This window comes from Brevundimonas sp. NPDC055311 (assembly GCF_053645695.1).
Genome location: NZ_JBSHMV010000007.1, coordinates 1 through 46,416 on the forward strand (window position 1 = coordinate 1; position 46,416 = coordinate 46,416).

The following is a 46,416-nucleotide window of genomic DNA, read 5'->3' on the forward strand; positions in this document are numbered from 1 at the left end:
AAGACGAGACGCCGCTCCGGCTCCGCAGCGAAGCCGAGCGCCCACATCTCCATCGTCATCAGCAGGGGCAGGCTGAACAGCAGCGCGCCGCCGAAGGCTCGGCCCAGATCGCGGATGTAGGGGCTGTCGTCCGCCCGCGCGGCGTCCTGCATCGAAGTCATTCCCAAGCAACGCCGCCGTCCGGTTTCGGCTCCCGCAAGGGCTGTGCCCCTTAGTTCAACCGGTTGCGGAGGCGCCGTTCCGCAGGGCCGTCCGCCAAGCGGGCGTCGCAATCGCAGGCCGCTTCCGAAAGCGCGTCCTGATCGACGACAACCAGTCGCGCGCGACGAATCCGGACGGCGCCCCGGTCCTGCAGATGGCGGCACGCTGCGTTGACGCTGGTGCGCTGCAGGCCGAGCAGGCTCCCCAGTTCGCCCTGGGTGATTGAAATTCCCCTCTCCTCCCCGGCGGCGTTGTTAAGACGCGCGATCCATTTCGCCAGGCGCTGGAGGGCCGTATGCCGGGCGTTGCAGGCGGCCTCGACGCCGAGCGCGCGCGCGCGCGACGCGGCATAGGCGGCGAGAAACTGGTGAATCCAGGCGTCCCTCAACACGGCGTGGACTGGCTTCAACGGCGCGACATAGCCCTCGGTCGGCAGGACGGCTCGCGTCTCATGAGCCTGGAGGGTCGCGCCGATGGCGGCCTCCCAGCCCAGAACGCCGCCGGGAGGGATCACGCCCACGCAAATTCGCCGCCCGGACGGAAAGAAGCCCAGGGCGCCGTTCAGGACGAAATAGAGGGCGTCGCCTGGAGGAGACTCTCCCGCACCCAGCGGAAGGCGCCGCGCGGTTTCTGTCAGGACAGCCTGAACCTTCGGCGGCAGGACCACGTAGACGGGATGGTCCTCCAGCCTCGTCCTGCCGCGCGCGGACGAACGCCCGCCCCCGACATCGGCGTGAAATCCAGTCATGATTTGATCCAGAAGGCCCTTGGCTCTTGGTCCAAGCGGCGCCGAACGATTTCGTTCAATCAATGGTAAGCCCCTGCATCCGGGACGGTTCCTCCCGACGCGAAAAAGGAGGCCGCTGCCGCGGCCTCCTTTACACCCGGGCAAAAGGGATCAGCGTTCCCCGCCCTTTCGTCCGGCCTCCGCAGCGCGTTCGGGATCGTCGGCGAAATTGCCGCCGCGCCCCGAACCGTCGCTGTCATCGTCCCGACGCGAGGCGGAGGCTCCTCCCCCTCCATGCGAAGCCTGCCCGCCCTTCCGACCCGCATCCGCCGCCAGTTCATGGTCCTTGGAGAAGCTGCGGTCTTCCGGATCGACGCTGGACCCGCCCTTGCTGGCGATCTCGCGCTGTTTGTCCTCGTCCATGGCGGCGAAGCCGCGATTGGACGACGACGAGCCTTGCTGTTGCTGACCCTGTTGCTGGTTCTCAGCCATTGTTCACTCCCTTGTTTTCACTGATCGCTCCGAGGGGCTCCCTTCCAACCCGCCCTCCTTCGCAGGGTTCACCCTTCGCCTGCCATTGACCGTCACCCGACAGAAGGCGCTCGCCCCGTCGCCGACGGGAACAATTTCAGGCCCCGTCCTCTCCTCAGTGCAAAGCCATGACGGGAGAGTCCGATGGGCCAACAGAAGCAGTCCGAGGGTCGAGAGCGAAACGCAGCCATCCCTGGCGGCAAGCCCGACGCCGACACGCCGGATGAGGTCGTGCGTCGGGTCGGACGCGAATCCCGCCGTCGCGCGGGTCCGGACGGCCCTGACGCGCGCGAGATCGGCGACACCTTCAAGAAGACGCCGACCGCACGCCCTTCCGGCGCGAAGCCGCACGGCGGCGCCTGAGCGCCGTGCCTGACGTCGTCATCCCGCCCGTGGCCGGAGGTCCGCGCAACGGCGACCTCCCCGCCTATGTCAGCAACGGCCTGATCGGCCTTCGCGTGCGGGAGGTTCCCCTGATCGCCGGCATGGTGCTGGTCAGCGGCCTGGCGGGCGAACATCCGGAACGCCAGATCGAGGCCGCCGCCGCCGCGCCCTATCCCCTTGCGGGCGATCTGGCGTTGAACGGCGTCTGGATGAGCGACCAGCCCTGGGCGATCAGCGACCTGCGCCAGAGCTATGATTTCGCCTTCGGGGAGCTGTCCTCCCAGTTCCGCTTCACCGCCGCAGGACGGACGCTCTCGGTCGAAGTGCTGACCTTCGCCAGCCGGGCCGCGCCCGCCATCGTGGCCCAGAAAGTCCGGCTGACCGCCGACGCCGCCTGCGACCTGACCTTCCGCGCCCTGGTCGATATCGACGGGGTGCATGGGCGGATGCTTCGGCGCCGCACGGACACGCCCGGCGAGCCCGAGCCCGCGTGCGACGGCAGCCTGTTGTGGGAGACCGAAGGCGGCCTGGGTCGCTGCGGCGTCGCCCTGCTGACCGAAGGCCCGGACGGCGCCCGACGTCAGGTGATGGCGCATCCGCAAGGGCCGCTGTGCACCGAACATCAGTTGCGTCTGTCAGCGGGGCGTCCCGTACGTTTCCGTCAGCTCGCCGCCCTTATCCCGTCGGTCCAGCATGAACGGCCTGACGAGGAAGCCGTGCGGCGCGTTGCGCGGGCCGGGCGCACGGGCTTCGATGACCTGCGACGCTGCAATCGCGAGGCGTGGTCGGATCTGTGGCGCGGCCGCATCGTCGTGGACGGCGCCGCCCCGGACCATCAGGCGCTGATCGATGCCGCCTTCTACTATCTCAACGCCTCGGCGCACCCGGCCTCGCCGTCGTCGACCTCCATCTTCGGCCTCGCGACCTGGCACGACTATCACTACTACTACGGCCATGTGATGTGGGACGTGGACGCCTTCTGCCTGCCGCCTCTCCTGCTGATGCAGCCCGACGCGGCGCAGGCGCTGCTGGCCTTTCGCACGCGGGGCCGGGCGGCGGCGGGGACCAACGCCCGCCTGTCCGCCCGCCAGGGCCTGCAGTTCCCCTGGCAGGCCGCGCCGACGACCGGGCAGGAAGCCGCGCCGGGCGCTGGCGACGCCGCCCAGCATGAGGATCATGTCTCCCTTCACGTGGCGCGGGGCTTTTCGCTATACGCCGACGCGACCGGGGACGAGCGCTTCCTGAGAGAGGACGCCTGGCCGGTGTTGAGCGGGGTGGCCGACTGGTTCGTCAGCCGGGTTCAGCGGACGCCCCGCGGGTTTGAACTGCCGTGCGCCATGGGACCGGCCGAGGTGCCGCAACCGCCCGACAACGACGCCTTCACCCTGATGGCCGGGGCGGACATCCTTCGACGCGCGGGGCGCGCCGCCGAGCGCCTGGGCGAGCCGGCCCCGGCCGCATGGCGCGAGGTGGCGGCGAACCTCTATCTGCCCGTCCGATCGGACGGGGTAATCGCCGCGCACGACGACTTCACCGTTCGCGAACCCAAGGGGGCGACGCCTTCGCCGCTGGCGGGTCTGTTTCCCTATGACTATCCCGCCTCCGCCGCCCAGAGACGCAGGACGCTGGATTTCTACCTGAAGCTCTGGCCCGATTATGTGGGCGCGCCCATGCTGCCGGCCCTCTACTGCGTCTGGGCGACGATGGCGGGCGACCGGAAGCTGGCGCTCAAGCTGTTCGAGGAAGGCTACGCCGCCTACGATCAGCCCCGTTTCCACCAATGTCTCGAGTACCGGCTGGATCAGGCCGAAGGCACCGCGGCCGGCCCTTTCTTCGCCAATCTGGGCGGGCTGCTGATGGGCCTGACCTATGGGCTGACGGGCCTTCAGATTGACGACGGGCCGCCCGAAGCTTGGGCGCGGCGCCCCGTGGTTCTCCCGGAAGGCTGGAGGGAGATCAGGATCGAACGGCTGTGGGTCCGCGGGCGCCCCGCACGCCTTACTGCGCGGCACGGCGCCGAGCGCGCCAAACTGACATTCCTTTGAAGCGAAGCCGGGCCAGCACCCCTTCGCGATGCAGGATGTAGACCCCGCTCGACACGACCAGCCCCATGCCCAGGGCCGCCGGTCCGTCCGGCGTCCAGCCGAAGACGAGCCCGCCCAGCAAGGCGGCGAAGATCACCTGGGCGTAGGAGAAGGGCGCCAGCAGAGACGCCTCGCCGCGCCCATAGGCGGCGATCAACAGCAGTTGGCCGACGGCGTAGCACAAGCCCATGGCGGCAGCCGCCGCCAGGGCGACCGGGGCCATCGGCGCAAACCACAGCGGCGCCGTCGCGCTGAGCAGGACAAAGCCGACGAGAGCGGAACAGAGCAGGGTCGCAGCCGGCGCGTCGTCGCCGCCGATGCGACGCGTCAGGATAATGGCGGTGGCGCCGAAGAAGGCGGATCCGAGCGGGAAAAGCGCCGCCGGGCTGAACAGCGCGCCGCCGGGCCGCAACAGAATCAGAATCCCGACCAGACCGACCAGCAGCGCCGTCCAGCGCCGCCTCGCCACGGCTTCGCGAAGGAGGAGAATGGCCATCAGCGTGGCGAAGGTCGGAGTCACGAAGGAGACCGCCGTCGCCTCCGGCAGCGGCAAATGGCCGAGCCCCAGGATGAACAGTCCGCCGGACGCCAGCACCGCCAGACCACGCAGTCCCTGCAAGAGCGGCCGCCGTACGCGCCACGCCGCCCGGCCGCGATCTGCGGCGACGACCAGTCCCAGGACCAGCATGGCGACATAGCGCACCCAGACGACCTGGGCCGGCGGCGTGTCGTGGGTCAGCAGCTTGGCGAAAACGTCCGCCAGGGCGAAAAGCCCGACGGCCCCGACCACCATCAGTATGGTCAGGCCCGACGCGGCGGCCGGAGTCACGCCGACGAGAACCGGCGGGGCCTCGCCGTCGGGTCCAGGCCAGGCGGCGACGGGACGGCCGCTCATGTCCAGTTGGCGCAGTCGGCGGCGTCGACGCTGATGGTTTCGCCGCTGACGAAACGCGCCTCATCACTGAGCAGGAACAGGACGACGGCGGCCACGTCCTCGGGCTTGATCCAGGCCAGGCCCATGGGGGTGGCGTCCTTGCGGGCCTCCAGATAGTCGTCGCGGGTCGGGTCGGGCTTATCGGGAACCGCCTGACGAAATCGCTGCGGGCTCGACATCATGGGGGTATCCGTCGGCCCCGGCAGGACCGCATTGACCGTCACGCCGTGTTCGGCGACCTCCAGCGCCGCCGTCTTGCACAGGCCGATCAGGCCGAATTTCGAGGCGACGTAGGCGCCTGCCTCCGCCTCAGCATGCTTGCCCGCCCCGCTGTCGATGGCGACGACGCGGCCGCGCCCGGCTTCCGTCATCAGGCGCAGGGCCGGCGCCATGACGTTGAAGACGCCGTGCAGATTGGTCCGCACCACGGCGTCGAACTGATCGGCCGCCAGGTCCGTCAGCCGTCCTTCCAGGGTCACGGCCGCGTTCGCGATCAGGAAATCCAGCCGTCCGAAAGAGGCTCGCGCCGCTTCGATCAGAGCCTCGCCTTCGCTCGCCTCGCGCACATCCATGCGCAGGCCGATGCAGCGCACGCCGCTGGCGCCGGCCGCCGCGACCGTCTGGTCCAGGTCCGCCTGGGTCGCCTTGGGATAGGGAGTTCCGTCGGGCAGGCCTTCCAGAACATCGCCGATGACGAGATCGCAGCCCTCGCGCGCCAGAGCCAGGGCGATGGCGCGTCCTATGCCGCGCGCGCCCCCGGTGACCACTGCGACCCGGCCCTGGAATCGCGGCGGCGCGCCGGGAGGCGGGGCGGGCGTCGGATCGTGAGGGTTCATGGAGGCGGCCTCCCTTACCGCCTCCCTGCAATCGCCGTCCCCGGACGCCGTTCCGGAGCGTCCGGATTCAGACTTTCATCCGGGCTCCCTCAGTGCAGCTTGAGCCGCCCGGACACGCGGCGCATCAGCAGGCGGGACAGGGCCAGAAGCGCTGTGCGCCGCAAGCCGATCACCGCACGATAGTGGTCAAGGTGAAGGCTCATATAGGCCTGCCGCGCCAGCCAGCCCTCGATCAGGAAGTTCGGCCCGACCAGACCGCCCATCAGCGACCCCACGCCGCCTTCGCGGCCCAGGGACACCAGGGAGCCGCGGTCGCGATAGACGTAGGGGCCCGGATCGCCCGCCTTGAGCAGGGCGCGAGCCAGATACCTGGCCTGCTGGGCCGCCGCCTGAGCGCGTGCCGGGACGAAGCCGGCGTCATGCGGAATCTGGGCGCAGTCTCCCATGGCGTAGACGTCCGGGGCGGACGTCCTGAGGCGATCATCCGTCACGAACTGATTGAGACGCCCGGTCTCAAGTCCGAAATCGCGATTGCGGGGCGACGCCAGAACGCCCGCCGCCCATACGGTCAGGTCCGATCGAATCCAGCCCCGGCTGGTCTGCAGTCCGTCCGCCGCAACCTGCTCAACCCTGGCGTCCACGGCGAGGGTCACGCCCCGGCGCTCCAGTTCCTGCGCCGCCTTGGCGGCCACGGTTTCGGGCAGACCGCCGAGGATGCGCGGCCCCGCCTCGACCACTGTCACCCCCAGATCGAACTTCTGATGGGCCCCCAGACCGGCTGAAAGGGCCCGGTGGCCTTCGATCAACTCGGTCGACAGCTCGACCCCCGTGGCGCCCGCTCCGACGATGGCGATGTCCAGCCTTTGGCCGGGCGCATAGGCCGAGGCCAGGAAGGCGCCGGTCAGGCGCCGGTTGAAGGCTTCGGCGTCCGCCACGTCCTCCAGCAGGTGGGCGTGCTCGGCGGCCCCCGGCGTATTGAACAGATTGGAGCCGCTGCCCATCGCCAGCACCAACCGGTCATAGGCCAGCGTTCGCGGCGGAATCAGAACCCCGCCGTCGTCGTCCCGCACTTCGGCCAGACTCAGCCTCTTTTCAGCGGCGTTCAGTCCCTCCAGGTCTCCGAAGGCGAAACTGAAGTGATTGCGCCGGGCCAGCAGCGGATACGCCAGGCCTTCCTGATGCGAATCCAGCGAGCCGGCCGCGACCTCGTGCAGGGAGGGCTTCCACAGGTGAAAGATGGTCCGGTCGATCAGCAGCACGCGTCGCGGACCTTCATTGCGGCCCAACGCGCGCCCCAGCCGGGCGGCGAGCTCCAGGCCGCCCGCGCCTCCGCCGACGATGATGATTTCGTGGCGCATGTTTTCTCCTCGCGTGGCAAAGGCCGAACCCGAGCCTCAATGCGGATATGGATACGGCCGACGCCTGACGCGCCGGCCGCTCCGCGAATGCGACGATGTTTCGCATCGTCCGTCCGCAACCCCCGCCTCCCCTTCTTGATGTGAAACGACCGCTCCCTAGCCCGGCGGAACGGATGGGACCGGCCGAGTTCGCCCCGCGCCTGGGCCGGCCCCGAGGTCCGCGCCGGTCAACGGATCGGATTCGGGATCGGAACGCGTGCGACCGGCGAATGTCTCCACCGCCTTTTCTTCGTCGGCCGAAAGCGCCACCTCGGCGCGGCCGTCCCCGCCGTCGACAGCCATTTGAGCTTCGCGCTCGTCGACGGTGTCCCACTGCTCGCCCGTGTTCCACGGTCCGGATGCGTCGCCCTCGCCCTGGGACATGTTGTAGTATTTGTCCGCGAAGTCCGGATGGCCCGGCAGCTTGCCCGGCGGGAAGTTGGCGGGGATGGCGTAGAGGGCCTTCTCGAACGACTTCTGGTGGGCGACCTCACGCGTCATCAGAAAGGTCAGGGCGTCCTTGATTCCCGGGTCGTCGGTGACGTTGATCAGTCGCTCATAGACGATCTTGGCCCGCGACTCCGCCGCGATGTTGGAGCGTAGGTCGCAGGCCGGATCCCCGATCGAGTCCACATAGGCCGCCGTCCAGGGCACGCCCGCCGAATTGATCAGGGCCGCGCCGCCTCCATAGAGGATGGACGTGGTGTGGCTTTCGCCCCCCGAGGTCATGCTGGCGTAGAGGTCGGCCTCCTCCTCCGCCGCCTCGGCCAGGCGCCCCTTGGCGCCGCGGTTCAGCATGGCGACGATCGAACCGATGATCTCGAGGTGGCTGAGCTCCTCGGTCGCGATGTCCATCAGCATGTCGCGGCGGGCGACGTCCTCGTCCGCCAGACCCTGCGTAAAGTAGCGCATCGCCGCCGCCAGTTCGCCCTGCGGCCCGCCGAACTGCTCCAGCATCAGGGTCGCCAGGGCCGGATTGGGTTCTGAAACCCGCACCGTGTACATCAGCTTCTTGTTGTGCATGAACATCTCGCGTCTCCTTGCGACAGCGATCAGCGGCTGGGGTTCTCGCCCGCGCGCTTCAGCATCAGGAATTTCTCGGTGAGGGCCGGCAGGCTCTGGTCCACCCAGGCCGCCATGCGCGCTTCTTCATCCAGCGAGGCGTTCAGCGGATCCAACGCGACAGAGTAGCCGCCGTGCTCGGCCAGGACGATCAGTCCCTTGTAGGCCGCGACCTCATAGTTCTCGAAGGCGAAGTTGGCGAAGGCGTTCTTGAGAATTTCGTCCTCGGCGAAGGTGTGGCCCAGGGCTGCCATGTTGCCGCTCATGGACATCGCGGCGTCCTTCAGACCTGACGGACTCTCGTCAAGGCCCGAGAGAATCTGCTCAAGCCGTGAAATCTGCTGCTCGGTTTCAAGCCGGTGCGCCTTCAGCTTCTCCGCCACCTCCATGAAATTTCTGGCGCGGTCGATCTGCCGATCCATCAGGGCCAGGGCCTGACGCTCCACGGCATGGGCGTTCTTCAGGCCAGTCACGAACACGTCGCGCCAGACGTCGTCGTTGTTGATCATGTCGATCTCCTTCGGTTTGCGGGTCTCTGGCAAACCGGCGGAGCGGATGAGGGGTCCGGCTGTCGGATACCCGTCACTTCATCGATCTCCGCAACGAACCCGCTGTCGGTCCATTGGCTCTTCACGCACCGGAGCCAGACATGACCGATCGTCCGATTTCGACTGACGCCGATGTGGATTCCTCGGCCTTCCGCGACAGCGACCTTCACGAAGGGCGCCACGCGGCCGACAGCTTGCGCGCCATGCTGATCCGACGGCCCCGATCGGCCCTCTACAACTATTGGCGCGATCTTTTGAACCTGCCCGTCTTCTCGGAGACGGTGAAGTCTGTCGAAGTTCTGGACGCGACGCATTCCCGATGGGTCGTCGAAGGACCGGGCGGAAAGGACGTCGCGCTGACCTCCGTGGTCACAGAGGACCTGGCGGACCGTCGCATCGCCTGGACCTCGACCCAGGGCTCCGACGTCGACCATGAGGGTTGGATCGAGTTCCGGGACCATCCTTTCGGGCGCGGCACGGAGGTCCGGCTCTTCATCAGCTACGATCCGCCCGGCGGGGTCGTGGGCAAGGCGATCGCCAAGGTCATGCAGCGCGAGCCGCGCCTGCAGGCGCGGCGCGAACTGCGGCGCTTCAAGCAGCTCATGGAGACGGGCGAGATTTCGACCTCAAGGGCGCCGGATGCAGCGCCGCGCGGCTCCCGCCGCCTCTGATCGCAGCAGAAAGGATCGCCCATGCGCGCCCTCACCTGGCACGGCAAGCATAACGTCCAGATGGACACGGTTCCCGACCCGGAGATCATCAACCCTCGCGACGCCGTCATCAGGATTACGGCCACGGCCATCTGCGGCTCGGATCTGCATCTGTACGACAGCTACATCCCCGGAATGTCGAACGGCGACATCCTCGGCCATGAATTCATGGGCGAAGTCGTGGACGTCGGGCGCGGAAACACCAGCCTGAAGAAGGGGGACCGGGTCGTGGTGCCCTTCGTCATCGCCTGCGGCCAATGTTTCTTCTGCCAGAAGTCCCTTCCCGCCGCCTGCGACAATTCCAATCCGGCGGATAAGGCCGACGCATCGGAGATCGCCTTCGGCCAGGTGATGACCGGCGCCTTCGGCTATTCGCACCTGACCGGCGGCTACGCCGGAGGACAGGCCGAGTACGCGCGGGTGCCCTATTCCGACTACGGGCCGATCAAGATCCCGGACGGCGTCGAGGACGAGAAGGTGCTCTTTCTGTCCGACATCTTCCCCACGGGCTGGATGGCCGCCGAGAACTGCCAGATCGAGCGCGGCGACACCGTCGCCGTCTGGGGCTGCGGGCCGGTGGGTCTGTTCGCGATCAAATGCGCCTTCCTTCAGGGCGCGGGCCGCGTCATCGCCATCGATCACCATCCCAACCGCCTGGCCCTGGCCAGGGCCAACGGCGCCGAGGTCCTCAACTACCACGAGGTCAGGGTCCGCGAGGCGCTCCAGGAAATGACGGCGGGCCTCGGGCCCGACAGCTGCATCGACGCCGTGGGAATGGAAAGCCACGGCTTCTCGCCCGACAACATCGTCGACGCCGTAAAGACCTCGACCCGCATGGGGACAGACCGCGCCCACGTGTTGCGCGAAACCATCATGGCGGTGCGCAAGGGCGGCACGGTGTCGGTGCCCGGCGTCTACGGCGGCTTCGCGGACAAGGTGCCGGTCGGCGCCTTCATGCAGAAAGGCCTGACCCTCAAAACCGGCCAGACACATGTGCAGCGCTACCTCCCCGCCCTGCTCGAGATGATCCTGGACGGCCGCATCGACACCACTGATCTGATCAGCCACCGCCTGCCGCTCGAGCAGGCCCCCGAGGCCTACCGCAACTTCAAAGAGAACCAGAACGAATGGACGAAGGTGGTGCTTCATCCGGAATGAAGCTGCAGCAGGCGCTGCGACGCCGGGCTTTTCCGCCGCTTCGTCAGATTCTGGAGCTGGCCGCGCCTTTCTCGTGAGAGCCGCAGCGGGGCCACGGGGCGATCAGCCGCATCGTTCATCAGCAAGTCTGTGCGGCGAATCCAGCATAGGTTATTGCAAGGTCTGCACGCGTCCTTAGGCAGGGCGCTCTCGCTCCTCGTCCAGGGTTCACAACTTGATGAAATCGTCACGTCGTCCGTCTGCGGGCTCGAAGATGGAGGCCTGGGCGGTTCTGGGGTTGGCCCTGGTTCTTTCCTTCTTCCTCGCCACCGGGCTTGTCGCCTGGAGGAATGTCGAAGTTCTGCGCGCCAACAACCAGCAGATCATCCATACGCACGAGGTGATCGTCGCGGTTGATGAACTGTTGTCCGCCGCTCAGGACGCCGAGACGGGCCAGCGCGGCTATCTGCTGACGGGCAACGTCTCCTATCTGCAGCCCTACGAGACGGCGACCCGGGATCTCAACCGACGGCTGGGCGATATCGCGGAGCTCACCCGCGACAACCCTGTCCAACAAGGTCACCTGAATCAGCTGCGCGCTCGCCTCGACGCCAAACTGGCCGAGCTGGACGCGGCCCTACAGGCGCGCCGCACCGAGGGCATGCAGGCCGCGCTGGCGCGGATGGCCACGGATCAGGGCAAGCAGGAGATGGACGCGATCCGGGCCCAGGTCGCCCTCATGCGTCAGGAAGAGCAGAGCGTGCGTCAGCAGCGACTGACGGAAATGAACGCCGCCTATCGCACGGCGCTGATCAGCGGCGTGCTTTCGGGCGTGCTCGGTGCTGTCCTGACGATCACGGTCTTCATGCTGGTCCGTCGCAGCGCCAGGGCGCGCGCGCGCCAGGAATGGCTGCATGAAGGCCAGGTGGGCCTCGGCGTCGCCATGATGGGCGATCAGTCGCTGGAACAGCTGGGAGACAGCATTCTCGCCTATCTGGGACGGTACGCCGGCGTCCAGGCGGCCGCCCTGTTCAAAGGCGAAGGCGGCCTTTATCGACGCATCGCCGCGCTCGGCGTCCCGTCGGACGCGCCCGTCGCTGAACGCTTCGGCCCGCGCGAGGGGCTGCTCGGGCAGGTGGCGGCGGACGGTCAGATTCTGACCCTGTCCGACGTGCCTGAGGGCTATCTGACGATCGGTTCGGCCCTCGGCCGCGACAAGCCGAGGCACCTGGTGATCGCCCCCGCCCGGGCGGACGGCGCGGTCAATGCGGTTCTGGAACTCGGCTTTCTGCACACGCCGGACGAACGGCTTATGGCCCTGCTTGAAGAAACCGGGCCCGCCATCGGCACAGCCTTGCGCTCGGCCCGCTACCGCGCCCAGCTGCAGAACATGCTGGAGGAAACCCAGCGCCAGGCCGAGGAGCTCCAGGTCCAGAGCGAGGAGTTGCGCGTCTCCAACGAAGAGTTGGAGGAACAGGGTCGGGCGCTGAAGGAATCCCAGACGCGACTGGAGCAGCAGCAGGCGGAGCTGGAGCAGACCAACAGCCAACTGGAGGAGCAGGCCCAGTTGCTGGAAACCCAGCGCGACGATCTGGAGCGCGGCGCCTCGGCGCTGACGCTGAAGGCGCGCGAACTCGAACAGGCCAGCCAGTATAAGTCCGACTTCCTGGCCAATATGTCCCATGAGCTGCGGACCCCGCTCAACTCCCTGCTGATCCTGTCCAAACTTCTGGCCGACAACCCAGAGGGAACGCTGTCGGAGGAACAGGTCAACTACGCCCGCACGATTCAGTCGTCCGGCAATGATCTCCTGGCCTTGATCAACGACATCCTCGACCTGTCCAAGATCGAGGCAGGCCACATTCAGGCGCGTCCCGAGGCGGTGTCGATGCAACGGTTGACGGAGGACGTCCGGCAACTCTTCCAGCCGGTGGCGGACGATCGCGGTCTGGCCTTCGAGATCGAACTGGACGCTGGAGCCGATCTGATGGAGACGGATCGCCAGCGGCTGGAGCAGATTCTCAAGAACCTGCTGTCGAACGCCTTCAAGTTTACGGAAATCGGGGGTGTGAAGCTGGGCATATCGGCCCAGCCCGGGGACAGGATCGCCTTCGCCGTGTCGGATACCGGCATCGGCATATCCCCCGAGCAGCAGACGGGGATTTTCGAGGCCTTCCAGCAGGCCGACGGAACCATCAGCCGCAGATACGGCGGCACGGGCCTGGGCCTGTCGATCTCGCGCGAACTGGCGCGCCTGCTCGGCGGACGGATCACCCTGGAAAGCCGAGTGGGCGAAGGGAGCGTCTTCACTCTGACCCTGCCACGCGCCTATGACGCTGCGCAGGTCGCTCCGCGCGAGACGCCTGCCCCTGCCCCGCATGTTTCCCCCCCGTCGAAACCGCCTCCCGAGCGGCGTCAATCAATGTCTGCGAGCGTCGAGGACGACCGCGATCATCTGGCCGGAACGCGCCGCCTGCTGCTGGTTGTCGAGGACGACGACCGCTTCGCCGCCATCGTCCGCGACCTGTCCCGCGAGCTGGGCTTCCAGTGCATCGTGGCGGGCACGGCCCAGGAGGCTCTCAAGCTGGCCAAGCGCCATCGTCCCAGCGCGGTCGTGCTGGACGTGGGCCTGCCCGATCAGTCGGGCCTGACCGTTCTCGACGTGCTGAAGCGCGACGATGACACCCGCCACATCCCCATCCACGTCGTCTCGGCCGAGGATCACAGCCAGACCGCCCTGTCGCTGGGCGCCATCGGCTATCTGGTCAAGCCGGTGAAGCGCGAGGATCTCGCCGAGGTTCTGCGCACTCTCGAGGACACGCTGACCCGCACCGTACGTCGCGTGCTCATCGTGGAGGACGATCTGGTCCAGCGCGACGCGGTGAGCCGCCTGCTGGCCTCCGGCGACGTAGAAACCGTAGGCGTGGGCACCGCCGCCGAATGCCTGGAGCAACTCAGAACCCAGACCTTCGACTGCATGGTGCTGGATCTCACCCTGCCTGACGCGTCGGGCTTCTCCCTGCTGGAGACCCTCAGCCGCGAGGGCGGCCATGGCTTCCCGCCCGTGATCGTCTATACGGGGCGCGATCTGTCGCCCGATCACGAGCAGCAGCTGCGCCGCTATTCGAGCTCCATCATCATCAAGGGCGCCAAGTCGCCGGAGCGGCTGCTCGACGAGGTCTCCCTCTTCCTCCACCAGGTGGTGTCCGAGCTTCCGCCCGAGCAGCAGAAGATGATCCGCAAGGCGCGCAATCGCGACGCCGTGCTGGAAGGGCGCCGGATTCTGATCGTCGAGGACGACGTCCGCAACGTCTACTCCCTGACCAATGTCCTTGAACCGCGCGGCGCCCTGGTGGAGATCGCCCGCAACGGCAAGGAAGCGCTCGAGGCGCTGGAGCAGGCCTCGACCGATCCTTCGAAGGCTGTCGACCTTGTGCTGATGGACGTGATGATGCCGGTCATGGACGGCCTGACGGCGACGCGTGAGATGAGAAAGGATCCGCGCTGGACGACTCTGCCGGTGCTGATGCTGACCGCCAAGGCCATGCCGGACGACCAGGAGCGCTGCATGGCGGCCGGGGCGAACGACTACATGGCCAAGCCGCTGGACGTGGACAAGCTGCTGTCCCTGGTCCGCGTCTGGATGCCCCGCTGAGTCCGCCATGACGAACGAGATCGAGGATATCGAGATCGGTCTGCTGCTGGAGGCGCTATACCAGCGCTACCATTACGACTTCCGCCAGTACGCACGGGCGTCGACCAAGCGCCGCCTGATTCAGGCGCGCAGCCATTTCGGCCTGCCGAGCCTGACGGCCCTGCAGGAGCGGGTCCTGCACGATCCCGAAATGCTGCCTCGTCTGCTCGCCTTCCTGACAGTTCAGGTCAGCGAGATGTTCCGCGATCCCGGCTACTTTCGCGCCCTGCGTGAGCAGGTGCTGCCCCATCTGCGCACCTATCCCTCGCTCAAGGTGTGGATCGCGGGGTGCAGCGCCGGGGAGGAGCTGTATTCCATGGCCATCCTGTTCCGCGAGGAAGGCCTGTTCGATCGCACCCTCTTCTACGCCACCGACATCAATCCCGACGCCCTGCGCGCCGCGGAAGCGGGGATCTATCCCCTCGATCGAATCCGCAAATTCACCGAAAATCACCAGAAGTCCGGCGGCCGTTCGTCCCTGTCCGACTACTATAGGGCGGATTATGGCCGGGCGGTCTTCGACAAGTCTCTGCGCGCCAATGTCGTCTTCTCGGACCACAGCCTAGTCACGGACGCCGTCTTCGCCGAGATGCAGCTCATCTCCTGCCGCAACGTCATGATCTATTTCGACCGGGGCCTTCAGGATCGCGCCGTGGGCCTGTTCAAGGACTCCCTGGCGCGCAACGGCTTTCTGGGGATCGGGTCGAAGGAAAGCCTGCGCTTCTCGCGCCATGCGGCCGCCTTCTCCGAGTTCGTCCCGGCGGAGAAGATCTACAGGAAACGCGAACCATGAGTCCGTCGCCCGACCGGGCCGTGGTGATCGGCGCCTCCGCCGGTGGGGTGCAGGCCCTGCTCGCCCTCCTCCCGACGCTGTCGGCGGACTTCCCCTGGCCGATCTTCATCGTCCTGCACGTCCCGGCCGATCGCAGCAACGTCCTGGCCCCCCTGTTCGAGGCCAAATGCCGGGTCGAGGTCAAGGAGGCCGAGGACAAGGAGACCGCCCGTCCCGGCGTGGTCTATTTCGCCCCCTCGGACTACCACCTTCTGGTCGAGAGCAACGGCGATCTGGCCCTGTCCTCCGACGAAGCCGTCAACTATTCCCGTCCCTCCATCGACGTGCTGTTCGAAAGCGCGGCGGACGCCTACGGCGCCGGCCTGACCGGGGTGATCCTGACCGGCGCCAATGAGGACGGCGCGGCCGGGCTGAGCGCCGTCGCCGCCGCGGGCGGCGCCGCCCTGGTGGAGGAGCCGGCCGCCGCCTACGCCCAGGCCATGCCCCAGGCCGCCCGCAACGCCTGCGCGGCGGCCGTCGCCCTGCCCCTCGAAGGCATCGCCGAACATCTGAAAGGTCTCGAAACAGAATGAGCAGCCCGGAACAGCCGATTCACCTCCTGCTGGTCGACGACCTTGAAGAGAACCTGCTCGCGCTGGAGGCGCTGCTGAAGCGGGAGGACATCGTCTGCCTGAAGGCCCGCTCGGGCGACGAGGCGCTGGAGCTGCTGCTGGTCCACGATGTCGCCCTGGCCCTGGTGGACGTGCAGATGCCGGGCATGGACGGTTTCCAGCTGGCTGAGTTCATGCGCGGCAATGTGAACGCGCGTCACGTCCCCATCATCTTCGTCACGGCGGGAAGCGCCGACCTGCAGCGACGGTTCAGGGGCTATGAGGCCGGGGCGGTCGACTTCATCCAGAAACCGATCGAAACCGACATCCTGCGCAGCAAGGCGAACGTTTTCATCGACCTCTATCGTCAGCGCATGGAGATTCTCGCCCAGCGCGATGAACTGGAGGCCTACGCTAACGCCCTGCGCGCGGCCGACCGCCGCAAGAACGACTTCATCGCCATGCTGGGCCATGAGTTGCGCAACCCGATCATGGCGCTCCGCGCCGGTCTTCAGCTTCTGGAGCGCCAGTCGGACAAGAACCGCAAGGCCGACATCCAGGCGCGGATGGAGGTTCAGGCCCACCACCTCTCGCGGCTGATCGAGGACCTGCTCGACGTCGCCCGGATCGACCAGGGCAAGATTTCCCTTCAGCGCGAGCGTGTGAGTCTGCAGAGCGTCATCGAGTCCGCCGTGGACACCAGCCGCCCCAAGATCGAGGCGGGCGCGCATGACCTGACGGTCGCCCTGCCTTCCCAGCCCCTGTGGCTCGAAGGCGATTTCACCCGCCTGTCGCAGGTCGTCAGCAACCTGCTGACCAACGCCGCCAAATACACGCCGTCCGAAGGACAAATCCGTGTTTCCGCGGATGTCGTCCAGGACGAGGTGCGGATCGACATCGCCGACAACGGCGTGGGCGTGCCGCATGACATGCAGGGCCGCATCTTCGATCTGTTCACTCAGTCGAAGGGGCCGGACGATCGCTCGCGCGAAGGTCTCGGCATCGGCCTGGCTCTCGTAAAGCAGTTGGTCGAGATGCATGACGGAGCCATAGAGCTGGCCAGCGACGGCCCCGGTCGAGGCAGTTGCTTCACACTGCGTTTTCCGGTCGTCGCCTGACCGGCGTTCACGCGTCCGATCCGCTCTTCCTCGCGTCGCGAAAGCGCCATTTCATAACCAGAACCGCCGACGCCATCACGAGGGCGCAAGCATTGGCGAAGGTCACAGGCCAGGCCGAGGTCATCACGCCGTAGATCGTCCACAGGATGAAGCAGCTGACGGTCAGGGAATAGGTTTTGAGGCTCACCGCCGAGGCGTCGCGCTCCTTCCAGATCTTGTACGCCTGCGGGGCAAAGCTCGTAATCGAGCAGATTGCTGCAGCCGAGCCGATAAGGGTTGCAACATCGCCAGCCATGACGGGCCAACGTCACGCTGGCCACGCTGTTCCCAAGGCGCATGTTCGCCGCTGAGGTCAATGCAGTGACGATCACCTCAGCGTCGCCGACAACGATCCTAATGGATCGGTGCCTTTTCCGATTGCGCCGGGGTGGGCCGATGGGTCGATCAAAGCCATCTACGCTTGCGCCTGTAGCGGGAACAGGGACGGACGCGGCCGATCTCGCGCCGCCGTCCCACCGCGACCGCCCGCTTACTCTGGAGGCGACTCCAGGTAGGCCTTATCGAACTCGGCCAGGGCGGCCAGCGCGCCCCAATCCTTCAGATGGACAAGGGCCCCCTTCCACTCCACGAGACCTTCTCGTCGAAGCTCCGCCACGACGCGGTTCACATGGACGGTTGAAAGCCCAAGGATATCCGCTATCTCCGCCTGGGTCATAGGCAACTGGAAGCAGCAGTCTTCCGCGCGGCCCACCGGTTCCAGTCGGCAGTAGAGTTCACACAGGAACCAGGCCAGGCGCTCCTTTGCGCTCTGGGCGCCGAGCGCAAGAATCCACTCGCGGCTTACGGCGCCGTCGACCAGGGTGTCCAGCCACAGGCTTCTGACCAGGTCGCCGTCGGCGTCGATCAACCGATCAAGGCGAGCATGGGGAATGGAGGCCGCCCGACAGTCCGTCAGGGCGACGACGCCCTGCGGCTGGCGCTTCTTCAACAAAGAGCCGAGATTGACGAAATCGCCTGGGAGACAAATCTCGGTGAATTGGCGCCGCCCATTCCGCAACAAACGGTAGCGTGCCGCAAACCCGTTCAAAAGCAGGAGGCAGGACGAGGCTTTGACGCCCTGGACGATGAGGTCGTCGCTCGCAGGGATGAGGGCCAGAGGATTGAACGCTTCACTGAGCTTGCGGAGGGTTGCTGGAGACACGCTCCTGCGCCGCGTCAGCTTGATCGTGATCAGATCGTGGAGTTCGTCGCCGGACCACATCCCCTCTTCGCCTTCCCGCTCCACACTTCGCGCATTCCCATCGCCGCCGCTCATGCGACGCGGCGTCGATAACGTCCTCGACGCCCAGGCGTTGCTTTAACGGTTCCCCTTCGCATGGGTCGGATCGCCTGGCGCCAGGCCGAGAGACGCCGATCAGCAGAGTCATCCTAGGTTCAGGCTCGGGCGTATAGGTTTCTGTCATGGCGCTCTACGATTTCCTCGTTGCCGGTCTGGAGGCGGATCGGGTCCATGAAGCCGAGGCTTCGACGGACGCCGAGGCGCGTCGTCAAGGGTTTCGCTTCGCCGGCGATCTGATCAAAGAGCGCGAGATCCTGAGCCGGGAATCCGTCGCCTTCGAAGTGAGAGTGAAGACGAAGGACGGCCGCCAGATCTGCGCGGTCAATGTGAGGCTGGATTAGGATGCCCGAAAATGGGCCTCGAGCGATCGGCCGGTTGCTCTAACAGGACATGACGGTTGGGCATGGTCTCGGACGACGGTTATGTTACAGATTAACAATGCCTTCTTCCCGATCGACCGCCTCGCCGCCCTTCTTCAACCAGGAGATGGCCGACGCCTACGACCATCGGAATCGCGCGCTCGCTCCGATCTCCAATTGCCTCCACTTCCTGACAGGCCTGGTCCTGGCCGAATGTCCGAGCGAGGCGCGAGTGCTGTGCGTCGGCGTGGGAACGGGCGCTGAAATCCTCTCCTTGGCCCAAGTGCGTCCAGGATGGTTTTTCGTCGGGGTCGATCCTTCCGCCGAGATGCTGAATGTCGGCCGGGACCGGTTAAAGGAAGCGGGCGTTCTGGAGCGATGCGAGCTTATCCAGGGCTACGCCGAGGACGCGCCCGCCGGCCCATTCGACGCCGCCGTCAGTCTGTTGGTCGCCCATTTCATCAGACGGGAACAACGGCCGGCCTTTTACAGCGCCATTCATGATCGACTGAAGCGGGGCGGTCGCTTCGTCAGCGCCGAAATCAGCGCCGATCTCGAAGGTGCGGCGTTTCCAGACATGTTGAAAGACTGGAAGCAGGTCCAGACCCTGATGGGCGCGACCCCCGAATCGTCGGCCAGGCTAGAGAGCATGCTGCGCGACGCGCTGGGGGTTCTGCCGGCGGCCGAGACCGAGGCCCTTTGGCGGGCAGCAGGGTTTGCGACGCCCGTGTCCTTCTTCCAGGCCTTCATGATCCGAGGCTGGCACGCAATGAAGGCGTAGGCCGGACGCGATCCGGGCCGGGACGCTGGCCGGCCTTTGCTGACGCAGTCGCAATGGCCGGCCGTCGGTTGGAAGCCCCCAAACTTATGGAACAGCCTGCCGGGCTGGACTACAGCGCCCCTTGAACCGTCTCCGCGGCCATCCAAATAGCGACCGCCTTCACTCTTCACTGGAGATGCTTCGATGCGAACCGTCGTTGTAGAACCCTTTGGCGACGTCTGGGCCGTCCGCGTGGATGACGTCGAGCCTCAGCTGTTTGCGCGCGGGCGCGCCGCGGAAGACGTCGCCAAGACCGTGGCGGAGCGGCTGGGGGCCGCCGGCGACCACGTCGAGATCCATCTGTTCCTACGGAACGGCCAAAAGGCGGCGCGATTTGTTTGCCTACCTCCCCTTTCAGCCGAGGACTCTCCTCTGCTGATCGGAGGAAGCCTGCTGGCCCAGGCGGCGGCGAACGTCGACGATACCGACCAGCGCGTAAACGCCTGACGGCCAAGGCGGAGTGCAGCAGGTAGAAGGGGGCGCCAGAAGAGCGCTGCGGACTCGCCCTTCCCTATGCTGCCCAGGAGGGATTTATCCAGGTCGCCGAGCCGGTCCGTCGATGCGGCCGGTCGAGGGCTGGACAGCCATGCAAATTGTAAAATAGTAACATCGTTCACGACGGGAGGCGGAACGTGCCGGGGCGGCCCAAACGAACGGGACGGATGATAGAGGCGGTCCTGATCGCCCTGTGTCTTGCGATCTTCGGCATCCTTTACTGGATTGCGACCGGATAACGTGAAGCGGGCCGGCTTCGGCTGTCATTCCGCAGTTGGTCGAAGAGCCGCCCCCGTGGAACCCATCGCCCTCGGGACGGCTAAGGATTGTCTTCCGCGCGGAAGTCTGCGGCCCGGAGCGCAACCCCCCTGAGCACCGCTCCGGGCCGCAACCCCTGACGAGAAAGGCGCGACCGAGAGGAACCAGGCCGGGCTTAAGCAGTTTGCCGGGCATCCCCTTCTTCCTGGCGCCGGGAGATCGTCTTTGCGCAAACAAAAATCTCCCATCCCCCGCTGGTGGCGTCTAGCCGGGTGGGAGGCGGCGCGGCTGCTCGGAACGCTTTCGTTCATAGGGATCGTCGGGTGCGCCTACATGGGCTGGATGGGCTGAGACGGAACCCCGGATGGTCCTCGAGCTTTAAGGAGGCGCATTCCGGCGCTGGCGTGCGATGCGGCCCGGCGCGCAGCCACGCACCCCCTGCGGCGCACCGGGCCGCAACCAATTCCGGCGCAGCTTGTTGGCTTCGCATGACTGGATTTGGCGGACACCTGCTCGCGGCGCTCGATCGCCTATTCAAACGCCTGACCGGGAACGAGCGCCTCCTCTAGGCGGCCTCCGTCCCTCGACTGCGGCGGCGTGCGGGCTGAAATATCAAAAGCGCTGCCGTTAATCATCACAGGTTAAACGCGCAAAGCGCTTGGAGATCTAAGCTCGCCCAGTCGCTCGCCTCCTGAGCGGGCCTGCTCCAGTCCCTCGCGCACCTCCTGAAAGAGCGGGGCTGGACCGACGGTAGAGGAACGCGACTTGCCCAGACGTCCCCAATGGCGACCCAGCTTCGGCGAATGGTCGGTGGTGATTGCGATTTTGGCCCTACTCGCGATCGCCGCTTCCTCGGCCTTCGAGTGATCGGACAGACTCATTGATGTCGGCCGTCAGGTCGTCGGCCGTGCGGCGAGGTTGCTTTCAGGTGGCCATGACGACAAGGAGACCACCCCATGGCGGAACGTCGATTTTCGCAATGGCGCAACCTCGGCCTGGCGGCCCCGGTGATCTTTGCCGCTAATCGAGTGCGGCGGCCTCGCCTGTCCAGCTGGCATCCGAGTGTCGTCTGCGGGGCTTCGCCGTCGCGGGCGTCGCCACCGGCTCCCTGATAAGGTTTCTGGCCGTGCTGTCGGCCTTGCAACGCCTGCGTCCCGTCTGCTGCTAGCCCCGGCCGGTCTTCCGTAGAGAGAAGCTTGGGAGGTCGTGGCGCCGACAGCGACGGCGACACCATCAATGTGAGCGCTGGCCCGGCCGGCGGATGTGGCTCCCGCCCGTGCGAGCGTTTCTTCTGTAGGCAAATGAAGACCCCTCGCCGGCGCCTGGGGCCTCCAACGAGGGGCTTCGCGGTTCAACAGAGGGCAGCTCCAGGGGTTAGAGAGCTGCGATGGGCCAACTCACGGGAATGAGAACGGTTCCGAACGTCAAGGACATGCCCCCCGAAGCGAGAGCACGCCTGAGGCGCGTCTGCAGTAAACTTCAAGCGCCAAAGGCCGCTCTCCGAATACCCGCCAAACCGGAGGCCCTGCAATCCGGGCTCGCTCCCTCTCGCAGCTGAGCTTTCAGGCTCGTTAGGCCCGCCTGAGTCCCAATGCGGCAGATCGGTTTTCTTATGCTCGCCTAACAAGTCCAGCATGCTGAGGCGCGCCTTCGCGTCCCGCCGGTCGTCGACGGAGCCGTCATATCGGGCCACCGCCGATGGCGACGTCCAAAGCGCGCGGCCCGCTGTAGAGCTGTCCTCCGGACAGTTCGCTCTTTCAGCCCGCCGACGCGTTCGTTCAAGTCGTGGATACCTCGGAGAGCGCCGATGACCTGCGGGACCGCCGACCACCCTCTCTATCGTTTCGCCCTGTTCGGGCACCGCTCCGCCTTCTGCGCGGAGATCGCGGCGGCCACGGACGACGACGCATACAGGGAAGCTCTGCGCTTCATGGGCGAGCTGTTGAAAGAGGGCGACACCATGAGGGACGACGGCTTTTCGTATCGGGTCACGGTGACCGCGATCGACGGCCGCCGAATCTGCGACATCACAAGCTGCGGCGCAAACCACGCGAGCCGAGATTGATCGCGTCGGACGCGTACGCCCGAGCGCCCGCTCGGATGCAACGCCGCAGGCGCGGGAGCCTTATCTAGAAGGCCCAGCGTCAGATCGACGACGGCCGGTTTCAAAGCTTGAGCGCCTCCTCGTTTGGTTAGGACCGTCAGGAAATCCGCATGTTCTTCCCCACCCGCCGGCCCAGGTCGTCCGCGCCGCCGCTCCCGGCCGGCCGTCGCAAGCCAAGCCATCCGGCCGCCCGGCTCGAAGGCGACCTGATGGAAGGAGCGCCCGATCACAGCGATCGCCGCCCTGGACCTAGCCCCGCCGACATGGGGATTGGGCAGCGGCGCGCGGCCCTGGTCGCCCTTCTCGACCTGCTGGCGGCCGCCGGGTACGATTTCGTGAGCCCGACCCCCGCCACCCACAGACGGGTGGCGTCCCGGCGGGAGCGCGCCCGCGCCGCCAACCTGCGAGACATCTTCGGCTGGGGGCGCCCCTTCGAACCGAACGACCTCGACCCTACCCTCCTCGCCACGATGTCGAGCGGCGGGCTCCTCGTCGACGAGGGCGCGTCGCTTCGATCCGCTGTCAGGGTCAGTGCGCTTGACGGGCGCCTGCACCTGCACTCCGCCCGGAGCGACGCCCCCGACGCCGTCTTCCTTGGACCGGACAGCTACCGCTTCGTCCGCTTCCTGACCTCCGTGCTATGCGGTACGCAGCCGCGCTCGATCCTCGACGTCGGCGCCGGCGCCGGCGCCGGCGCGCTGGCGCTGGCCGCACGCTTGCCGCATTCCAGGGTCGTGGCCGGGGACGTGAACACCTTCGCCCTTGCTCTCCTCGCCGCCAATGCCGCCCACGCCCGCCTATCGATTGAACTTGTCGCGGGCTCTGGGCCCGAGGCCGCAGCCGGCGAGTTCGATCTCATCATCGCCAACCCGCCCTATCTGGCCGACGGCGAGCACCGGACCTATCGCGATGGAGGCGGCGCCTTGGGCATGGACCTCGCCTTGGCGTGGGTCTCTGTTGGACTGCATCGCCTGCGTCCGCGGGGGCGCTTCGTGCTCTACACGGGCAGCCCGATCATCGAAGGCCGAGATATGCTGCGCATCGAGCTCGAGCGGCTCGCCGCCGAGGCAGGCGCGAGCATGACATATGAGGAGATCGACCCGGATGTCTTCGGGGGGATGCTGGCGCACGAAGGCTATCGAGAGGTCGAAAGGATCGCGGCCATCGGCGCTGTCCTGTCTCGCCAGGCCGCGCCGCGAAGGTTATTCGCCACCCGGGGCCTTCGCCCTTAGACCGCTTGGGCTTCGGTGAAGGCTGCGTTCCTTATGCCAGCCTTCGGTCGCATCCGCGTGAGGAGGAACGGGATTCCGGAGCGCCGGTTAAACCTCTGAAGGCCTTAATAGAGGGCGTGGCTAGAGAGTATGTGCACAGGTCCATGACGCAGATCGACGTAAGTTCGCCAGAGCCCCAGCTCTGCCTCCGATGCGCGGGATCAGGCATCTTCGACACGGGCGTCTGCCACATGTGCGACGGGTCCGGGAAGGCGCAGATCGACACCGACCTTTCAGCCGCCGCCGAGCAAGAGTCGAATCCCAGATCGCAGCCGAATTCTTCCGCTCGCCTCGCGGCCCAGCGCTGATGGACGACGGCCTTTACAAGATCGGCTTCAGGACACGGCTGGGACCGGGCTATGGGGTAGTCGTGCTCCAGGGCGGGCGCATCATCGGCGGCGACAGCAGCTCGTTCTATGTCGGCTCCTATGTCATTCACGGAGCGAGGTTCAAGGCCAGCCTGCAGCTCGATCGGCATACCATTCCTGTCCTGCGATCCGTGTTCGGCGTCGAGCGTGCGCGTATCGAGTTGGAAGGCGATATCCTCGGCCAGGACGCGCTCATGTCGGGGTCTTCGCCCGATGCGCCCGAAGTGAGTTTCGAGGCCGTGATGAGCAGACTGGCCTAGACGGCGCGCCGTCGTTTACGGCCAGATCAACAACGACCGCCTCCGCCGATCGAGGCTGCGCCTTCGCAATCGCCTTCCATCACCAGGCGACCGACCACTTCTGCTCCGCCCTGCAGGGCCATGAGCTTGTCTTCAGCGTCCTCCCAGTCCTCCGCTTCCAACTGAAGAGAAAAGCAACGCTCGCCCTGCTGGTAGTCCACGAGAAACATCGGCATCGCCTATCCTACCACCAACCAGGCTGAGGGACGTTCTCGAGCCGCGAGACGGCGAGCGACGCTCCAGGCGAAGGCCCGTTTCGCCGCAGCTTTATCATCATAGCGGCGCGGCTTGTCCGTCCCATCTCCGGTCAGGCGATACCACGCCTCCCGTCGTCTTGAGCCGGGCTGGATGCGTTCAAGTCTGACGCCCACGCGGGAGCGTAACAGGCGTTTTCTTTTCATTTCTCCGTCCTCCTGCCCCCGCGCGAGGCGGCGAAGGCGGCGCAAAGCGCCCGCGCCGCCTCCCCTGCGCGCCTTATCGATATCGAGCGCGCTCCGCAGCGATCTCGTCGGTTGTATAGGGAGCCCCGGCGGGGTCAAAGCGCGTCCAGCCCGTCTCGCGGTAGGCGGCCCCTCGAGCGGCGGCGTCCCAGCCGCGGCTCTCGTCCAGGATCGCCTGCGCCCGGGCCCGCTCCGTTTCATTGACGCGAACGCTGACAAGGGTTCCGCCCCGACGCACGCCTTCGGCGTAGACGTGGGCGTCATCGTCATCATGACCCGCCTCCTTAAGCGCGCCGAGAATTCCGCCGACGGCCCCGCCCGCAGCGGCGCCCGCGGCCCCCGCAACCGCCGCCGACGCGAGCCAGCCTGCTGCCACCACGGGGCCCATGCCCGGCACCGCCAGCATGCCCAGGCCCGCGAGAACGCCGGCGCCCACGCCGAGCGCGCCGCCGGTCGCCGCCCCCTTGCCCGCGCCTTCTGCGACGTCGTTCTCGCCGTCGCCGTTCATGTCACCGGGCGCCCGCCCGTGATGCCGGTGGCTCTCGTGCCAGTTGTCGGCGTTATTGGAGATGACGCTGATGTCAGCCGCTCCAAAGCCGGCGGCTTCGAGGGCGGACACGGCGTCCATCGCTTCGGTGTGAGTATCGTAGAGTCGCGTGATAGTGGACATGGAAATCTCCTTCAGCATCAGGAAGCGGGCGACGCGCTGACGACGCCTTTGTAGTCTACGGAAACCCTCGACTCGACGCCGTCCTTGACGGCGGTCGCCGTCCAGACGCCGTCTTCGCCCTGGCTCAAACCGCCGACCTGGGCGTAGCCCTGTTTCTCAATGGCGCTTCTCGCCTGCCCCTCGGTAAAGGAATTTGCGCCCGGCGTGATCGTCCCCTCTGCAGCGTTCTCCGTCGTGTCGACGGCGGGGTTCCGAGGTGTCTCCGACGCGGACACCACAGGCCCTTCGACAGGGGATTGGGCGTCGCGGTTATCTCCGCACGCTCCAAGCAGAACGACGGCTCCGATCAGACCTATGGAAGCTCTCATGGGTTTCTCCTTTGATGAGGTGTTGAGGGAAGTCGCCCGGATTCAAAGCGTTCCGCCGCGTCGAAGACTTTCCCGCGGACCGTAAGGTTCCGGGTCATCCAGCCCGCTCCGAGGTCCGCGCTTCGCCCGTCTCTGCGGCCGAAACGCCATCTCGCCTCGACGCCAGTCGGTACAAGGCATGCTCGTCGTCGAAGACTTCAGCGGAAGAAAAGGGCTAGCCGCCGCCGCGCCTCGGCCATGGCGGCCGCGGCGTCCTCCACCGTGACGCATTCGACGCGCAGGACGCCTGTCCCCGCTCCACTGTAGCGAATGGTGAAGTGAGGCATTTCGCGGCTCCTCTGTGACGGTGAAGCAAGAACCCGCCGCGCGACCTGTTCCTTGGGTCGCCTAGCGGACCCATGCGGAAGCAGGCTGGCGCTCGAGAGCCGAATCCTCTTTCGCGCTGGCATCCCCGTTTCGAGACACGGCCGGGACACGGCCTCAGCAAAGTCGATCGGACCTGGCTCCCACGATCTCGAATCCAAGCGCTGGAAGAGCCGCATTACCTTTGCAACTCGGCGCGACACCTATCCCTGCCGCAATTCGCGTTGATGGGCGTAGGCGAGGCGAACACCGGCGAGACAGTCATGGCGCCAGGTTCTGGAACGCCTCCTCGCCCCCTCAACTTCTCTGGGAATAAGAGGAGAGAGCCATGACCGAGACCCCACGTGATCCGCCTGAACAGCTCAACAATGAGGACGGCGACCTGACGCCGGTCAAAGCCGACACAGTATCGAGGGGTGATCCAGCCGAACGGCTTCGCGGCGTCGGCCAGGAGAACATCTCCGCCCGTCCGGTCAAGCCGAAACCATCGGACCCGCCCCCTGCCCCGCCGGAGTTGGACGACGACGCCACACAGATGAAGAAGATCGAGGACGCCGCCGGTACGGAGCCTTCACCGCCTGGCGTCGCCGAGCCGGAGGGCGCACGCGAACTGCCCAGGCCGCCGCTTGCGGATCCGATCTGATGGCTCCGCGGCTCAAGCTGTTCGAATGGTCGGACGGCTTCCACACCTTCACCGTGGCGGCCAGCTCGCGACCGAAGGCGTTAGCCGCTTGGGGCAGCGGCCAGGATCTCTTCGCCACCGGCCTGGCCAAGGAAATCGACGACAGCCCCGACGCTGAGGCCGCCAAGGCTTCGCCCGGCACGGTGATTGAGCGCAGGCTCGACGTGAAGCTCCCGGCGAGCGCTCCGAAGAAGGGCGCGGCGAAGAAGACGAAGCAGCCCAGCGCCGCCGATCGGAAACGCGTGGAGGAAGCCCAAATCGCCCTGGACGACCTCGACGCCATGCACGGTCAGGCCGCACGGCGGCTGGATGAAGAGCTGCAAGCCATTAGGGCGCGCAGGGAAGAGGAACGGACGGCCTATGAAGCGCAGCGCGAGAAACTACAGGCTCGCCTGGAGAGGGCGCGCGCTAAGCTCTAGCCCTCATCGTCTTCGTCGTCCTCGGCCTCGGCCTCGGCCTCGGCCCCGAAATCCGCGAACACGAGCTGCATCTCAACCCTCACCTCGTCCATGGTCTGCTGGACCCAGGCGTGAAGGGCGCGGACGGTCTTCTCGGCTGATACGGCGTCCGGCGAGAACAGACGCTCCATGACGTCCGTCAGCGCCTGGTTCCTGCCCATGAGCACGCCAGCCCGATAAATCGGGTCGTCTGAAGGGTCGATGTCGTCGTCTTCGTCCATGTGCGACCTTCTGGCGCGCCAACACTCTTGTGAGTTGCGCACTCGCGTAACGGTTGTGACCCTCTCGCCAGGAGATAGTCTTCATCGGGAGAGTTATATGTCCGTAAAACTATAGGCGTCGCGATGGCTGCCCTCACGATGAATGTTATGGCCGCGGGCGCGGCGCCCGTGCCGCCTGACTGGTAACCTTCCGCGGCGCTTCGCCGTCAACAAATCCCTTCAATGGGATCAGCGGCCCGGCTTGAGGACAGTCCCCCGGTTCTCGCTGGGCCGTTTCGATTCGCGAAGTAGCTCGGAACCAGTGAACCTCCCACCGCTTGGTTTCAGGCAACCAACAGGGAGATGACCATGACCGACGTCCAACCGAACGATCCGAACCGCAATCCCAGGGAAGCGCCCGAACTGGACGGCGATGAAGTCGAAGCCGGCCGCCAGGCTCGCAAGAGCGGAGCCAATCAAGACCCTCTGGCGAACAACAATCCGGCCGACAGGAACACATCGCCTTCGACCGGCGGCGACGGCGCCGCGGGCGCCGGCGGTCCGAAGGGCTTTGGCACGGGCGCCTGATCAGCAGGAATGGGTGGCTGGCCGAATCTCCGGAGCGGCGCCCATTCGACTGATTGATCGTCGGTGGCGGCGGCGCTCTTGCGCCGCCGCACAGCTTGAGCGCCGCCCTGTTCCGGCGACGCCCTATACACTTGGCGTCCGGGCTCACCGAGCCGCCCTGACCGCCTATCTCCGATCGTCGCGGGTGCGATCTCGCAGTTCACCAGAGCGGCGCGCAACCATCGGGCTCACGCTGTGCAAATCTGACGCCGTCAGGCTGGTCGGCTAAGGCCGCCGCGCGCGTGTCGCACCAGCGACCGTCGCAACGCCAAGGCCTGCAACGACAAGGTCCTCGACGATCCCGCTGCGGGTCTGGCCAATGCGCCGCAGCGCGGCCTTTCGGCCGGCCAGCGTCAGATAGGCCAGCGGTATGGCGACGCCCACGGCCAGGGCGGCGCCGCGCCGCTCGCGTCCCCTCGGCGCCAGGGCGCCGCCGGCGATCCCGGCGCTCGCGATCCGGGCAAGCAGGCCGAGGAATACCGTACGATCCGGCGCGGACTTCATCTTGTCGCCCAGCAGTTCGCCAACGCCCATCGCCAGCGCACCGAACCTGAATAACGGACGGTCGAGCAGAACGAGTCTGCCCGGCGTGGCGCGGCGGCCCAGGCGCGCTGCGGCGATGACGGCCATGGGCGTCATCGAACGCGCGCTGGCGGCGGCGCCGATCAGGACCGAGGGAAGCAGGTCGAGGAAGCGCATGAAGGCTCAACCCTCTCCGACCGGGCGGGTTGCGTCGGCCGTCTCACGAAGCCTCCTTCCACCCTCGCACATTTCCGGCGAGGACCGCCACGACCGAAAAGGGCAATGAGATATTCTGAGATCGCCCCTGGTGGAGGCCGGTCAGCGCCGACGCGCCGACTGGACCCCTATATCCTCGCATGGCCAGTCGCTGTCATGCCTTGCGCACGCCCAGACCACAGAGATTCTCTATCTGTCGGGCATCGCCTCCGGTCCGGCCTTCCCGGAGGCGAACCCCCAGTGACACAAAATGGACCTTCAACTCGCCGCTCACAGTTGCGGGGGCAGCGCCGGCATCGACCGAGGTCTCACCGGCTTCCCTCTTAGCTTCGCGCAGTCCGAGGACCGTGCGGAGAACCACGACGGCGTGAACATGACACGCCAGCCGCCAGAGTCAATTATTATATAAAGATATCTTTATATAATTATGCTAGTACTGCGAGCTCATCGGCTTCTCGCCAGGCCTGAATGTCGGCCTGCGTCAGCGCCTGAATGCGCTCTGAGCCATAGGGATGGACATCAGATGGCCGCGACGGATGTTGGCGAAGCCTGCTGCGACGCCACCGATCTCGTCGCATGGCTCGAGGCCAGGAAGCCGGTCGCAGGCGCTGTGCTGCTCGACCACGGCGAGCACAGCCCTAGCCGCTCTGGCGGCCCGGCTGACCGAGGCTGGTTATGCTCTAGTGACGTCTGAGCTTGATCAGTCCTATCGACTGACTCGCGCCTCGATTACGCCTCTCGCGCGTGGCGCGGCCAGATTGACTCCTGGCCAGGCGACCCGTCCAGACTGGCACAATGATCGCGCCGCCTTCCTGGTCGCCCTGAACGAACGACTGCAGAGTCTGGCGAACGATCCGGAACGGACTAGACTGCTCTCCGAGCTGAATGGAGTGCTCGAGGGGTATGCCTCGGTTGGAAAGTCGTCGTCATCCTACGGAAAATCCGCGGAAACAGCGCCACCTTATGCCGCCCAACCTAAATCATCCGTAGAGCATCCCACCGAGCTTCAAAGGGATCGACGGCAGCGCGCCTCTGCGAAGGCGGAGCGTTCCGCCCTCGCGGATAGGGAAATAGACTCCAAGTCCGGATTAAAAAAGCCCACATAATACATTGATTTTACTGGATTTATATTGCCTCAGATCGGCATAGTCAGAGCGACTATGCGAACGCCGATACCTCACACTTGGTTTTCTCGCCTGATATCTTAAAGTTCAGCCGACGCGACCGCGAGGTCCGCCAGGAACCTGGCGCGTTCTTTATCCCTCGTCGTTGGATCAGGCAGGCGCAGCAGATAGGCGGGATGAACCGTTAACAGCACCCGCGCGCCGTCGTCCGCCGTGATGATCTGGCCGCGCTCCGCCTGCACGGCGGGCTTTCGGCCCAGAAGCGCCAGACCCGCCGTCGCGCCCAGCGCCAGGATCAACCGAGGCTTCACCAGGCGCCGCTCATGATCAAGCCACCAGCGGCAGGCCTGGACCTCGCTCGCATTGGGCGTCTTGTGCAGACGGCGCTTGCCGCGCGGCTCGTGCTTGAAATGCTTGACCGCATTGGTGAGGTAGAGGTCGCGCCGATCCAGCCCCGCCGCCTCCAGCATGGTGTCCAGCAGGCGTCCGGCCGGGCCGACGAAGGGACGTCCGGCCAGGTCTTCCTGATCGCCTGGCTGTTCGCCGACCACCATCAGGCCGGCGCGCGCCGGCCCCTCGCCGCAGACGCCCTGGGTGGCGTCCCGCCACAAGGGACAGCGGCGGCAGCCCTGAACGCCGCGCGCCAGGTCGTCGAGAGTCTCGGGAACCAGATCATCGGTCGTGGCGCGATCAATCGCGGGCGCGCGAACACGCTGGAACCGTTCGTTGGGTCGAGGCGCGGGCTGGGTCACCATGGCTTCTGTGCGAACCGACGCATCCGCGGTCAGTTCCGGGATCAGCGCCGCCTCGGGCAGGTTTTTCCAGTAGCGCTTGGGCATTTCCGAGCGCATGGCCTGGAGCCGCAGCCGCGCCGGATTGAATGTCGAGGCGTAATAGGTGCGCCAGAATTCCTCCATCGCGTCTTCCCTAGGCGCCTGCGCCTGATCGGGGGGCGGCCCATAGGTCAAGGCCTCGCCGTTCCAATGGGCGGACCCGTCCGGCGTCAGGATCGACCACCGCATGGTGCTGAACCGCCGCGCGAAGAAGGGGGCCGTCGCCGGCAACACGCGATGGGCCGGCTCGAACCAGGCGCCCCAATGCTCGCCCGTCTCGTCTTCAGCCTGTCGGAAACGAACGAAGGCCTTCATCTTGTGAGCGGCGCGGCGCACCGCCTTCACCCGATCAGCCGCCTCGGCGACGTCACGATCCGACAGAACGGCCATCAGGTTCGGCTGATCCTTCAAGCGCCATAGCAGGCGATACATCAGGTCGAAGCGATCATCGGATCGATGCTGGATCAACCGGGTCGCCGTTTCCCAGAAGGTGCGCGGGACGCTGAACGCGCCATCAACCCGGGGAAGAGCAGCAGCTTCGTCGAACAGGCCGCCGAAGGACTGCCCCACCACGAACTGCACCCGCGCCGGCTCGACGCCGGCCAGCCGCAACCGCCGCGCCGCCTCGCGCCAGCCGTCGAAATCCAGCGGGTCGGCTAGAACCGCGGTCTGCATCAGAACAGGCTCAACTGCTCGGCTTTGCGGCGGGGCGCCAGGCGCGCGCGCAGGTCCGCCGCATCGGTCAGGCCGCCGGGCGTCCAGTCCAGCGCCGTGATCCACGGCCGCACGGCCTCAATGGAGCGAGTCAGCCGCCCGATGTCCTCGAGCCGCAAGGTCCGATGCCGCCGCACCGACAGGATGCGGTCGACCGCCTTCACGCCCAGGCCCGGCACCCGCAGCAGACTCTCTCTCGCAGCCCGGTTGACGTCCAAAGGAAAGGCCTCGCGTCGCCGCAGCGCCCAGGCCAGCTTGGGATCGACGTCCAGGTCCAACATGCCGCCGTTCGCACCCTCCCCGATCTCGGGCGCGGTGAAGCCGTAGAACCGCATCAGCCAATCGGCCTGATAGAGCCTGTGCTCGCGCATCAAGGGCGGCTTGGTCGGCGGCAACAGGCTGGAGCCGTCGGGAATGGGGCTGAAGGCGGAATAATAGACCCGGCGCAGGCCATACCCGCCGTACAGCGAGGCGCTGCGGGCCATGATCTCCGTGTCCGGCGCGCCGTCGGCGCCGACGATCAGCTGCGTCGACTGACCCGCAGGGGCGAAGGCGGGCGGCCGCTTGCGGTCTCTCCTTTCCGGCTGCGCCGCTTCCAGCTTCAGCCGCACCTGCCCCATGGTCTTGCGGATCGTCCTAGCGTCCTTTTCCGGGGCGAGACGGCCCAGAGCCTCATCGCGAGGCAGTTCGATATTGGCCGACAGGCGATCCGCATAGAGGCCTGCCAATTCCACCAGCCGTGCATCCGCCTCAGGAATCAACTTCAGGTGGATGTAGCCACGAAAGTCGTGCTCCTCGCGCAGGCGTCGCGCGACCTCGACCAGTTCCTCCATGGTGTAGTCGCCGTTGCGGATCACGCCCGACGACAGGAACAACCCCTCGATGTAGTTTCGCTTGTAGAAGGCCAGGGTCAGATCCACGACCTCCTGCACCGTGAAGCGCGCCCGCTCGACGTTCGAGGACACCCGGTTGATGCAGTAGGCGCAGTCGTAGATGCAGAAGTTGGTCAGCAGTATCTTCAGCAGGCTGACGCACCGTCCATCCGGCGTATAGGCGTGGCAGATGCCCATGCCCTCGGTCGAGCCGATCCCTCGACCGCCCAGAGAATCCCGTTTGGTTGAACCCGATGAGGCGCACGAAGCGTCGTATTTCGCCGCATCCGCCAGAACCGCCAGCTTTCGTTTCAGATCAATCCGCGCCATATGTTCATGATATGTTCCAATCTATCGGCGATCCAGTACGCCCGGATAGATTTTTCAGAACGCCAGCGGCGTCGTCTGCCACGTCACCCCAACGGCGGCGACAAGCGCGCCAGTCAGAGCCACGCGTCGCTCCCACAGACCCGGCCCATCGGGGAGAGGACGCCGCGCCATGACGACAGCCACGACGGCGATCAGCGCCAAACACAGAAGGCTGAAGCCCAGCCCTATCCAGCGCCCAGCGGCCGCCTCGGTCGACGACCAGACGTCTGCGGCGCTGGCCAGCAGATAGAGACCGAGAAAGTGCGCGGCCCAGATCAGCAGGCCCGCCGTCATGGCCAGCCAGCGCGTCACGATCCGCCGCCCGGAAACAGCCGGATCAGCAGCACGACCATCGCCGCCTGCCCCGCCGTATAAGCCATGAAGAGGCCGATCAGATCGACCGTGGAGGGCCGGTCGGCCGACACCCGTCCAAACGTTCGACGCAACAGGATATAGAGTCCCATCAAGGCCCCGATCCCCGCGAAAGTCCCCGCCCAGCCCAGAAGAGCGAAGACAGCGGCGCCCTGACTGGTAGCGTCCGGCTTCAAGCCGGCGAACCACCAAGCCCGAAGCTCCAACCCTGTCGCCGTCGCGACGCCGATGGCGCTGACGAGCAGGAGAGCCGTGGCGAGCGTCTCCGCTCCCCTCCTCGCCCGGCGCAACACGCGCGGCGCGGCTGCCGCGCACAGCCCCGCCAGGGCCAGGGCTCCGAGGTGCAGCATCATCGACGCCGTCTCCGGCGGCGCCTGCCACAGATCCGGCCGTCGGCTCCACAAGAAGACATAGGAGAAGCCTGCCAGCAGGCAGACCATGCCGCCGACGATCAGCACGATCACCATGGCCCACCAGCCATGACTGGACGGCCCCGAAACATAGTTGGGCATGCGGACGCCCGCCCCGATGTCCGTGGTCTTGCGACTGTAGGGCGCATCCAGGAACCAGCACCAGCGCATGATGCAGTAGATCGCCAGCACCCCGCTGATCACCGCGGCGGCATAGGCCTGGATGGTCAGGATCAGGAAGAAACCGGCGGTGAAGACCGCGCCGAAAACGTGCCAAGGGGACGGGCGCGGGAGGCGCAAGACATACTGCGGCTCCGCGTTAAGGGGGCTGGTGACCAGGGTCTGGCGCTCGCCTCCCGCCGCGCCGGGCAAAAACCAGCGCCCCTCCCGCACCTCCTTCGCCAACCCCTTCTGCTCCCAGAGCGGATAGAGGCTATTCACCACCGGGACGGAGCGCACGGAATAATAGCCGCTGGGCAGCCATTCCAGACCGGGGCCGTCGTGGATGTTGCCCGCCTCGCGCGGGCCGAAGGGGCGGAAGTTGCGGATCATGTCGATGACCCAGAGCAGGACCGCCAGCCCGAACAGGAAGGCCCCTATGGTCGAGATGAAGTTGGGCAGGTCCCAGCCGCGTCCCGGCAGATAGGTGTAGACCCGGCGCGGCATCCCCATCAGCCCCGTCAGGTGCATGGGCAGGAAGGCGATGTTGTGTCCGGCGAACATCAGCCAGAATATCCATTTACCCATGCGCTCGCTCAGCGGCCGGACGCTGGACATGGGCAGCCAGTAGTAGATGGCCGCGAACATGGGAAAGACCATGCCGCCGATCAGGACGTAGTGCAGGTGGGCGACGATGAAGTAGCTGTCGTGGGCCTGCCAGTCGAAGGGCACCATGGCGACCATGACCCCGGTCAGCCCGCCCATGACGAAGATGACCAAGCCGCCCACGGCGAACAGGCCGGGCGTGGTGAAGCGCATCTTTCCGGCCGCTATGGTGGCGATCCAGGCGAAGACCTGCACCCCGGCAGGCACGCTGACCGCCATGGAGGCGGCGCTGAAGTAGTTGATGCTGATCTGCGGCATGCCGGTGGTGAACATGTGGTGCGCCCACACGCCGAAGCTGATGAAGCCGGTCGCCAGCATGGCCATCACCACCAGGGGATGACCGACCAGCTTCGTGCGCGCCATGGCGGGGATGATGGTCGACATGGCCCCGGCCGCCGGCAGGAAGATGATGTAGACCTCCGGGTGGCCGAAGAACCAGAACAGGTGCTGCCACAGCATGGGATCGCCGCCCTTCAATGGATCGAAGAAGGGCCAGCTCAGCGCCCTCTCCAGCTCCAGCAGCAAGGTCGCTAGGATCACCGAGGGAAAAGCGATGATGATCATGCAGGCGAAGATCAGCATGGCCCAGGCGAAGACCGGCAGCTTGTCCAGCGTCATGCCGGGCGCGCGCGTCTTCAGCACCCCGACGATGATCTCGATCGCTCCGGCGATGGCCGAGATCTCGATAAAGCCGATGCCCAGCAGCCAGAAGTCGGCGTTGATCCCCGGCGAATAGGTCATGCCGGTCAGCGGCGGATACATGAACCATCCCCCGTCCGGCGCCAGGCCGAAAAACAGGGAACAGAAGAAGGCCAGGCCGCCGATCAGATAGGCCCAGAAGGCATAGGCCCCCAGACGCGGAAACGGCAGGTCGCGCGCGCCCAGCATCTGCGGCAGAAGCAGCACGCCCAGCGCCTCGACCGCCGGCACGGCGAACAGGAACATCATCACCGTGCCGTGCATGGTGAAGATCTGGTTGTAGGTCTCCTGCGGCAGGAAGCCGGTCATCGGCAGGGCCAGCTGGGTGCGCATCAGCAGCGCCAGCCCCCCCGCAAGCACGAAGAACAGCATGGCCGCGCCGACGTAATAGACGCCGATGATGTTGTTGTTGATCGCCGTGATCCACTCGCCGGGACGGCGCGGACCGCACCAGGCGGCCTCCAGCTTCTCCAGCTCGCCGTCCGGACGCGGCTCCTCGGTGGGAAAGCGATCGTATTTGCGGACGTCGAAGCCGGTTTCCGACGTCATTTCAGACCGTCCAGATAGGCGGCCAGGTCGCGCAGCTCGCGCCCGGTCAGCACCGGATAGGACGGCATGCGGTTGCCCGGCTTGATCCCTTGGCTGTCCGCGATCCACCCCGCCATCGCGCCCTGATTGTTGGGCAGGATGCCCGCGCCCAGCGTCTGGCGCGAACCGACGTGGGTCAGGTCCGGTCCGGCCAGGCCGTTGGCCTCCGTTCCGCGTATGGTATGGCAGGCGCCGCAGCCCGAGGCGCCGAACACCGCCGCACCCGGCAGGGCGGACGGCGCAGCGGGCGCGGCTTGCCTGGCCCGCCAGGCCTCGAAGTCGGCCTCGGCATGGGCGACGACGACGAAGCCCATCAGGGCGTGAGGTCCGCCGCAATATTCGGCGCACTGTCCCGCATAGACGCCCGGCTTGTCAGCCTGCAGGCGCATGAAGTTGCGGCGGCCTGGGATCATGTCCGTCTTGCCCCCCAGGCGTGGCACCCACAGGCTATGGATGACGTCGGCGCTTTCCAGCTCGATCACCACCGGACGGCCGACGGGGATGTGGACCTCATTGGCGTCCTGGACCGTTTCGCGGCCCTGGCCGTCCAGATAGGCCACGCGCCACCACCACATCTCGCCGGTGACGCGCACGCGCATCTCGCCGTCACGCGGCGCATCCGACACGCGCGCGGTGACGCTGAGGCCGTAGATCAGCAGGCCCGTCAACACGACCACCGGAAAGGCCAGGCCGCCGATCCAGACCAGCCGCTCGCCGCCGACGCGACGTTTCCACTTCCTCGGCCCGAACAGGGCGACGCCCAGTGCGATCAGGACGACGGCCAGCACGACCGCGCCCATGACGAACAGCACCCAGGCGACGACCGTCACCGGCCCGGCGAACGGCCCTGCCGGGTCCAGCACCGGCGGCGGCCAGCCGCCCAGCATGTCCCGCGTCTCAGTCGTCATCGAGCGTATAGAGATAGGCCGCTATGTCGCGGGCTTCGGCTTCGCTCAGGGGCATGGGCGGCATGCCGGTGTCGGGTAGCAGCGACGGCGCGTCGCGCACGAAGGCGGCCATGATCGCAGGCTGGTTCGGCAGGCGCCCTGCGATCATCGGCCGCGCCCCGACGCCCGCCAGCGATCCGCCGGTCCGCCCCTGGGGCCAGGCCACGCCGGGAATGGCGTGGCAGGCGCCGCAGCCCTGCGTCCGGACAAGGCGCAACCCTTGCGCCGGATCGGCGCCCGCCAGGTCGCGCGGCGCCCCGGCCTTGTCCGCGCAGGCGGCCAAGCCTAGCAGGCCGACGGCCGAGACCGCCGCCCCTATCTTCCCCATCGTCGCGACATGACGGCATCCGGCCCCTTTCAGCTTCGCCAGAACCAATCCATCGGGCGGCCGGGGGTTCCGAAGCGGAACCGGCGCCGCAAGGCCGGTGTTGGATCGGGGTGCGCGCCCTGCCCCTCGCTTTTCTGGGACTGACCCTCGCCGCCTGCGATACGACGCCGGGTGAGACCGATCGCGCCTTTCAGGCGTCCGGCGAGATCATCGCCATGAGCGGCGGCGCGGGCGGCGCGGGCAACGCCTGCTTCACGTGTCACGGCCTGAAAGGCGAAGGCGACGGCGTTTCCTCGCCGCGCCTGGCAGGTCTGGACCGGGGCTATCTGCAGAAGCAGATGGAGGATTACGCCAGCGGCCTGCGTCCCGACGACGTCATGACCCGCGTGGCGCGCGGCCTTGACTCCGACGCCCGCCGCATCGTGGCCGCCTGGTACGCCGGACTGCCCGCTCCGCCCGCCGGTGCGTCAGCCGCCCCTCCGCCGTCGATCTGGCTGACCGGCGACACAGCACGAGGGATCACCGCCTGCGCCGCCTGCCATGGAACTGAAGGCCAGGGCGCAGGCGCAGGTCAGCCGATCGTCGCCCGGCAGCCCGCCGCCTATACTCTGGAGCAGATCGACCGCTGGAAGTCCGGCCGGCGGCGTAACGACCCGCGCGGCGTCATGGCCGCCGCCGTCCAGCATCTGACGGAAGAAGAAGCCCGCGCCATAGCCGCGTGGCTGTCGACCCGACCCGCCGCTCAAGCGCACGCCAACGCCTCTGCCAGCGCGTCCGTTTCGGCTTCGGCTGCGGCACGACCGGCAGCATCGCGTGAAATACGTCGTCCCGATCGATCAGATGGTGCTTGAGCGCCGCCCCCGCATGGATCGGGATCATCAGAAGAAGGGTCAGGACCAGACCCCAGTGCATCCACTCGGCCGTCGCCTCGACCGCCCAGAGCTGACGGTTCGACAGATCCTGCATCGGCAACAGCGGCCAGGGGATGAAGCCCGCCGCCGCCAGCTGGGTGTCCCGCGCCGTCGCCGAGATCATAGCCCAGCCCGACAGCGGCAGGCCGAACAGGCAAAGATAGAAGACATAGTGGGTGACGTGGGCGGCGGTGCTTTCCCAGCCCGGCTTGTCCGCGTCATTGATCAGGTCCGGCGCGACCAGCCGCCAGGTCAGGCGACCGATGACTAGCAGCAGCATCAGCACGCCGACGGCGAAATGCACTTCATAGGCCGCCACCTTCTCGCCGCCGACCGGCAGCCGCCCCATCCACCAGCCCCAGCCCAGCTGGAATACGACCAGACCCGCCATGATCCAGTGAAACCAGATGGCCACGGGGGAATAGCGCCCCTCATCATGATGACCGGCGGCCCACTCCAGCGCCTGGGCGATCAGCCGGTCGATCATGCCGCCGCCTCGCCCGCCGGCTTCAGCAGACCGTGAATCCGCCACAGTGCGACCAGGAGGTAGGCCGCCGCCGCCGGCGCCCACATGATGAGCCCGGCCGCCTGCTGATCCTCCAGCGGCGTCATGTTCCAGGCCAGCGTGCTGGCGAAATGCGGGGCGTACAGGGGCTGGCCCGCGAACACGATCAGGGCGCCCAGCAGCCCCATCAGCAGCATGGCCGCCAGCAGAGCGGCCACGGCCGCATGGCCCCTGGCGCTTCGCACCGCCGCCCAGAACCAGACGGCGCTCCCCAGGATGCTGATCTGCATCAGCCAATAGATCCCGTCATGCGACAGGGCCTGAGTGTAGAGTCCGGGCGCGTGCCAGGCCCAGAAGACCACCGCCTGCACCGCGGTGGCCGCCGCCAGACGCGGCCGTTTCAGCCGGGGCAGACACAGGGCCAGCAAGGGCGCCGCCGCCAGCACCAGCAAAAGGTGATGCAAGGTCCGTGCGGTGAACAGGGCCGAACTCAGCGCGCACAGAGGCGAGATAAAGCCGATCGCCAGCACCGCCATCGCCGCCGCGCATCGCCCCTTTTCCGGTCCGCGCAGCAGAACCAGCCCCGCGACCGTCGCAGCCGTCAGAACGGCCCAGAGAACCGGGTCGCCGTTCCAGCGGCTCAGCGCCTCGGCCGGATCGGGCGCGGGCCCGCAATAAGGTGTCCAGACGGCATCGACCATCCTGGGCCAACGCCTGCGTGCAGCGACGGTTCACCGACCCGGATCACGCCAGGCCTGCGCCCTCCGGGGCGGAACCCGGCTTCGATATGCGCCGTTCCCCTGCCCTGTTCAGGAACCCGCACCCCATGTCCGACACGGTCGCCGACCCTGCTTTTGAACCACCGCCCGAAGCCCAGGCCTTCTATGAGGAGGCCCTGCGCCTGCTGAAGAAATCCGGGGTGCCCTTCCTGCTGTCGGGCACCTATGCGGTTACCGCCTATACGGGAATCCGTCGGCCGACCAAGGATCTCGACGTCTTCTGCAAGCCCGGCGACTACCCTCGAATCCTCGCCTTCTTCCAAGCGCGCGGCTATCGCACCGACGTCGAGGACGAACGCTGGATCGCCAAGGTCTGGAAGGACGACAAGCATTTCTTCGACGTGATCTTCGCCATGTCGAACGGCACGATCGCCGTGTCCGACAGCTGGTTCGGGCCGGACCGCATCACCGTCTACGGGCATGAGGTGACGATCACCCCGCCGACCGCCCTGATCCTGTCCAAGGCCTTCATCCAGGACCGCTATCGCTACGACGGCGCCGATGTGAACCACGTCATCCTGAAACAGGCCGAGGCCATCGACTGGAAGTCGCTGCTGGATCAGATGGACCTCTATTGGGAGGTGCTGATGGCGCACCTGCTCAACTTCCGCTTCGCCTATCCGACCGAGCGCGGCCTCGTGCCCGCCTGGCTGATGACCGAACTGATCGGTCGCCTTCAGGCCCAGGTCGATCTGCCGCCGCCGCGCGTTAAGGTCTGCCGAGGCCGTCTGTTCAGCCCGCGCGACTATATCGCCGACATCTCCGAATGGGGCTTCGGCGATGTGGTGGGCAAGGGACTGGAGGAACGCCATGACCCCGTCGCCTGACACCGCCGCCGCCCCCGAAGGCCAGACGCCCCAGCCGGGCATGGAGTCCGGGCCGAAGAAGAAGCTGCGCGTCGCCGCCGTGGCCGACCTGCACGTGGGCGAAACCTCGCATCGCGCCTATCGCGACCTGTTCGACCGGGTGCATGAGGATGCGGACGTGCTGTGCTTGTGCGGCGACCTGGTCAACTTCGGCAAGACGGTCGAAGTGGAGAACCTGCTGGAAGACCTGCGCGCCTGCCGCATCCCCATGGTCGGCGTCCTGGGCAATCATGAGCATGAGTGCGGCCAGCCGCAGGACGTGACCCGTATGCTGACGGAGGCCGGGGTCAGGATGCTGACCGGCGAGGCTTATGAAATCGACGGCGTCGGCTTCGCCGGGGGCAAGGGCTTCGTCGGCGGTTTCGGCCGCTACATGCTCAGCTCTTTCGGCGAGGCCTCGATCAAGACCTTCGTCAATGAGGCGGTGGAGGACGCCAATCTCATCGAGAATTCGATCCGGACCCTGCGCACCGAGCGGAGCGTGGTTCTGCTCCACTACGCCCCCGTGGTGGATACGGTGATCGGCGAGCCGCCCGAGATTCACGCCTTCCTCGGCTCGTCGCGGCTGGCCGAGGTCGTCGATCGTTATGAGAACGTCAAGCTGGTGCTGCACGGCCACGCTCATCGCGGCGCGCCGGAAGGCCGCACCGCCCGCGGTGTCCCGGTCTACAACGTCGCCCTGCCCGTTCTGCGCACGCTGGGCGATACGCCCTATCGCGTGTTCGAGGTCTGAAGAGGGTCAGGCGATCCCGGCGCCGCCGGTGACGCCCCAGACCTCGCCGGTGACGAAGCTGGCCTCCTGCGAGGCCAGCAGCACGTAGACGGATGCGATCTCGACCGGCTGGCCCGGGCGGCCGAAGGCGCTGTGGGCGCCGAACTTCTCGACCTTCTCCTGAGGCTGGCCGCCGCTGGGCTGCAGCACTGTCCAGAAGGGGCCCGGCGCCACGGCGTTCACCCGCACGCCCTTCTCGATCATCTGCTTGGCCAGGGCCTTGGTGTAGGTGACGATCCCGCCCTTGGTGGTGGCGTAGTCCAGCAGGATATCCGACGGCTCATAGGCCTGGATCGAAGCCGTGGTGATGACCGCCGCGCCCGGCGGCAGGTGCGGCGTCGCCGCCTGACACAGCCAGTGCAGGGCGTAGAGATTGGTCTTCAGCGTGGCGTCGAAATCCTCGGTCGAGATCTGGCCCACGTCCTTGCGGAACTGCTGCCGGCCGGCGTTGACGACCAGGATGTCCAGGCCGCCGAAGGCCTGGAGCGCGCGCTCCACCATGGTCGCATTCCACGCCTCGTCGCGCACGTCCCCCGGCAGGGCCAGCGCCTTGACGCCCTCCGCCTCGATCAGGGCGATCACCTCGCGCGCGTCGGCTTCCTCCGAGGGGAGATAGGAAATCGCCACGTCGGCGCCCTCACGGGCGTAGGCGATGGCCACCGCGCGACCGATGCCGGAATCAGCGCCGGTGATCAGGGCGCGCCGCCCCTTCAATCGCCCGTGGCCGTGATAGGCCTCCTCCCCGTGATCAGGCTGAGGCTCCATTCTGGCGACCAGGCCCGGCGCAGGCTGAGGCTGACGCGGAAACGGCGGGCGCGGATACTGATTGCGGGGATCCTGCATGGTCAGGCGGTCGGACATGACAGCTCCTCTGAACGACTGAAGGCGTGCCTTCCTAAGTCGCCCCCTGCGCGAGCGTTCCCCGCGGGGTTCGGCTCGCCGGCGCGCGTCATCCTCGACAGCGTGACGGCGGCTCGCCTGGAGAAGGCCTCGAACCACCGCGCCGGAAAATCGAGAAGCGACCGGCGCCGTATGGAACGGGCCGCGCGCCTTTTCCTTCTCCTCCACGACGAAAGGAGTTCCTCTTGCCCCTCGCAAACAAGGAAAAGCCCCCGATCCTGCGACAGCCGCGGCGGCTGATGATGATCGTCGGCGCCATCCTGGCCCTGTTGTTTGTCGTGTATCTGGCCACGGCCGCGACGGGCTTCCTGCGCACCCAGACCAAGGTTCCGGATCCGCGCATGACGGGTACGGAAGCGCCTCTGGAGCGCGCCATGTAACGGCGTGTTCAGGCTTGGCCGTTTGGAACGGCGGCGCGCCTGACCGCTTAACCTCCTGTCACAGGGAGGAAAGAATGAACCGACTTCGCACTCGCCCGCCCCCCGCCGTCCTCGTGGGAGGCCGTCATGCGTTTCTATGAAGTGGTGGTCGGCAGCGACAGCGGCCCGCAGCGGCGCCTGCGCGTGACCTCGCCCACGGACGCGCAGGCCGCAGACGCCGCCGCGCCCCTGATGCGGGCGCACGAAGCCATCCTGTCCATTCGAGAAACGCCTGACGACGGGCTGCAGCAGGCCGACGCCCCGCCGCCCAAGACCCAGGCGGAAGAGCTGGCCCCCGACACGCCGGGCATGGCCGCCAAATCCTGATCCATCGCAAGGAGATACACTGATGATGAAACAAACCATGGCCGTTATGGCCGTCTCGGCCGCCGCTCTCACCCTGGCGGCCTGCAACCAGCAACAGGGTTCCGAGGCCGTCGACAAGGCTCAGGACGCCGTTTCCGAGCCGGTCGGCCAGACCTCGGCCGCCACCATGGGCGCCAATATGGTCAGCGCCTATGTTCCCAACGCCGCCATGGGCGACATGTACGAAATCCAGGCCGCCGACATCGCCCTGGAACGGTCGCAGAACGCCCAGGTCAAGGAATTGGCCCAGATGATCAAGACCGATCACACGGCCGCCTCAGCCGCCCTGAAGACCGCCGCTGCGCAGGCGGCGCCGGACACCGCCGTGCCGACCGAACTGGATCAGCGTCGCAAGGGTCTTATCGATAACCTGCGCTCGGCCACGGCGGCGAACTTCGACAAGACCTATATCGATCAACAGGTCGCCGCCCACGAGGAGGCCGTCACCCTGCATCGCGGCTTCTCGGACAAGACAGATGTCCCGGCCCTGGCCGAGCACGCCCGCACGGTCCTGCCCAAGATCGAAGCGCACCTGGAACGCGCCAAGCAGTTGCAGTCCAGCCTGGGCGGCTGACGCCGCCCCCGTTGCGAAGCGAGAGGGGCGGGCCGCGGTCCGTCCCTTTTTTCAACGCGTCGGCAGACTTCCGCACCTCATAGGGCGGGTCTAGGCGTCTGTCCGGATGCAGACACACCGGAACGCCGCGACGTATCTCCCGCTTCGAAGGCGCCCACTCGTTTTGAGGAGACAACCATGGTCGAGAAAACGCTGCAGACCCTGTTTCACGACACTCTGCGCGACATCTACTACGCTGAGCGCAAGATTCTGAAGTCTCTGCCCAAGATGGCCCGCGCGGCTCAATCACCCGAGCTCAAGGCGGCCTTCGAGAAGCATCGGGAGCAGACGGAAGGACAGATCGAGCGCCTGCAGCAGGTGTTCGAGATCATCGGCAAGCCCGCCCGCGGCAAGACTTGCGACGCCATCGAAGGCATCCTGGCCGAGGGCGACGAGATCGCCGAGGAATACAAGGACACGGCGGCGCTCGACGCGGGTCTGCTGGCCGCGGCCCAAGCGGTCGAGCATTATGAGATCACCCGCTACGGCACGCTGAAGCGATGGGCGCAGGTGATGGGGTTGAAGGACGCCGTCAAACTGCTGGACGAGACCCTCCAGGAGGAAAGCCAGACGGACGAGGACCTGACGGCCATCGCCGACTCTGCGGTCAACGCCGAGGCGCTGCAACCCGCCTGACGGCCGGTCTCCCCGCCGCCTCGTCGGCGGCGGGGACGAACCGCCTCAGACCGGCAGCTTCTCCAGTCGGAGGTAGGACGGATTGAACTCGGCCGCATCGGCCAGTCGCTCCCAGGCGAGGATGCGGACGTCGGCCCCGCTCCATTCCAGCCACCCCGCCTCTCGCATGACTTTCAGCGTGCGGTTCACATGCACCGCCGACATGCCCAGAAGGTCGGCGATCTCCGCCTGGATGATCGGAAAACGAAAGGCTCCGTCGCGAGCGAGTCCGACGGCTTCCAGGCGGGTGTAGACTTCACAGACCAGCAGGGCGGTCCGCTCCAGCGCCTCTTGCCGCCCCAGCGCCAAGAGCCATTCGCGATGCATGGCGGCGTCCACCACCGTCTCCAGCCACAGCAGACGCGTCAGGTGCGGGTGCTGCTCCGTCAGGCGTCGCAGACGGTCGTGGGGAGCCTCTGCGATGAGGCAATCGGTCAAGGCGCGCACCCCGTGATCGACCCGCTTCAGCACGAAGCCGTGCAGGTCGATGAAATCCCCGGGAAGGTTGATCTGGGTGTATTGACGCCGCCCGTCGCTCAGGTCGCGGTAGCGCGCGCAGAACCCCCCGATAACCAAGCTGGAGTGATCGACCAGGGCGTCCTGTGAAACGATGTCGCTGCCCGCCGGCTTGACTACGATATTGACCAGCACGCTTCGCAAGGCCTGTCGTTCCTCGTCCCCGAGGGCGTCGCGACGCTCCAGCTTGTTCTCCAACAGGCGGCTATGGTCGTGCATGGGGCGGCTCCGCTGACGCTTGCCAAAGCTCAACGTCGCCCGACGGCGAATGTTGCCGCCAAGCTCGCCTCCGCCCGGTTCCGTAACGCCGCAAAGGCGACACAAAGAACCGGCTACGGCCTAGCTGCGTTGGTTTCGCGTAACAGGGGAGTTTGCATTGTGAACAGGACACCAGTCATTGAGCGGGCCTTTGAGCTGGCGCGCAGCGGTCGCTTCCGTATCCCAAGCGAGGTCCGCAAGGCGTTGATATCCGACCGCTATACCCAGGCCGAGCTGTTCCAGCTCGAAGGCAAGGCCACTTGGCGCCAGCTGCGAACCTTGTGCGCGGATTCCTACCATCGCGCCTGAGACCGATCTATCAGCCCTGCGGCGGCGCTGCGACTAACCTATGTAAAGAACGAAACACCCCTGGCCGTGCTGTTGGTCAGGGGGATGAAGAATCAGTCTTATCAAGATGATGTAGACATAGCGGCGGCGTCGTTGGAACGGATGCTTTCCAGCTTCGCCGTGCTGTCGTCTTCTGACGTCGATCGCATTCGCGGCTGGTTCCGGGGTCCGGCGTTGGCCCACCCTCCCGGCGGCCCCATCCCTCTTCATCCCGAACGCAAGGACGCCCGGGTCGTAGCGCGCGGCTGGGTGGCGCGGGGCGCCATGCTGGAGGACGGTCGTCGGCAGATCGTGGGATTGAGTTTGCCCGGCGACGTCATCCTGGCGACCGACTCGGTGGACGCAGATATGGCGGTCTGGGCATTGACCGACGCCTCGACCCTCGACGCAACCCTGCTGTGGGACGCCATTTCAGAAGGTGCGGACTTCAGCCCGCGCCTCCTGGAGGCCTGGCGCCAATTTCGCTCTGCGGAGCGTCTGCGGCTGGCGCGACATGTGATCCGGCTCGGTCGGCTCAGCGCCTATGAGCGCACCGCGCACCTCCTGCTGGAGTTGTACGAGCGGCAAAGCCGTCTGGGCGCTGTCGAACCCGGCGTCCTGCATCTTCCCCTCACCCAGGACATGCTCGCCGACATCCTGGGCCTCAGCGCCGTGCATATGAACCGCACCCTGCAGCAGCTTCGCCGCGCGGGCCTCGTTGATTACCGGACGGGCCGCGCCATCCTGCCCGACCTGTCGGGCCTGGCGCTGGCCGCCGGCCTCAGCATAGCCGACGCTCTCGCGGACGCGCGGAACTTCGGCGACTAACCCATGTAAGTGGCGCCCCCCTGCATTCATGGCACGGCTCCTTCCCCAGGAGGGCTCATGCCTGCAGATTCCGCCGCCACGCTGCCTCCGTCCGTCCCGCTTCCCGGGCGTCCGCGCGCCCATATCGGAGATCATCCGGTCTATGACGCCTTGCCGCCGGACGCGCAGCGGCGCCTGATCGCGGAAGGGACGGAAGTCGATCTCCCGGGTGATACGCGCCTGGCCCTGGACAGAGACCACCTCTGGTTCGTCATCTCCGGCGTGCTCGGCGCCTTCCCGCCCGACAGCGAGGTCTGCGTCGCGCCGGTCGTATCCGGCACCGTCTACGGGTGGGATCACGCCCTCGGCTTCAGCGGCAGCGGCGCACAGGTTCGCCCCCTGCTGGACGTGCGGCTGTTCCAGGTTCCCGCCGCCGCCGCACGCGAAGCGCTGGGGTATGACTGGCTGGCGCGTTTCGTCGCTCTGCAGGCGGTCCAGCGTCTGACGTTTCTGGAACAGGAAGCCGCCTGCAACGCCTCCCACCGGGTGTCGGAGCGGCTGGCGAAATGGCTGCTTCGCCTGCATCACGGCGGGAACGGCGCGCCGGTTCGCCTGAATCAGGCCCGACTGGCGGCCATGCTCGGCGTCCAACGCACCAGCATCAACGTGGCGGCGCGCAACCTTCAGGCGACGGGCGGCGTGCGGTTCAGTCGCGGCAAGGCCTCCATTCTGGATGTGGCCAAGCTGACCGCGAGTTCATGTCGGTGCGGCACGACGGATTAACGAGGATCGCAGCCGGCAATCGGCGAGCGGCGGCGTTCGGAGCGTCAGGGCTCCGACCAGCCCAGCTCGCGCAAAGCCGGCTCTGGCTTGTCCGCCTGCGAGAAGACCAGGCTGGCCTTCTTCTCTCCCCGGCCGGGGACATAGTCGAGCGAGGCGCCGGAGCGTTCGCCGCCGACCTGACCCTCGATATCCACGGCGGCGGCGGCCAGGTCGCCCTGGTTGGCGACCACGAC

52 protein-coding genes, 2 pseudogenes and 1 riboswitch are annotated in these 46,416 nt (G+C 66.7%); of the genes and pseudogenes, 27 read left to right on the top strand and 27 right to left on the bottom strand.

The features are described from left to right. From ACWIDZ_RS15450 to ACWIDZ_RS15460, 3 genes are all read right to left on the bottom strand, one after another. On the bottom strand, positions 1–161 hold a 161-nt coding region (locus tag ACWIDZ_RS15450; RefSeq protein WP_454071140.1), incomplete at its 3' end, for a DUF2391 family protein. 50 nt (positions 162–211) lie between these two features. Next, complete coding sequence (locus ACWIDZ_RS15455; RefSeq protein WP_453990273.1) at positions 212–949, bottom strand: Crp/Fnr family transcriptional regulator; 738 nt, start codon at positions 947–949, stop codon at positions 212–214. A gap of 150 nt (positions 950–1,099) precedes the next feature. Further along, positions 1,100–1,420 carry a general stress protein gene (locus tag ACWIDZ_RS15460; protein ID WP_453990271.1) on the bottom strand — a complete coding sequence of 107 codons (321 nt, stop codon included), beginning with the start codon at positions 1,418–1,420 and terminating at the stop codon, positions 1,100–1,102. 183 nt (positions 1,421–1,603) lie between these two features. On the opposite strand from ACWIDZ_RS15460, the gene ACWIDZ_RS15465 reads away from it, so the two are divergent. Both ACWIDZ_RS15465 and ACWIDZ_RS15470 read left to right on the top strand, forming a co-directional pair. After that, a complete protein-coding gene (locus ACWIDZ_RS15465) occupies positions 1,604–1,822 on the top strand; it encodes a hypothetical protein (protein ID WP_338575442.1) in 219 nt (72 codons plus the stop codon). Between the two features lie 5 nt (positions 1,823–1,827). Next, positions 1,828–3,888: a glycoside hydrolase family 65 protein gene (locus ACWIDZ_RS15470; protein ID WP_453990269.1), complete on the top strand. Its 2,061-nt coding sequence runs from the start codon at positions 1,828–1,830 to the stop codon at positions 3,886–3,888. Here the strand turns inward: ACWIDZ_RS15470 and ACWIDZ_RS15475 are convergent. From ACWIDZ_RS15475 to ACWIDZ_RS15495, 5 genes are all read right to left on the bottom strand, one after another. Then, the gene (locus tag ACWIDZ_RS15475; protein ID WP_453990267.1) at positions 3,842–4,822 is read right to left on the bottom strand and encodes a DMT family transporter; all 981 of its coding nucleotides are present in this window, start codon (positions 4,820–4,822) and stop codon (positions 3,842–3,844) included. The two genes, ACWIDZ_RS15470 and ACWIDZ_RS15475, sit on opposite strands and share 47 nt — an antisense overlap. Beyond that, on the bottom strand, positions 4,819–5,697 hold the full coding sequence (locus ACWIDZ_RS15480) for an SDR family oxidoreductase (RefSeq protein ID WP_453990265.1): 879 nt from the start codon (positions 5,695–5,697) through the stop codon (positions 4,819–4,821). Before ACWIDZ_RS15480 ends, ACWIDZ_RS15475 begins: the two co-directional genes overlap by 4 nt. 89 nt (positions 5,698–5,786) lie before the next feature. Then, positions 5,787–7,055, bottom strand: a complete 1,269-nt coding sequence (locus ACWIDZ_RS15485; protein ID WP_453990263.1) for an NAD(P)/FAD-dependent oxidoreductase — start codon at positions 7,053–7,055, stop codon at positions 5,787–5,789. Between the two features lie 156 nt (positions 7,056–7,211). Continuing rightward, complete coding sequence (locus ACWIDZ_RS15490; RefSeq protein WP_453990261.1) at positions 7,212–8,123, bottom strand: manganese catalase family protein; 912 nt, start codon at positions 8,121–8,123, stop codon at positions 7,212–7,214. 23 nt (positions 8,124–8,146) lie between these two features. After that, positions 8,147–8,665 carry a ferritin-like domain-containing protein gene (locus ACWIDZ_RS15495; RefSeq protein WP_453990259.1) on the bottom strand — a complete coding sequence of 173 codons (519 nt, stop codon included), beginning with the start codon at positions 8,663–8,665 and terminating at the stop codon, positions 8,147–8,149. Between the two features lie 140 nt (positions 8,666–8,805). Between ACWIDZ_RS15495 and ACWIDZ_RS15500 the strand changes: the two genes are divergently transcribed. The 6 genes from ACWIDZ_RS15500 to ACWIDZ_RS15525 all read left to right on the top strand — a co-directional run bounded on the left by ACWIDZ_RS15500 (position 8,806) and on the right by ACWIDZ_RS15525 (position 16,746). Beyond that, positions 8,806–9,375 carry an SRPBCC family protein gene (locus ACWIDZ_RS15500; RefSeq protein ID WP_269298494.1) on the top strand — a complete coding sequence of 190 codons (570 nt, stop codon included), beginning with the start codon at positions 8,806–8,808 and terminating at the stop codon, positions 9,373–9,375. A gap of 21 nt (positions 9,376–9,396) precedes the next feature. After that, a complete protein-coding gene (locus tag ACWIDZ_RS15505; RefSeq protein WP_453990257.1) occupies positions 9,397–10,572 on the top strand; it encodes a zinc-dependent alcohol dehydrogenase in 1,176 nt (391 codons plus the stop codon). A gap of 253 nt (positions 10,573–10,825) precedes the next feature. After that, complete coding sequence (locus ACWIDZ_RS15510) at positions 10,826–14,206, top strand: response regulator (protein ID WP_453990275.1); 3,381 nt, start codon at positions 10,826–10,828, stop codon at positions 14,204–14,206. Positions 14,207–14,213: 7 nt separating this feature from the next. Continuing rightward, on the top strand, positions 14,214–15,038 hold the full coding sequence (locus ACWIDZ_RS15515) for a CheR family methyltransferase (protein ID WP_453990255.1): 825 nt from the start codon (positions 14,214–14,216) through the stop codon (positions 15,036–15,038). Then, entirely contained in the window at positions 15,035–15,610 is a 576-nt protein-coding gene (locus ACWIDZ_RS15520; RefSeq protein ID WP_412878189.1) for a chemotaxis protein CheB, read from the top strand. The genes ACWIDZ_RS15515 and ACWIDZ_RS15520 overlap by 4 nt, the downstream gene beginning before the upstream one ends. Further along, on the top strand, positions 15,607–16,746 hold the full coding sequence (locus ACWIDZ_RS15525) for a hybrid sensor histidine kinase/response regulator (protein WP_453990253.1): 1,140 nt from the start codon (positions 15,607–15,609) through the stop codon (positions 16,744–16,746). The genes ACWIDZ_RS15520 and ACWIDZ_RS15525 overlap by 4 nt, the downstream gene beginning before the upstream one ends. Positions 16,747–16,753: 7 nt before the next feature. Here the strand turns inward: ACWIDZ_RS15525 and ACWIDZ_RS15530 are convergent, their stop codons facing one another. Continuing rightward, a complete protein-coding gene (locus ACWIDZ_RS15530) occupies positions 16,754–17,041 on the bottom strand; it encodes a SemiSWEET family sugar transporter (protein WP_412877557.1) in 288 nt (95 codons plus the stop codon). Positions 17,042–17,275: 234 nt separating this feature from the next. Next, a complete protein-coding gene (locus ACWIDZ_RS15535) occupies positions 17,276–18,061 on the bottom strand; it encodes a Crp/Fnr family transcriptional regulator (protein WP_412877556.1) in 786 nt (261 codons plus the stop codon). Positions 18,062–18,207: 146 nt separating this feature from the next. Between ACWIDZ_RS15535 and ACWIDZ_RS15540 the strand changes: the two genes are divergently transcribed. The 6 genes from ACWIDZ_RS15540 (at position 18,208) to ACWIDZ_RS15565 (ending at position 24,020) form a co-directional block, all read left to right on the top strand. Beyond that, positions 18,208–18,426 carry a hypothetical protein gene (locus tag ACWIDZ_RS15540; RefSeq protein WP_412877555.1) on the top strand — a complete coding sequence of 73 codons (219 nt, stop codon included), beginning with the start codon at positions 18,208–18,210 and terminating at the stop codon, positions 18,424–18,426. A 145-nt stretch (positions 18,427–18,571) separates the two neighbouring features. Further along, the gene (locus ACWIDZ_RS15545; RefSeq protein WP_412877554.1) at positions 18,572–19,225 is read left to right on the top strand and encodes a class I SAM-dependent methyltransferase; all 654 of its coding nucleotides are present in this window, start codon (positions 18,572–18,574) and stop codon (positions 19,223–19,225) included. A gap of 183 nt (positions 19,226–19,408) precedes the next feature. Further along, positions 19,409–19,711, top strand: coding sequence for a hypothetical protein (locus ACWIDZ_RS15550; protein ID WP_453990250.1), 303 nt, complete (start codon positions 19,409–19,411; stop codon positions 19,709–19,711). A gap of 2,113 nt (positions 19,712–21,824) precedes the next feature. After that, on the top strand, positions 21,825–22,082 hold the full coding sequence (locus ACWIDZ_RS15555) for a DUF6894 family protein (protein WP_291783760.1): 258 nt from the start codon (positions 21,825–21,827) through the stop codon (positions 22,080–22,082). Between the two features lie 149 nt (positions 22,083–22,231). Further along, complete coding sequence (locus tag ACWIDZ_RS15560; protein ID WP_453990248.1) at positions 22,232–23,353, top strand: methyltransferase; 1,122 nt, start codon at positions 22,232–22,234, stop codon at positions 23,351–23,353. 346 nt (positions 23,354–23,699) lie between these two features. Continuing rightward, positions 23,700–24,020 carry a hypothetical protein gene (locus ACWIDZ_RS15565; RefSeq protein ID WP_453990246.1) on the top strand — a complete coding sequence of 107 codons (321 nt, stop codon included), beginning with the start codon at positions 23,700–23,702 and terminating at the stop codon, positions 24,018–24,020. A gap of 26 nt (positions 24,021–24,046) precedes the next feature. Here the strand turns inward: ACWIDZ_RS15565 and ACWIDZ_RS15570 are convergent, their stop codons facing one another. The 4 genes from ACWIDZ_RS15570 to ACWIDZ_RS15585 form a co-directional block, all read right to left on the bottom strand. Then, the gene (locus tag ACWIDZ_RS15570; protein ID WP_200165253.1) at positions 24,047–24,235 is read right to left on the bottom strand and encodes a hypothetical protein; all 189 of its coding nucleotides are present in this window, start codon (positions 24,233–24,235) and stop codon (positions 24,047–24,049) included. 298 nt (positions 24,236–24,533) lie between these two features. Next, entirely contained in the window at positions 24,534–25,169 is a 636-nt protein-coding gene (locus ACWIDZ_RS15575; protein WP_453990244.1) for a hypothetical protein, read from the bottom strand. A 17-nt stretch (positions 25,170–25,186) separates the two neighbouring features. Then, positions 25,187–25,537: a hypothetical protein gene (locus ACWIDZ_RS15580; protein ID WP_253108006.1), complete on the bottom strand. Its 351-nt coding sequence runs from the start codon at positions 25,535–25,537 to the stop codon at positions 25,187–25,189. A gap of 197 nt (positions 25,538–25,734) precedes the next feature. After that, the gene (locus ACWIDZ_RS15585) at positions 25,735–25,863 is read right to left on the bottom strand and encodes a hypothetical protein (RefSeq protein ID WP_453990242.1); all 129 of its coding nucleotides are present in this window, start codon (positions 25,861–25,863) and stop codon (positions 25,735–25,737) included. Between the two features lie 365 nt (positions 25,864–26,228). Here ACWIDZ_RS15585 and ACWIDZ_RS15590 point away from each other — a divergent pair, with 365 nt between their 5' ends. Both ACWIDZ_RS15590 and ACWIDZ_RS15595 read left to right on the top strand, forming a co-directional pair. Next, positions 26,229–26,543: a hypothetical protein gene (locus tag ACWIDZ_RS15590; RefSeq protein ID WP_291783751.1), complete on the top strand. Its 315-nt coding sequence runs from the start codon at positions 26,229–26,231 to the stop codon at positions 26,541–26,543. Next, the gene (locus ACWIDZ_RS15595; protein WP_291783748.1) at positions 26,543–27,001 is read left to right on the top strand and encodes a hypothetical protein; all 459 of its coding nucleotides are present in this window, start codon (positions 26,543–26,545) and stop codon (positions 26,999–27,001) included. The genes ACWIDZ_RS15590 and ACWIDZ_RS15595 overlap by 1 nt, the downstream gene beginning before the upstream one ends. Here ACWIDZ_RS15595 and ACWIDZ_RS15600 read toward each other — a convergent pair. Further along, complete coding sequence (locus ACWIDZ_RS15600; protein WP_453990239.1) at positions 26,998–27,261, bottom strand: hypothetical protein; 264 nt, start codon at positions 27,259–27,261, stop codon at positions 26,998–27,000. The two genes, ACWIDZ_RS15595 and ACWIDZ_RS15600, sit on opposite strands and share 4 nt — an antisense overlap. A 348-nt stretch (positions 27,262–27,609) precedes the next feature. Here ACWIDZ_RS15600 and ACWIDZ_RS15605 point away from each other — a divergent pair, with 348 nt between their 5' ends. Further along, positions 27,610–27,828 (top strand): hypothetical protein, encoded by a 219-nt coding sequence (locus tag ACWIDZ_RS15605; protein ID WP_291783744.1) that lies wholly within the window; start codon positions 27,610–27,612, stop codon positions 27,826–27,828. A gap of 264 nt (positions 27,829–28,092) precedes the next feature. Here the strand turns inward: ACWIDZ_RS15605 and ACWIDZ_RS15610 are convergent, their stop codons facing one another. The 7 genes from ACWIDZ_RS15610 to ACWIDZ_RS15640 form a co-directional block, all read right to left on the bottom strand. Beyond that, positions 28,093–28,566: a hypothetical protein gene (locus tag ACWIDZ_RS15610; protein WP_269298458.1), complete on the bottom strand. Its 474-nt coding sequence runs from the start codon at positions 28,564–28,566 to the stop codon at positions 28,093–28,095. A gap of 164 nt (positions 28,567–28,730) precedes the next feature. After that, positions 28,731–28,970, bottom strand: a riboswitch (cobalamin riboswitch). A gap of 839 nt (positions 28,971–29,809) precedes the next feature. Further along, a complete protein-coding gene (locus ACWIDZ_RS15615) occupies positions 29,810–31,237 on the bottom strand; it encodes a UdgX family uracil-DNA binding protein (RefSeq protein WP_453990238.1) in 1,428 nt (475 codons plus the stop codon). Further along, positions 31,237–32,478 carry a putative DNA modification/repair radical SAM protein gene (locus ACWIDZ_RS15620; protein WP_453990236.1) on the bottom strand — a complete coding sequence of 414 codons (1,242 nt, stop codon included), beginning with the start codon at positions 32,476–32,478 and terminating at the stop codon, positions 31,237–31,239. Before ACWIDZ_RS15620 ends, ACWIDZ_RS15615 begins: the two co-directional genes overlap by 1 nt. A gap of 54 nt (positions 32,479–32,532) precedes the next feature. After that, positions 32,533–32,829 carry a hypothetical protein gene (locus ACWIDZ_RS15625; protein WP_291783705.1) on the bottom strand — a complete coding sequence of 99 codons (297 nt, stop codon included), beginning with the start codon at positions 32,827–32,829 and terminating at the stop codon, positions 32,533–32,535. Continuing rightward, on the bottom strand, positions 32,826–35,372 hold the full coding sequence (locus ACWIDZ_RS15630) for a cbb3-type cytochrome c oxidase subunit I (protein WP_453990234.1): 2,547 nt from the start codon (positions 35,370–35,372) through the stop codon (positions 32,826–32,828). The genes ACWIDZ_RS15625 and ACWIDZ_RS15630 overlap by 4 nt, the downstream gene beginning before the upstream one ends. Further along, positions 35,369–36,319 carry a cytochrome c oxidase subunit II gene (gene coxB / locus ACWIDZ_RS15635; RefSeq protein ID WP_343831542.1) on the bottom strand — a complete coding sequence of 317 codons (951 nt, stop codon included), beginning with the start codon at positions 36,317–36,319 and terminating at the stop codon, positions 35,369–35,371. Before coxB ends, ACWIDZ_RS15630 begins: the two co-directional genes overlap by 4 nt. Further along, positions 36,309–36,686, bottom strand: coding sequence for a c-type cytochrome (locus ACWIDZ_RS15640; protein ID WP_291783695.1), 378 nt, complete (start codon positions 36,684–36,686; stop codon positions 36,309–36,311). The genes coxB and ACWIDZ_RS15640 overlap by 11 nt, the downstream gene beginning before the upstream one ends. 215 nt (positions 36,687–36,901) lie before the next feature. Between ACWIDZ_RS15640 and ACWIDZ_RS15645 the strand changes: the two are divergent. Then, positions 36,902–37,357: pseudogene (locus tag ACWIDZ_RS15645) on the top strand (c-type cytochrome); the annotation flags it as partial. Here ACWIDZ_RS15645 and ACWIDZ_RS15650 read toward each other — a convergent pair. Continuing rightward, entirely contained in the window at positions 37,350–38,084 is a 735-nt protein-coding gene (locus tag ACWIDZ_RS15650; protein ID WP_291783692.1) for a cytochrome b, read from the bottom strand. The pseudogene ACWIDZ_RS15645 and the gene ACWIDZ_RS15650 overlap by 8 nt on opposite strands. Continuing rightward, positions 38,081–38,803 (bottom strand): cytochrome c oxidase assembly protein, encoded by a 723-nt coding sequence (locus tag ACWIDZ_RS15655; RefSeq protein ID WP_453990231.1) that lies wholly within the window; start codon positions 38,801–38,803, stop codon positions 38,081–38,083. Before ACWIDZ_RS15655 ends, ACWIDZ_RS15650 begins: the two co-directional genes overlap by 4 nt. Positions 38,804–38,889: 86 nt before the next feature. Here ACWIDZ_RS15655 and ACWIDZ_RS15660 point away from each other — a divergent pair, with 86 nt between their 5' ends. Together ACWIDZ_RS15660 and ACWIDZ_RS15665 are read left to right on the top strand one after the other, a co-directional pair. Continuing rightward, positions 38,890–39,708, top strand: coding sequence for a hypothetical protein (locus ACWIDZ_RS15660; RefSeq protein ID WP_452111332.1), 819 nt, complete (start codon positions 38,890–38,892; stop codon positions 39,706–39,708). Further along, a complete protein-coding gene (locus ACWIDZ_RS15665; protein WP_453990229.1) occupies positions 39,692–40,480 on the top strand; it encodes a metallophosphoesterase family protein in 789 nt (262 codons plus the stop codon). The genes ACWIDZ_RS15660 and ACWIDZ_RS15665 overlap by 17 nt, the downstream gene beginning before the upstream one ends. 6 nt (positions 40,481–40,486) lie before the next feature. Here ACWIDZ_RS15665 and ACWIDZ_RS15670 read toward each other — a convergent pair whose 3' ends face one another. Then, on the bottom strand, positions 40,487–41,380 hold the full coding sequence (locus ACWIDZ_RS15670; protein ID WP_453990227.1) for an SDR family oxidoreductase: 894 nt from the start codon (positions 41,378–41,380) through the stop codon (positions 40,487–40,489). A 224-nt stretch (positions 41,381–41,604) separates the two neighbouring features. Here ACWIDZ_RS15670 and ACWIDZ_RS15675 point away from each other — a divergent pair, with 224 nt between their 5' ends. The 4 genes from ACWIDZ_RS15675 (at position 41,605) to ACWIDZ_RS15690 (ending at position 43,453) form a co-directional block, all read left to right on the top strand. Continuing rightward, positions 41,605–41,799 (top strand): hypothetical protein, encoded by a 195-nt coding sequence (locus tag ACWIDZ_RS15675; protein ID WP_453990225.1) that lies wholly within the window; start codon positions 41,605–41,607, stop codon positions 41,797–41,799. Positions 41,800–41,925: 126 nt separating this feature from the next. Beyond that, positions 41,926–42,165, top strand: a complete 240-nt coding sequence (locus ACWIDZ_RS15680; RefSeq protein ID WP_291783675.1) for a hypothetical protein — start codon at positions 41,926–41,928, stop codon at positions 42,163–42,165. Between the two features lie 22 nt (positions 42,166–42,187). Next, positions 42,188–42,778, top strand: a complete 591-nt coding sequence (locus ACWIDZ_RS15685; RefSeq protein ID WP_312218313.1) for a DUF4142 domain-containing protein — start codon at positions 42,188–42,190, stop codon at positions 42,776–42,778. 177 nt (positions 42,779–42,955) lie between these two features. Continuing rightward, positions 42,956–43,453, top strand: coding sequence for a YciE/YciF ferroxidase family protein (locus tag ACWIDZ_RS15690; RefSeq protein WP_346487900.1), 498 nt, complete (start codon positions 42,956–42,958; stop codon positions 43,451–43,453). Between the two features lie 45 nt (positions 43,454–43,498). Here the strand turns inward: ACWIDZ_RS15690 and ACWIDZ_RS15695 are convergent, their stop codons facing one another. After that, positions 43,499–44,227, bottom strand: coding sequence for a Crp/Fnr family transcriptional regulator (locus ACWIDZ_RS15695; RefSeq protein ID WP_291783667.1), 729 nt, complete (start codon positions 44,225–44,227; stop codon positions 43,499–43,501). Between ACWIDZ_RS15695 and ACWIDZ_RS15700 the strand changes: the two genes are divergently transcribed. From ACWIDZ_RS15700 to ACWIDZ_RS15710, 3 genes are all read left to right on the top strand, one after another. Next, positions 44,216–44,575 carry a hypothetical protein gene (locus ACWIDZ_RS15700; RefSeq protein WP_291783664.1) on the top strand — a complete coding sequence of 120 codons (360 nt, stop codon included), beginning with the start codon at positions 44,216–44,218 and terminating at the stop codon, positions 44,573–44,575. The genes ACWIDZ_RS15695 and ACWIDZ_RS15700 overlap by 12 nt on opposite strands. Positions 44,576–44,716: 141 nt before the next feature. Continuing rightward, a complete protein-coding gene (locus ACWIDZ_RS15705; protein ID WP_291783740.1) occupies positions 44,717–45,421 on the top strand; it encodes a Crp/Fnr family transcriptional regulator in 705 nt (234 codons plus the stop codon). 57 nt (positions 45,422–45,478) lie between these two features. Beyond that, positions 45,479–46,183 (top strand): Crp/Fnr family transcriptional regulator, encoded by a 705-nt coding sequence (locus ACWIDZ_RS15710; protein WP_453990221.1) that lies wholly within the window; start codon positions 45,479–45,481, stop codon positions 46,181–46,183. 44 nt (positions 46,184–46,227) lie between these two features. On the opposite strand, the pseudogene ACWIDZ_RS15715 reads toward ACWIDZ_RS15710, so the two are convergent. After that, a pseudogene (locus tag ACWIDZ_RS15715) lies at positions 46,228–46,416 on the bottom strand (hypothetical protein); the annotation flags it as partial.

Bases quoted from the DNA above. Each gene is read 5' to 3' on its own strand.
- ACWIDZ_RS15455 (WP_453990273.1), bottom strand. From the start codon at position 949: ATGACTGGATTTCACGCCGATGTCGGGGGCGGGCGTTCGTCCGCGCGC.
- ACWIDZ_RS15460 (WP_453990271.1), bottom strand. From the start codon at position 1,420: ATGGCTGAGAACCAGCAACAGGGTCAGCAACAGCAAGGCTCGTCGTCG.
- ACWIDZ_RS15465 (WP_338575442.1), top strand. From the start codon at position 1,604: ATGGGCCAACAGAAGCAGTCCGAGGGTCGAGAGCGAAACGCAGCCATC.
- ACWIDZ_RS15475 (WP_453990267.1), bottom strand. From the start codon at position 4,822: ATGAGCGGCCGTCCCGTCGCCGCCTGGCCTGGACCCGACGGCGAGGCC.
- ACWIDZ_RS15480 (WP_453990265.1), bottom strand. From the start codon at position 5,697: ATGAACCCTCACGATCCGACGCCCGCCCCGCCTCCCGGCGCGCCGCCG.
- ACWIDZ_RS15485 (WP_453990263.1), bottom strand. From the start codon at position 7,055: ATGCGCCACGAAATCATCATCGTCGGCGGAGGCGCGGGCGGCCTGGAG.
- ACWIDZ_RS15490 (WP_453990261.1), bottom strand. From the start codon at position 8,123: ATGTTCATGCACAACAAGAAGCTGATGTACACGGTGCGGGTTTCAGAA.
- ACWIDZ_RS15495 (WP_453990259.1), bottom strand. From the start codon at position 8,665: ATGATCAACAACGACGACGTCTGGCGCGACGTGTTCGTGACTGGCCTG.
- ACWIDZ_RS15500 (WP_269298494.1), top strand. From the start codon at position 8,806: ATGACCGATCGTCCGATTTCGACTGACGCCGATGTGGATTCCTCGGCC.
- ACWIDZ_RS15505 (WP_453990257.1), top strand. From the start codon at position 9,397: ATGCGCGCCCTCACCTGGCACGGCAAGCATAACGTCCAGATGGACACG.
- ACWIDZ_RS15510 (WP_453990275.1), top strand. From the start codon at position 10,826: ATGGAGGCCTGGGCGGTTCTGGGGTTGGCCCTGGTTCTTTCCTTCTTC.
- ACWIDZ_RS15515 (WP_453990255.1), top strand. From the start codon at position 14,214: ATGACGAACGAGATCGAGGATATCGAGATCGGTCTGCTGCTGGAGGCG.
- ACWIDZ_RS15520 (WP_412878189.1), top strand. From the start codon at position 15,035: ATGAGTCCGTCGCCCGACCGGGCCGTGGTGATCGGCGCCTCCGCCGGT.
- ACWIDZ_RS15525 (WP_453990253.1), top strand. From the start codon at position 15,607: ATGAGCAGCCCGGAACAGCCGATTCACCTCCTGCTGGTCGACGACCTT.
- ACWIDZ_RS15530 (WP_412877557.1), bottom strand. From the start codon at position 17,041: ATGGCTGGCGATGTTGCAACCCTTATCGGCTCGGCTGCAGCAATCTGC.
- ACWIDZ_RS15535 (WP_412877556.1), bottom strand. From the start codon at position 18,061: ATGAGCGGCGGCGATGGGAATGCGCGAAGTGTGGAGCGGGAAGGCGAA.
- ACWIDZ_RS15540 (WP_412877555.1), top strand. From the start codon at position 18,208: ATGGCGCTCTACGATTTCCTCGTTGCCGGTCTGGAGGCGGATCGGGTC.
- ACWIDZ_RS15545 (WP_412877554.1), top strand. From the start codon at position 18,572: ATGGCCGACGCCTACGACCATCGGAATCGCGCGCTCGCTCCGATCTCC.
- ACWIDZ_RS15550 (WP_453990250.1), top strand. From the start codon at position 19,409: ATGCGAACCGTCGTTGTAGAACCCTTTGGCGACGTCTGGGCCGTCCGC.
- ACWIDZ_RS15555 (WP_291783760.1), top strand. From the start codon at position 21,825: ATGACCTGCGGGACCGCCGACCACCCTCTCTATCGTTTCGCCCTGTTC.
- ACWIDZ_RS15560 (WP_453990248.1), top strand. From the start codon at position 22,232: ATGTTCTTCCCCACCCGCCGGCCCAGGTCGTCCGCGCCGCCGCTCCCG.
- ACWIDZ_RS15565 (WP_453990246.1), top strand. From the start codon at position 23,700: ATGGACGACGGCCTTTACAAGATCGGCTTCAGGACACGGCTGGGACCG.
- ACWIDZ_RS15570 (WP_200165253.1), bottom strand. From the start codon at position 24,235: ATGCCGATGTTTCTCGTGGACTACCAGCAGGGCGAGCGTTGCTTTTCT.
- ACWIDZ_RS15575 (WP_453990244.1), bottom strand. From the start codon at position 25,169: ATGTCCACTATCACGCGACTCTACGATACTCACACCGAAGCGATGGAC.
- ACWIDZ_RS15580 (WP_253108006.1), bottom strand. From the start codon at position 25,537: ATGAGAGCTTCCATAGGTCTGATCGGAGCCGTCGTTCTGCTTGGAGCG.
- ACWIDZ_RS15585 (WP_453990242.1), bottom strand. From the start codon at position 25,863: ATGCCTCACTTCACCATTCGCTACAGTGGAGCGGGGACAGGCGTCCTG.
- ACWIDZ_RS15590 (WP_291783751.1), top strand. From the start codon at position 26,229: ATGACCGAGACCCCACGTGATCCGCCTGAACAGCTCAACAATGAGGAC.
- ACWIDZ_RS15595 (WP_291783748.1), top strand. From the start codon at position 26,543: ATGGCTCCGCGGCTCAAGCTGTTCGAATGGTCGGACGGCTTCCACACC.
- ACWIDZ_RS15600 (WP_453990239.1), bottom strand. From the start codon at position 27,261: ATGGACGAAGACGACGACATCGACCCTTCAGACGACCCGATTTATCGG.
- ACWIDZ_RS15605 (WP_291783744.1), top strand. From the start codon at position 27,610: ATGACCGACGTCCAACCGAACGATCCGAACCGCAATCCCAGGGAAGCG.
- ACWIDZ_RS15610 (WP_269298458.1), bottom strand. From the start codon at position 28,566: ATGCGCTTCCTCGACCTGCTTCCCTCGGTCCTGATCGGCGCCGCCGCC.
- ACWIDZ_RS15615 (WP_453990238.1), bottom strand. From the start codon at position 31,237: ATGCAGACCGCGGTTCTAGCCGACCCGCTGGATTTCGACGGCTGGCGC.
- ACWIDZ_RS15620 (WP_453990236.1), bottom strand. From the start codon at position 32,478: ATGGCGCGGATTGATCTGAAACGAAAGCTGGCGGTTCTGGCGGATGCG.
- ACWIDZ_RS15630 (WP_453990234.1), bottom strand. From the start codon at position 35,372: ATGACGTCGGAAACCGGCTTCGACGTCCGCAAATACGATCGCTTTCCC.
- coxB (WP_343831542.1), bottom strand. From the start codon at position 36,319: ATGACGACTGAGACGCGGGACATGCTGGGCGGCTGGCCGCCGCCGGTG.
- ACWIDZ_RS15640 (WP_291783695.1), bottom strand. From the start codon at position 36,686: ATGGGGAAGATAGGGGCGGCGGTCTCGGCCGTCGGCCTGCTAGGCTTG.
- ACWIDZ_RS15650 (WP_291783692.1), bottom strand. From the start codon at position 38,084: ATGATCGACCGGCTGATCGCCCAGGCGCTGGAGTGGGCCGCCGGTCAT.
- ACWIDZ_RS15655 (WP_453990231.1), bottom strand. From the start codon at position 38,803: ATGGTCGATGCCGTCTGGACACCTTATTGCGGGCCCGCGCCCGATCCG.
- ACWIDZ_RS15660 (WP_452111332.1), top strand. From the start codon at position 38,890: ATGCGCCGTTCCCCTGCCCTGTTCAGGAACCCGCACCCCATGTCCGAC.
- ACWIDZ_RS15665 (WP_453990229.1), top strand. From the start codon at position 39,692: ATGACCCCGTCGCCTGACACCGCCGCCGCCCCCGAAGGCCAGACGCCC.
- ACWIDZ_RS15670 (WP_453990227.1), bottom strand. From the start codon at position 41,380: ATGTCCGACCGCCTGACCATGCAGGATCCCCGCAATCAGTATCCGCGC.
- ACWIDZ_RS15680 (WP_291783675.1), top strand. From the start codon at position 41,926: ATGCGTTTCTATGAAGTGGTGGTCGGCAGCGACAGCGGCCCGCAGCGG.
- ACWIDZ_RS15685 (WP_312218313.1), top strand. From the start codon at position 42,188: ATGATGAAACAAACCATGGCCGTTATGGCCGTCTCGGCCGCCGCTCTC.
- ACWIDZ_RS15690 (WP_346487900.1), top strand. From the start codon at position 42,956: ATGGTCGAGAAAACGCTGCAGACCCTGTTTCACGACACTCTGCGCGAC.
- ACWIDZ_RS15700 (WP_291783664.1), top strand. From the start codon at position 44,216: ATGGTCGTGCATGGGGCGGCTCCGCTGACGCTTGCCAAAGCTCAACGT.
- ACWIDZ_RS15695 (WP_291783667.1), bottom strand. From the start codon at position 44,227: ATGCACGACCATAGCCGCCTGTTGGAGAACAAGCTGGAGCGTCGCGAC.
- ACWIDZ_RS15705 (WP_291783740.1), top strand. From the start codon at position 44,717: ATGCTTTCCAGCTTCGCCGTGCTGTCGTCTTCTGACGTCGATCGCATT.
- ACWIDZ_RS15710 (WP_453990221.1), top strand. From the start codon at position 45,479: ATGCCTGCAGATTCCGCCGCCACGCTGCCTCCGTCCGTCCCGCTTCCC.